Annotated in this window: 45 protein-coding genes, 1 other RNA gene and 1 riboswitch (2 of these 47 cut by a window edge); of the genes, 19 read left to right on the top strand and 27 right to left on the bottom strand. The window is 55.0% G+C overall.

Going from position 1 to position 57671, the window contains the following annotated elements; translation table 11 throughout:
* Positions 1 to 206: the 5' end (the start) of a glutamine-hydrolyzing GMP synthase gene (guaA, locus tag IEW06_RS09835; protein ID WP_187732389.1), read on the bottom strand. The gene continues 1327 nt to the left of window position 1, outside the view; 206 of the gene's 1533 nt are visible here — the first part of the coding sequence; the start codon lies at positions 204 to 206; its stop codon lies off the left edge, out of view.
* A 216-nt stretch (positions 207 to 422) separates the two neighbouring features.
* Here guaA and ffs point away from each other — a divergent pair.
* The 5 genes from ffs (at position 423) to IEW06_RS09810 (ending at position 3342) form a co-directional block, all read left to right on the top strand.
* Positions 423 to 519, top strand: an RNA gene (gene ffs, locus IEW06_RS09830) — signal recognition particle sRNA small type.
* Between the two features lie 83 nt (positions 520 to 602).
* Entirely contained in the window at positions 603 to 1259 is a 657-nt protein-coding gene (gene fsa / locus IEW06_RS09825; RefSeq protein WP_187311237.1) for a fructose-6-phosphate aldolase, read from the top strand.
* Positions 1260 to 1366: 107 nt separating this feature from the next.
* Positions 1367 to 1570 carry a fructose-6-phosphate aldolase gene (locus tag IEW06_RS09820; protein ID WP_133273275.1) on the top strand — a complete coding sequence of 68 codons (204 nt, stop codon included), beginning with the start codon at positions 1367 to 1369 and terminating at the stop codon, positions 1568 to 1570.
* A 91-nt stretch (positions 1571 to 1661) separates the two neighbouring features.
* Positions 1662 to 2366, top strand: coding sequence for a cell division ATP-binding protein FtsE (locus tag IEW06_RS09815; RefSeq protein WP_084447824.1), 705 nt, complete (start codon positions 1662 to 1664; stop codon positions 2364 to 2366).
* Between the two features lie 79 nt (positions 2367 to 2445).
* Positions 2446 to 3342: a glycosyltransferase family 2 protein gene (locus IEW06_RS09810; RefSeq protein WP_187732388.1), complete on the top strand. Its 897-nt coding sequence runs from the start codon at positions 2446 to 2448 to the stop codon at positions 3340 to 3342.
* Positions 3343 to 3421: 79 nt separating this feature from the next.
* Here the strand turns inward: IEW06_RS09810 and IEW06_RS09805 are convergent, their stop codons facing one another.
* The gene (locus IEW06_RS09805) at positions 3422 to 4351 is read right to left on the bottom strand and encodes a DUF6565 domain-containing protein (RefSeq protein WP_187732387.1); all 930 of its coding nucleotides are present in this window, start codon (positions 4349 to 4351) and stop codon (positions 3422 to 3424) included.
* Between the two features lie 164 nt (positions 4352 to 4515).
* On the opposite strand from IEW06_RS09805, the gene IEW06_RS09800 reads away from it, so the two are divergent.
* From IEW06_RS09800 to IEW06_RS09780, 5 genes are all read left to right on the top strand, one after another.
* The gene (locus IEW06_RS09800; protein ID WP_229743090.1) at positions 4516 to 5685 is read left to right on the top strand and encodes a DegT/DnrJ/EryC1/StrS family aminotransferase; all 1170 of its coding nucleotides are present in this window, start codon (positions 4516 to 4518) and stop codon (positions 5683 to 5685) included.
* A complete protein-coding gene (locus IEW06_RS09795; RefSeq protein WP_187732386.1) occupies positions 5682 to 6737 on the top strand; it encodes a Gfo/Idh/MocA family protein in 1056 nt (351 codons plus the stop codon). Before IEW06_RS09800 ends, IEW06_RS09795 begins: the two co-directional genes overlap by 4 nt.
* A gap of 61 nt (positions 6738 to 6798) precedes the next feature.
* Positions 6799 to 7551, top strand: a complete 753-nt coding sequence (locus IEW06_RS09790) for an EcsC family protein (RefSeq protein WP_188548190.1) — start codon at positions 6799 to 6801, stop codon at positions 7549 to 7551.
* A 93-nt stretch (positions 7552 to 7644) separates the two neighbouring features.
* Positions 7645 to 7755: riboswitch (SAM riboswitch) on the top strand.
* Between the two features lie 348 nt (positions 7756 to 8103).
* On the top strand, positions 8104 to 9564 hold the full coding sequence (locus tag IEW06_RS09785) for an amino acid permease (RefSeq protein WP_187732384.1): 1461 nt from the start codon (positions 8104 to 8106) through the stop codon (positions 9562 to 9564).
* Between the two features lie 174 nt (positions 9565 to 9738).
* Positions 9739 to 10596: a CPBP family intramembrane glutamic endopeptidase gene (locus IEW06_RS09780; RefSeq protein WP_187732383.1), complete on the top strand. Its 858-nt coding sequence runs from the start codon at positions 9739 to 9741 to the stop codon at positions 10594 to 10596.
* Between the two features lie 2 nt (positions 10597 to 10598).
* Here IEW06_RS09780 and IEW06_RS09775 read toward each other — a convergent pair whose 3' ends face one another.
* The 9 genes from IEW06_RS09775 to pseB form a co-directional block, all read right to left on the bottom strand.
* Positions 10599 to 12077, bottom strand: coding sequence for a lipopolysaccharide biosynthesis protein (locus IEW06_RS09775; protein WP_187732382.1), 1479 nt, complete (start codon positions 12075 to 12077; stop codon positions 10599 to 10601).
* A gap of 31 nt (positions 12078 to 12108) precedes the next feature.
* Complete coding sequence (locus IEW06_RS09770; RefSeq protein ID WP_188548189.1) at positions 12109 to 13515, bottom strand: DUF7033 domain-containing protein; 1407 nt, start codon at positions 13513 to 13515, stop codon at positions 12109 to 12111.
* 49 nt (positions 13516 to 13564) lie between these two features.
* On the bottom strand, positions 13565 to 15529 hold the full coding sequence (locus tag IEW06_RS09765) for a LamG-like jellyroll fold domain-containing protein (RefSeq protein ID WP_187732380.1): 1965 nt from the start codon (positions 15527 to 15529) through the stop codon (positions 13565 to 13567).
* Positions 15530 to 15639: 110 nt separating this feature from the next.
* Entirely contained in the window at positions 15640 to 16923 is a 1284-nt protein-coding gene (locus IEW06_RS09760; RefSeq protein WP_229743089.1) for a hypothetical protein, read from the bottom strand.
* A 7-nt stretch (positions 16924 to 16930) separates the two neighbouring features.
* Positions 16931 to 17965 (bottom strand): pseudaminic acid synthase, encoded by a 1035-nt coding sequence (gene pseI / locus IEW06_RS09755; protein WP_187732379.1) that lies wholly within the window; start codon positions 17963 to 17965, stop codon positions 16931 to 16933.
* Between the two features lie 108 nt (positions 17966 to 18073).
* Complete coding sequence (gene pseG / locus IEW06_RS09750) at positions 18074 to 19567, bottom strand: UDP-2,4-diacetamido-2,4,6-trideoxy-beta-L-altropyranose hydrolase (protein ID WP_188548188.1); 1494 nt, start codon at positions 19565 to 19567, stop codon at positions 18074 to 18076.
* A 3-nt stretch (positions 19568 to 19570) separates the two neighbouring features.
* Positions 19571 to 20308: a cytidylyltransferase domain-containing protein gene (locus IEW06_RS09745; protein ID WP_187732375.1), complete on the bottom strand. Its 738-nt coding sequence runs from the start codon at positions 20306 to 20308 to the stop codon at positions 19571 to 19573.
* 61 nt (positions 20309 to 20369) lie between these two features.
* Positions 20370 to 21551, bottom strand: a complete 1182-nt coding sequence (pseC, locus tag IEW06_RS09740; RefSeq protein WP_187732374.1) for a UDP-4-amino-4,6-dideoxy-N-acetyl-beta-L-altrosamine transaminase — start codon at positions 21549 to 21551, stop codon at positions 20370 to 20372.
* A gap of 146 nt (positions 21552 to 21697) precedes the next feature.
* Positions 21698 to 22717: a UDP-N-acetylglucosamine 4,6-dehydratase (inverting) gene (pseB, locus tag IEW06_RS09735; protein WP_187732373.1), complete on the bottom strand. Its 1020-nt coding sequence runs from the start codon at positions 22715 to 22717 to the stop codon at positions 21698 to 21700.
* Positions 22718 to 22925: 208 nt separating this feature from the next.
* On the opposite strand from pseB, the gene IEW06_RS09730 reads away from it, so the two are divergent.
* A complete protein-coding gene (locus tag IEW06_RS09730) occupies positions 22926 to 24776 on the top strand; it encodes a hypothetical protein (protein WP_229743088.1) in 1851 nt (616 codons plus the stop codon).
* A gap of 5 nt (positions 24777 to 24781) precedes the next feature.
* Here the strand turns inward: IEW06_RS09730 and IEW06_RS09725 are convergent, their stop codons facing one another.
* On the bottom strand, positions 24782 to 26089 hold the full coding sequence (locus tag IEW06_RS09725) for a glycosyltransferase family 4 protein (RefSeq protein ID WP_229743087.1): 1308 nt from the start codon (positions 26087 to 26089) through the stop codon (positions 24782 to 24784).
* A gap of 165 nt (positions 26090 to 26254) precedes the next feature.
* On the opposite strand from IEW06_RS09725, the gene ffh reads away from it, so the two are divergent.
* Positions 26255 to 27604: a signal recognition particle protein gene (ffh, locus tag IEW06_RS09720; protein WP_187732370.1), complete on the top strand. Its 1350-nt coding sequence runs from the start codon at positions 26255 to 26257 to the stop codon at positions 27602 to 27604.
* A 58-nt stretch (positions 27605 to 27662) separates the two neighbouring features.
* Here the strand turns inward: ffh and IEW06_RS09715 are convergent, their stop codons facing one another.
* The 3 genes from IEW06_RS09715 to IEW06_RS09705 all read right to left on the bottom strand — a co-directional run bounded on the left by IEW06_RS09715 (position 27663) and on the right by IEW06_RS09705 (position 33352).
* Entirely contained in the window at positions 27663 to 28139 is a 477-nt protein-coding gene (locus IEW06_RS09715) for a nucleoside deaminase (RefSeq protein WP_188548186.1), read from the bottom strand.
* A 226-nt stretch (positions 28140 to 28365) separates the two neighbouring features.
* Complete coding sequence (locus tag IEW06_RS09710; protein ID WP_187732368.1) at positions 28366 to 32514, bottom strand: T9SS type A sorting domain-containing protein; 4149 nt, start codon at positions 32512 to 32514, stop codon at positions 28366 to 28368.
* Positions 32515 to 32965: 451 nt separating this feature from the next.
* On the bottom strand, positions 32966 to 33352 hold the full coding sequence (locus IEW06_RS09705) for a hypothetical protein (protein ID WP_188548185.1): 387 nt from the start codon (positions 33350 to 33352) through the stop codon (positions 32966 to 32968).
* Between the two features lie 330 nt (positions 33353 to 33682).
* On the opposite strand from IEW06_RS09705, the gene IEW06_RS09700 reads away from it, so the two are divergent.
* The gene (locus tag IEW06_RS09700) at positions 33683 to 33919 is read left to right on the top strand and encodes a hypothetical protein (RefSeq protein WP_187732365.1); all 237 of its coding nucleotides are present in this window, start codon (positions 33683 to 33685) and stop codon (positions 33917 to 33919) included.
* Positions 33920 to 34246: 327 nt separating this feature from the next.
* Positions 34247 to 34999 carry a class I SAM-dependent methyltransferase gene (locus tag IEW06_RS09695; RefSeq protein WP_187732364.1) on the top strand — a complete coding sequence of 251 codons (753 nt, stop codon included), beginning with the start codon at positions 34247 to 34249 and terminating at the stop codon, positions 34997 to 34999.
* Positions 35000 to 35015: 16 nt separating this feature from the next.
* Here the strand turns inward: IEW06_RS09695 and IEW06_RS09690 are convergent, their stop codons facing one another.
* Positions 35016 to 36221: an anhydro-N-acetylmuramic acid kinase gene (locus tag IEW06_RS09690; RefSeq protein ID WP_188548184.1), complete on the bottom strand. Its 1206-nt coding sequence runs from the start codon at positions 36219 to 36221 to the stop codon at positions 35016 to 35018.
* Positions 36222 to 36413: 192 nt separating this feature from the next.
* Here IEW06_RS09690 and IEW06_RS09685 point away from each other — a divergent pair, with 192 nt between their 5' ends.
* From IEW06_RS09685 to IEW06_RS09675, 3 genes are all read left to right on the top strand, one after another.
* A complete protein-coding gene (locus IEW06_RS09685) occupies positions 36414 to 39476 on the top strand; it encodes a SusC/RagA family TonB-linked outer membrane protein (protein WP_188548183.1) in 3063 nt (1020 codons plus the stop codon).
* Positions 39477 to 39517: 41 nt separating this feature from the next.
* Positions 39518 to 40861 (top strand): RagB/SusD family nutrient uptake outer membrane protein, encoded by a 1344-nt coding sequence (locus tag IEW06_RS09680; protein ID WP_188548182.1) that lies wholly within the window; start codon positions 39518 to 39520, stop codon positions 40859 to 40861.
* A 185-nt stretch (positions 40862 to 41046) separates the two neighbouring features.
* Positions 41047 to 41499 carry an acyl-CoA thioesterase gene (locus tag IEW06_RS09675; protein ID WP_187732360.1) on the top strand — a complete coding sequence of 151 codons (453 nt, stop codon included), beginning with the start codon at positions 41047 to 41049 and terminating at the stop codon, positions 41497 to 41499.
* 9 nt (positions 41500 to 41508) lie between these two features.
* On the opposite strand, the gene IEW06_RS09670 is transcribed toward IEW06_RS09675, so the two are convergent.
* Positions 41509 to 42093 carry a DinB family protein gene (locus tag IEW06_RS09670; protein ID WP_188548181.1) on the bottom strand — a complete coding sequence of 195 codons (585 nt, stop codon included), beginning with the start codon at positions 42091 to 42093 and terminating at the stop codon, positions 41509 to 41511.
* Positions 42094 to 42246: 153 nt separating this feature from the next.
* Between IEW06_RS09670 and IEW06_RS09665 the strand changes: the two genes are divergently transcribed.
* On the top strand, positions 42247 to 43641 hold the full coding sequence (locus IEW06_RS09665) for a hypothetical protein (protein ID WP_188548180.1): 1395 nt from the start codon (positions 42247 to 42249) through the stop codon (positions 43639 to 43641).
* A 78-nt stretch (positions 43642 to 43719) separates the two neighbouring features.
* Here IEW06_RS09665 and IEW06_RS09660 read toward each other — a convergent pair whose 3' ends face one another.
* Both IEW06_RS09660 and IEW06_RS09655 read right to left on the bottom strand, forming a co-directional pair.
* Complete coding sequence (locus tag IEW06_RS09660; protein ID WP_187732355.1) at positions 43720 to 44703, bottom strand: pyruvate dehydrogenase complex E1 component subunit beta; 984 nt, start codon at positions 44701 to 44703, stop codon at positions 43720 to 43722.
* Positions 44704 to 44862: 159 nt separating this feature from the next.
* Positions 44863 to 46590, bottom strand: a complete 1728-nt coding sequence (locus IEW06_RS09655; RefSeq protein ID WP_187732354.1) for a tetratricopeptide repeat protein — start codon at positions 46588 to 46590, stop codon at positions 44863 to 44865.
* A 251-nt stretch (positions 46591 to 46841) separates the two neighbouring features.
* On the opposite strand from IEW06_RS09655, the gene IEW06_RS21000 reads away from it, so the two are divergent.
* Positions 46842 to 47060, top strand: a complete 219-nt coding sequence (locus tag IEW06_RS21000; protein WP_133273243.1) for a PspC domain-containing protein — start codon at positions 46842 to 46844, stop codon at positions 47058 to 47060.
* On the opposite strand, the gene IEW06_RS09645 is transcribed toward IEW06_RS21000, so the two are convergent.
* The 8 genes from IEW06_RS09645 to IEW06_RS09610 all read right to left on the bottom strand — a co-directional run.
* Positions 46983 to 48101, bottom strand: a complete 1119-nt coding sequence (locus IEW06_RS09645; RefSeq protein ID WP_187732353.1) for a glycosyltransferase family 2 protein — start codon at positions 48099 to 48101, stop codon at positions 46983 to 46985. The genes IEW06_RS21000 and IEW06_RS09645 overlap by 78 nt on opposite strands.
* Positions 48091 to 48426, bottom strand: a complete 336-nt coding sequence (locus tag IEW06_RS09640) for a YbaB/EbfC family nucleoid-associated protein (RefSeq protein ID WP_133273242.1) — start codon at positions 48424 to 48426, stop codon at positions 48091 to 48093. Before IEW06_RS09640 ends, IEW06_RS09645 begins: the two co-directional genes overlap by 11 nt.
* Positions 48427 to 48666: 240 nt before the next feature.
* Positions 48667 to 50670: a T9SS type B sorting domain-containing protein gene (locus IEW06_RS09635; protein ID WP_187732352.1), complete on the bottom strand. Its 2004-nt coding sequence runs from the start codon at positions 50668 to 50670 to the stop codon at positions 48667 to 48669.
* A gap of 205 nt (positions 50671 to 50875) precedes the next feature.
* A complete protein-coding gene (hutH, locus tag IEW06_RS09630) occupies positions 50876 to 52363 on the bottom strand; it encodes a histidine ammonia-lyase (RefSeq protein ID WP_188548179.1) in 1488 nt (495 codons plus the stop codon).
* Positions 52364 to 52446: 83 nt separating this feature from the next.
* Positions 52447 to 53850 (bottom strand): histidine--tRNA ligase, encoded by a 1404-nt coding sequence (gene hisS / locus IEW06_RS09625; protein ID WP_187732351.1) that lies wholly within the window; start codon positions 53848 to 53850, stop codon positions 52447 to 52449.
* A 180-nt stretch (positions 53851 to 54030) separates the two neighbouring features.
* Positions 54031 to 54372: an STAS domain-containing protein gene (locus tag IEW06_RS09620; RefSeq protein ID WP_187732350.1), complete on the bottom strand. Its 342-nt coding sequence runs from the start codon at positions 54370 to 54372 to the stop codon at positions 54031 to 54033.
* Positions 54373 to 54680: 308 nt separating this feature from the next.
* Entirely contained in the window at positions 54681 to 57188 is a 2508-nt protein-coding gene (locus IEW06_RS09615) for a TonB-dependent receptor (RefSeq protein ID WP_187732349.1), read from the bottom strand.
* Positions 57189 to 57328: 140 nt separating this feature from the next.
* Positions 57329 to 57671: the 3' portion of a DUF2459 domain-containing protein gene (locus IEW06_RS09610; protein WP_187732348.1), read on the bottom strand. 332 nt of this gene lie beyond the right edge of the window; 343 of the gene's 675 nt are visible here — the last part of the coding sequence; the start codon falls outside the window, past its right edge; it ends in the stop codon at positions 57329 to 57331.

The following is a 57671-nucleotide window of genomic DNA, read 5'->3' as shown; positions in this document are numbered from 1 at the left end:
TATTGGCTCAAATCGGGGTTGGGAGAGTCAGGGTCGCGCACGGAGCAGGGCGAGCCCGAAAGCACCACGCCCCGGATATCCTCAGTGAGGGCCGGGGCGTGCGTGTAGGGATGAATCTCGCAGTAGACGTTCAGCTCGCGAATGCGTCGGGCAATGAGCTGCGTGTACTGGGAGCCGAAATCAAGAATCAGAATCTGTTGGGGCATGGGCAAAGGTAAGGAGGCCAACGCGAGCCTGCAAAATCAGTAGGGGGGCTATTATGCAGGCTGAAGTAGAACTGTTTTGTGCATCCGCCCGATTTATGGCTGTTAAATGCCTGTTATCCCCAATCTGAAGTGGTTGATACTCTGTGGTTAGCTGCTTCAGCGTAAAATAATCAGGACAATTGGCTTCATCTGCCGAATCTGTAGTCTATCTTTGCAACGGCGAGTCAGAACGACCAGCTCCTGCTGAACTCCCCCAGGACCGGAAGGTAGCAAGGGTAGGCGGTTGAGCGGTGCGATTTTGGCTCGCTTTTTTTTGCCCATGCCCCAACGAAACCCAGTGCCGCGTTTGCCGGCAATTGGGTAGCTTTGGGGCATTCTCTTGTAATAACCTACCGCATGAAATTCTTTATTGATACCGCTAACCTGCGCGAAATTCAGGAAGCCGTAGAGCTTGGTGTACTGGACGGCGTGACTACCAACCCATCATTGATGGCCAAAGAGGGCATCAAAGGTATGGACAACATTATGGCCCACTACCGGCAGATCTGCGAGATGGTAGATGGCGACGTGTCGGCCGAAGTTATCGGTATCACCTTCGAGGATATGGTGCGCGAGGGCGAGATGTTTGCCGAACTGCACCCTAACATCGTGGTGAAAGTGCCCATGACCCGCGACGGGGTGAAAGCCATCAAGCACTTCTCGGAAAAAGGCATCAAAACCAATTGCACCCTGATTTTCTCGGCCGGGCAAGCGCTGCTCGCCGCTAAAGCCGGGGCTACCTACGTATCGCCCTTCGTGGGCCGCTTAGACGATATCGGGCACGATGGACTGGTGCTGGTGCAGCAGATAGTGGATATTTTCAGCAACTACGGCTACCCAACGCAGGTGCTGGCCGCGTCGGTGCGCCACGTGCCGCACCTGATTCAGTGCGCCGAAATCGGGGCTGACGTGGTGACTTGTCCGCTCAACGTTATTACCGGCTTGCTTAATCATCCGCTGACCGACAAAGGACTGGCCCAGTTTCTGGCCGATCATAAGAAGGTGAACGGATGATTTTTGAGGAATTAGAAGTCAGGAGCCAGCAGACAGGAGTAGTTCATATCTCCTTTTTTAGCTCCTGACTTCCAACTCCTGAATCCTAGCTTCTAGCTCCTCTCCATATGTACATCATCAAAGTAAAAGGCAAGGCCAAAATTCCGGACTACATTCAGCTCCGCGACGAGGAATTTGTGCTGATTGCGTACTTCCGCGCCGACCGCCCTTTGAAGGATTTGCACCGCTACGGGCTGGAAGGCAAGGAAACAGCCCTGGCCGGGGTGATTGCGGGTTTGGAATTTGGAAAGCTGCAAAAGCTGGAAGTCTGAGCTTTAGGCTTAAAAAAGCCCCCCAGCCTTCGTATTCACTGAGTGGCCCGCCGTGGCAGCTCACTCAGATTCATTTCGCGTTATAGTTACTATGTCAGATTCCGCCGTACCCGTTGTTGAGCTCCACGACGCCTACATTATGCAGGACGTGAATACGGTACTGCAAAAAATTACCTTCACCCTCGAAAAAGGCGAGTTTGCTTATCTGGTCGGTCGGACAGGCTCGGGCAAAAGCTCGTTGCTTAAAACGCTGTACGCCGATCTGCCGCTGGGTGGGGGCGTGGGTACCGTGGCCGGTTTTCCATTGCAAAAGCTGAGCTCCGGCAAGGTGCCGTATCTGCGGCGCAAGCTGGGCATTATTTTCCAGGATTTTCAGCTGCTTTTCGACCGCACCGTAGCCGAAAACCTGATTTTTGTGCTAAAGGCAACGGGCTGGAGCGGGAAGGCCCGCATTCAGAATCGCTTGTCGGAAGTGCTGATGCGCGTGGGCCTGGCCAACTCGGCCAGCAAAATGCCCCACCAGCTTTCGGGTGGCGAGCAGCAGCGGGTAGTTATTGCCCGCGCTTTGCTCAACGAACCATTGCTGCTGCTGGCCGACGAACCTACCGGCAACCTCGACCCGGAAGTAGCGGCCGACATCATGCGCTTGTTCGTGGAAATCAACAATGCGGGCACGGCCGTGCTGATGGCTACGCACAACTACCAGATCATCCGGCAGTACCCGAAGCGGGTGCTGAAGTGCGAGAACGGGCAATTGATCGATTCAACTCAGGTTTCTTTCAAGCTGACCGAATAACGCCTTCTACAATTGCCATGTAGCAATGAGCAAGCGCACAATACCTGGTCATTGTTGATTGCTAAATGTTGATGGTCACATGCCCGGTCTGTCCATTCTGATTCCTGTTCATAACCGCGACGTTACCAGGCTAGTACAGTCGTTGGCCGGGCAGGCAATGGATTGGAAGGGGCCCGTAGAGATTATCTGTCTGGACGATGGCTCGCAGGAGCCTTGCCGCCTGCTCAACAGGGCGCTGATTGACTGGCCTTTGGTAACATATCGGGAATTGCCCCACAACATCGGGCGCTCCGCCGTGCGCAACCGCTTGGCTGCCAGTGCCAAGCAGCCTTGGCTTTTGTTGCTTGATAACAACGTACATCTGCCTGATTCTCGCTTTTTGGCTCGTTACGCCGCCGCCATTGTTCAGACGAAGGCCCCCGTGCTGGTGGGCGGCACCACGTATGAACCCACGTCGCCTACCGATACTGCCGCTTACCTGCGATGGCACTACGGGCGCTGTCGGGAGGCTTTTTCGGCGGCGGTGCGCCAGCAGACTGCGCATTCCCAGTTCAAGCTCAAGAATGTATTGATGCGGGCGGATGTGTTTGATCAGGTAAAACTGGACGAAACGCTCACGCGCTACGGGCATGAGGATACCAAGTTCGGCTGGCGCCTGCGGGCCGCCGGAATTGCCGTGCAGCATCTGGACAATCCGGTGTTGCACGATGGGCTGGAGGCTGGCGAGACATTCCTGCTCAACTCGCGCCAGGCCGTGCAGAACCTGGTGTATATGTACCGCAGGGAAGCGCTGGGCGCTGATACCAAGTTGCTGCGTGTAGCCTTACAGCTGCAACGCCTGGGCTTAGGAACGGCTACGCGTATCGCGTTAGCGCCAGTTGAGCCCCTGCTGAAGCGTCAGTTGCTGGGAAGTTCTCCCCAACTGCGCAACCTAGATATTCTGAAGCTGCTCTGGGCGCTGCGGGCATTGAAGTAATAAATACCCGCTAGTCCATAAAAAAGCCCCCCAGAGAAACTCTGGGGGGCTTTTTTTATTGAAAACATGGAAAGGATACTTAGTCGTTGTCGGTGTTTTTGACTTCCGACTTCACTTCTTTGTAGGCACCTTTCACGGCGGTGCCTACTTTCTTGCCGACTTTGGCCGCACCTTTACCAACATCTTTGCCGGTTTCCTTTACATCGGAGGCGGTGTTGCTGACGGCCTGGCCTACTTTGCTGCGCTCATCGGCCGTCTCGTCTTTCACTTCCTTGGCCTCGTCGCTCACGGCGTTGGCTCCCTGCGCGGCGCGGGCTTGGGTTTTATCCACCGACTTAAAGGCGGCGTACTTCAGCTTTTCCTTTTGAATAGCAGCCAGGTCATTGGCGCTGATGTCACCTTTTACAGCATCATACGCCTCATCCAGGGCCCGCCACTCGGCGTTGATGTTGCGCCAATCGTCGATGTCGTAGCGGTCCTCGTTCTGCTTGATCATCTGCGTGAAGTTCTCATACGTCTGACGCGCGTTGGCGGCAGTTAGCTGAGCAGCAGGGCTGGTAGGCTTGTAATATTTGCCCACCTTCATGGTGCCTGCCCCACTGGCTACACCCGTGGTAGCATCGGTGCCGCTGGCAGTATTGGTTTTATTGCGCCATGCCTGGTCGCGCTGGTCGTAGGCGGTGGTGTAGCGGGTCCGAAGCTGCTCGATTTCCTGACGGCGGGCCTCATCGTACTGATCGGCATACTGGTCTACGGCCGCCACTTTGGCATCGTAATCGGCCTTCATCTGCGTGGTTTCACGCTCATAATCGGCTTCGGCCTGATTGCTGGCCGCCTGTGCTTTAGCTTCCGATTCGGTGACGAAATTCTTGAAGTCGTTGTATGCCTGGTCGCTTCCCTGCGAAACTTCCGCGCGGTCTTGGCGCGAACAGCTGGCTTGCGAGAAAGTGATACCGCCAGCCATCAGCAAGAGGGCCAGGGTATGCATGGTTATTCGTTTCTTAAACATGGCAGTAGGGGGTTAGTTCTGAGGTGGAATGATCAGTGTGGAAGTCTGATCTTTGTTTGGCTAAACGCAAGCGCGCGGGTAGGGGTTGCATGCCCTAGGGGCTGCTAGTTTGGGGGTTGCAGCTATATTTGGTGCTTAGCGCCCACTCTTCATTCCCCTGCCCATTGCCCACCAATCTTGTGCCGCCCGCACCCATTCGCATGCTGGATCTGGCAGCTCAGCACGCCGCCCTTCAGCCTGCCCTCGGCGAGGCTATAAGCGTAGTGCTGCGGGAAGCAGAGTTTATCAATGGCCCGGCCGTAGCAGCCTTTGCCCAGGAGCTGAGCGCCGCCCTCGGTGGCCCGCACGTAATTCCCTGCGCCAACGGCACCGACGCGCTCCAGCTGGCGCTGATGAGCTTGAATTTGCCCCCCAACGCCGAAATTATTCTGCCCGCTTTTACTTATGTCGCCACCGCCGAAGCCGCCGCCGTGCTGGGCCTGCGGCCGATGTTCGTTGATGTACTGCCTACCACTTTCTGCCTCGATCCGGTGGCGGTGGAAGCTGCCATTACGCCGCGTACGGGAGCAGTACTAGCAGTGCATTTATTCGGGCAATGTGCTGATATGGAGGCGTTAATGCAGCTTTCAACGCGCCGCGGCATTCCGCTAATCGAAGACAACGCCCAGGCCATTGGCGCCATGTATCGATTTACCGATGGCGCCCAAGCCGCAGCCGGCACCATAGGAGAAGTAGGCACCACGTCGTTTTTTCCGGCCAAAAACCTTGGAGCCTTCGGCGACGGCGGCGCTGTTTTTACAAATGATGCTGCCCGCGCCGCCTTCCTGCGCCAGCTCGCCAACCACGGCCAAACCCGCAAGTACCACCACCAGCACATCGGCCTCAACTCCCGCCTCGATACGCTGCAAGCGGCCTTGCTCCGCGTAAAGTTGCCCCATCTGCCCGCCTGGACTGCCGCCCGCCAGCGCATCGCCGACCACTACGATGCGGCGCTGGGGGGCATTTCCGGCCTCCGCATTCCATACCGCGACCCGCAGAGCAGCCACGTGTTTCACCAATACACCCTAACCCTGGAAAATGCCCCCCAGCGCGATGAGCTGCAAGAATATCTGCGCGAGCGGGGCGTGCCGAGCATGGTGTATTATCCGGTGCCGGTGCACTTGCAGCCCGCCTATGCCTACCTTGGCTCACGGGCCGGGCAGTTTCCGGTGTCTGAGAACTTGTGCCGCACCGTGCTGTCATTGCCCATCCACCCGATGCTGAGCGCGGCCCAACTAAGCTATATCGTTACGGCTATCCGCGCCTTTTTTGGTTTAACCCGCCCCTTTGCATGAGTATACCGTTACCCGTTGGGGTCGAGCAGCCTGAAGTGCGCTTTGTGATTTGTGGGGTGGGCCACATCGGCCGCCGCCACGCGGCGTTGGTGCAGCGTCAGCCCGGTGCCAAACTGGCCGCTCTCATCGATATTCGGGCCGAGCAAAAGCCGGAGCTAGCTGCCGAGTTTGTTGGGGTGCCTTTTTTCGCTTCTCTCGAAGAATACCTCGCCCACGGCCCGTCTGCCGACGTGCTCACCGTGGCTACGCCCAACTACCTGCACGCGCCGCAGGCCATTGCCGGGCTGCGCCACGGACTGCATGTGCTAGTGGAGAAGCCGCTGGCCCTGCGCACCGCCGATGCCGAGCAGATTCTGACTACCGCCGCCCAGGCTCGCCGACTCGTGTTTGGCGTAATGCAGAACCGCTACTCCCCGCCGGCCGTCTGGCTGAAGCAGGTGATAGAGGAGAACCGTCTGGGGGGCATTTTTATGGTTCAGATCAACTGCTTTTGGAATCGTGATGCCCGCTACTACCGCCCCGGCAGCTGGCATGGCACCCGCGCCCAAGACGGCGGTACGCTCTTCACCCAGTTCAGCCACTTCATTGATTTGCTCTACTGGGTTTTTGGCGATGTAACCAACCTGCAAGCCCGCTTCCACAACTTCAATCATCAGCACCTCACCGAGTTCGAGGACAGCGGCCTCGTTACCTTCGACTTAGTGCGCGGCGGCACCGGCACCCTGCACTACAGCACCGCCATCTGGGACCGCAACCTGGAAAGCAGCCTCACCGTCATCGGTGAGCACGGCAGCCTGCGCATTGGCGGGCAGTACATGGACAAAGTGGAGCACTGCCACATCCGCGACTATGAGTGTCCGCCGCTGCTGCCCACCAATCCCGCCAATCACTACGGCTTCTATCAAGGCAGTGCCGCCAATCATGTGCAGGTGATCGAAGAAGTGGTGGAGGCGGTTAGAAACGGCAGCTCAGCTGAAACGAATGCGCAGGAAGGAGTGAAGGTGGTGGAGATTATCGAGCAAATTTATAAGTTGAAAAAGGCAGCGGGATAAATAAGGCTCGTATACCATATTCCTAGCTAAGAGGTGTTTACGTCTTGATAGTAAGTAGCCAATGACTTCTTCCCCCGACCAACAAGCCCTCACCGAACTCCGCGCCTGGCAACAGCGGATGCAGCAGCGCCCCACCCTGCTGAACCGCTTCACGCGGCGGGTGCAGATTCGGCTGAATGCGCTGCTGCCTGAGCGCGTGCATGAGGCCATTACCACGGCCATTCGGCAGATGGTGCGCGGGGTGTTGTTTGGGTCTATGCACACTACGCGCCAGCCGCTGCTGGAAGCGCCGTGGGTGGCGCGCGAAACGACGGTCCGCACCCGCATCCGCTACTACCGCAACACGGCTTCGGCCGAAGGTGCCGTGACGGGGGCGGGGGGCTTTTTGCTGGGGTTGGCCGACTTTCCGCTGCTGCTGAGCCTCAAGCTCAAGCTGCTCTTCGACGTAGCCGCCCTCTACGGCCACGACGTGCGCGACTACACCGAGCGGCTTTATCTGCTGCACATTTTCCAGCTGGCCTTTTCCAGTCAGCACACCCGCAATGAGGTGTACCGCCGCATGGCCGATTGGGACACCTACCGCCACACCCTACCCACCGACGTGAACGAGTTTGACTGGCGCACCTTTCAGCAGGAGTACCGTGACTACATCGATTTGGCGAAGCTGGCCCAGCTAGTGCCGGTGATTGGGGCGGCAGTAGGGGCGGTGGCCAACTACCGACTTATCGAGCAGCTCGGCGAAACGGCCATGAACTGCTACCGAATGCGCCAGCTGGCAGCGGCGGGCACTATTTTGCCCCCCAGCGCTGGCTAAGTTGCGTTGCAGGAGAGAAAGAGTAGGTGCATTTGCAAGTACGCCCGGCCGGAGCCTACCTTTGCAGTCCAATTCTTTCTGATCAAAGGATTGTTTTTATACCGAGGCGTGGAGAGAAAGGCTCGACGAAACGCCGGCAACCCCCAACACAATTGGAACGGTGCCAACCGAGGTCAGCGCAAGTATCGACTGACTATATAAAAACAGCTTGCCGTGAACATTCACTTCCAATCCGCTCCCGTTTACTTCGCCACCACGCCGCCCCAACCGCTAAGTTGGGCTGCCTGTTCGAATATGGGTTGTTGCTGTTGTTGAGCGTTCGTCAATTTCCTCTTTTTCTTGGCTTTGCCTACCCGCGGCGGCAAGTAGTAGCTGCTGGGGGCATTTCTGCTCTGATTTCAGCCACCGCTTTGACTGAAGATCAGCTGGTAGTTTGATTGCTGAATCGGTGAAAACCGCTTTTGCTTTCGGTCTGACTGCTACGGCCGAGCTTATTTTCTCTTACCTCCTTTCTTTTTATTTACCACGAGGCGCGGCTTCGGGCTACCTTTTATGCTCAAAAAATCACTGGAATTGCTGCGGCAAGAGGCGGCCGAAACCGGCACACACACCCTTAAGCGCAGTCTGAGTGCCTTCAACCTGGTCGCCATCGGGGTAGGGGTTATAATAGGGGCGGGGCTCTTCTCCCTTACTGGCATTGCGGCTGCCAATCATACTGGGCCAGCTGTTACGCTCTCGTTTTTGGTGGCCGCTGTTGGCTGCGCTTTCTCGGCCTTGTGTTATGCGGAGTTCGCGTCCATGGTGCCCGTGGCTGGCTCGGCTTATACCTATTCCTACGCGACGCTGGGCGAGCTGTTTGCCTGGATTATCGGTTGGGATTTAGTGCTTGAATACTCAGTAGGTGCCGCTGCTGTGGCCATTAGCTGGTCGCAGTACCTGACGCGGTTTTTGGCCAAATACGACCTGCATATTCCCGCTCAGCTCGTTATGTCGCCCTTCGAGACCTCTACTTTGGCCGATGGCTCGGTGGTGCACGGGTTTGTCAATCTGCCCGCCATTCTGATCGTGCTGGCCATCACAGCCATCGTGATTCGGGGTACGCAGGGGTCGGCTTGGGTCAACGCGACCATTGTGGCCCTGAAGGTATCGGTGGTGCTAGTGTTCATTGCCCTGGGCTGGCAGTATATCGATCCGGCTAACTATCAGCCTTATATTCCGGCCAATACGGGCACCTTTGGCGAGTTCGGGTTGAGCGGAATTCTGCGCGGAGCCGGCGTGATATTCTTCGTCTTTATCGGCTTTGATATTGTGGCGACGATGGCGCAGGAAGCAAAAAAGCCCCAGCGTGATATGCCCATTGGTATCATTGGCTCCCTGCTGGTGTGTACTGTATTATTTGTGCTCTTCGGACACGTTATGACGGGTTTGGCCAACTATACGGAGTTTAAAAACAGCGCCGCGCCGGTAGCTATTGCCATCGAGAAAACGCCGTATGCTTGGCTGAGTCAAGCCATTATCGTCGCTATTCTGATTGGCTACACCTCCGTAATTCTGGTAGATTTGCTGGGCCAGTCGCGGGTGTTTTTCTCTATGTCGCGCGATGGGTTATTGCCCAAAATCTTCTCCGAGATTCACCCTCGCTTCCAAACGCCTTACAAATCAAATGTCCTGCTGGCGGCCTTGATTAGCGCTTTTGCGGGCCTGGTGCCCATTCAGGTAGTAGGCGAAATGACCAGTATTGGTACGCTGCTGGCTTTCGTGATGGTGTGTCTGGGTGTGCTTATCATGCGCAAGCAGCAGCCCGACGCGCCCCGCGCTTTCCGCACGCCGTGGGTGCCGCTGGTGCCCATCATGGGCATTCTGACTTGCCTGCTGATGATGTTTTCGCTGCCCTGGGATACGTGGCTGCGCCTCTTCGTATGGTTGGCCGCCGGACTGGTGATTTACTATCTGTATGGCAAGAAGCACAGCAAGCTACGGCTGGCGCAGGAGCAAGCCAAGGTGAAAGCGTAGCAAATAAAATCCTCGAAAAAGCCCCCCAGAAGATATCCGGGGGGCTTTTTTGTGCATGAATAACCGGCTTGTTCTGACAGCAATACCGATTTTCTGTCATCATTCAGACAAGAGAAGCATAGCCATGCAGTTGTTTTAGGTAGCTTGAGCCATCTATCCTTTTATGGCTATCCGATGATTGAATCATTACCTGAATCAGAAATCCAAACTGCTGCTAACCAACCTCCTGCTTACCCAACCATCAGTGAAAGCTGGGGCGCGCTCGGCTGGTTTATGCTGCTGGCGCTGGTTTTGGGCGTCTTGTCTATTCCCTTTTTTCGCTTTACAACCCACGCCCAATCCATTATTGTGACCGTGGTGGCCAGTGATTTGGCCAAGGCACTTATTGTCGTCTTGCTGATCTGGAAAATTCCGGCGGTCCGTCGCCTTCCGTTGCGGCTGCTGGCGGCCCGGGAAATACCGATAGTATATCTGCTGCTGCCGCTACTGGTGCTCGCTCAGATGGCATTGCGCATGTTGGTTGCGTTTCTGCATCTGCCCAACTGGATGAGCGATTCGATGCGGAAGCTAAGCGAGTTTCCAGGCCTCTCTTTTTTTGTTATCTGCGTTTCGGCGCCCATTCTGGAAGAGTTGCTTTTTCGGGGCTTGCTGCTGCCAGGGCTGCTGAAAAACTACAGTCCCCGCAAAGCCATAATACAGTCTGGTTTATTATTCGGGATTATTCACCTGAATCCGGCCCAAGCTGTGTCCGCATTCTTGCTAGGGCTCTTTTTGGGCTGGCTATACTACCGCACGCAGTCGTTGGCGGCGTGCATTGTGGTGCATTGCCTGAACAATGCAGTAGCATGGGTAGCGACGCAAAATCCGAAGTGGCAACATGTAGATGATCCTATCGCCCTGTTGCCTGATGGGCCGGCATTACTTCTGATGACGGTCATCGCCGCCATTATTTTCGCTGCTGGAACCTGGCTTATCTGGCGCGCTACTCACATGAGCGCCGCTACTGAGTCAGAGCCATTAGTCAACGCCTAGCCTTAAATAGGTAGCCGTCGGCGCACTTGTTGCCACAACTTGCTGACCTCCGGTACGGCCCGAGTCAGCAATAAAAGCCCCCCATACACGCCCGTAAGCACCGCGGAGCGAAGCAGCATGGTGACGAACACCGAGTGAACGGGCGGCATCAGCCACGCCGCCACACCAGCCGCCGCCGCAATGCCTAATATCAGCGGAATCCGGAAATCGAAGGGCTGCAAACCATAGGCGTGCCATACAAACCAGGTACGCGCCACGTTAATGCTGGTCATGGCCAGCAGGGTGGCAAGAGCCGCGCCGGTGAGGCCGTACAGCGGAATAAGAAGCAGATTGAGCAGCACCGTGGCCACGGCCAGCGACACGTTGAACACCAGATCGAAGCGGTAGCGGGGCGAGGTGACGAGAATCAGGCCGTTTACGCCCGTTATGCTATCGAAAAGCCGACCCGCCAGCAGCAGCAAAACGGAGGTGGTGCCGGCTGCGAATTCAGGCCGCATCAGCGAGTAAATAAAGTCCAGATTCAAGCCAATTCCCAGCGCCAGCCAACACCCAACCACTGTGTTGAGGCGCGTGGTGCGGCGGTAAAAATCGGCCATGCGCAGCATATCCTGCGCTTTCCAGTACTCTGCTAGCAGCGGAAAAGCAATCTTGTTGAGCGAACGAGCCGGAATAGTAAGCGCTGTACTGATAAAAAAAGCGGTGGTGTACACGCCCGTGGCAGCCAGACTGATACTGGAGCCTACCATAAGCGAATCGATGGAGCCGATAATAGTGCCCGACAAACTGGACAGAATAACGAACCCGCTGAAGCTGAGCACTTCCTTCACCGGCACTACGCCCAGCGCCGCACGCGACGGGCGCAAGTGCCACTCGCCCAAATACATTACATACAGCGCCAACAGCAGCGTAGCAAAGCCATAGCTACCAATAAACGCCAGCACAAATTGATGGAAAGTCAGATACCCTAGCGAGAACAAAAGGGCCGCTACCACCGTGAGCACGCGCAGCAGGATATCCTGTACAAAGGATGAAAAAGCCGTTTGATACAGCGCCTTCAGATAAGCATCCTGCAAGGAGTAGAACAGGGTAAACAGCGCCAGAATTGCCCCCCAGAAGTAATACGGATTGAGCAGCGCTGCATCACGCTCGTACTGGGCCAACAGAAACGGCCGACCGAGCACATACACAATAGTCACGACGGCAAACCCTAGGAGAGGAACCCCCAGAAGCATCGGCAGAAACCCTTGATGGCCAGTGGCTTTATCGCGGAAATAAGGGAAAAACCGGATGCCGGTACTGGCAAATCCGAAGGCCGCCAACTGGGCATAAATGGTTGCCACCGACACTAGTACACGCGTCAGGCCAATCTGATCGGCGGCCAGCAGGTTGGGCAGCACCAGCACGGTATTCACGAAGCCGAGGCCTAACCCGATGTAGGCAATAATGGTGTTGCGCAGCCCCTGCCGCTGAACGATGCCCAAGTGTACTAGTTGCTAATTAGTTGATTTGTAATTATTTGCAGCATGCTGCTGGCACTGCAGAAGATGTCAGGTGAGCTAGAATATCCGCGCCGTTGACAAAAGCTGTATTGCGGCTGCGAAGGTACTGCAATAGCTCCCGGAACTGCCGTAGGCCGTTTATTTGGTTCTGGGGGGCAAAATTCTCGTTGTGCCAAAGCACGGTGCACACGCCCCCAAACCGTTCAACTTCCTGAAACATAGGCGTGAGAGCCGGCAGAATTTCGTGCGGAGCAAGTTGCAGATAGTTGGGGTGATGCAAGGTGGCGTCCATCACATGGAGCGGAATCTCCAGAAACTCAAACGCTTTGCCATGCTCAAAATCAAAGGGATAAAATGGCAAACAGTACGAATTGCGAAAGCCAAAATGCTCCGCGAAGCCCAGCGTGGAATCATACGCAAAACCGACTTCATTCACCACCGCTGGCGTTTGGCGCGGCTCCCAGCTCAAGTAGTGAAAACGGTTGCCCATAGCAAGAATCGGCAACTTTAGCTTCTCCTGTTGGAGCTGGGGGGCATTTTGAGCCGTTCCGAGACTACCATGCACAGCTATTTCCGCACCGTTTTGGGCTAAGCATTGAATACGTTTCTGGAAGCGTGGCTTGGCCAGGTCGTAGTCGGCGTTTGGGGTGCCGTTGGCGGCGCGTTCTGGATTACCAAGAAAAAAGAACGTGGATTTTGCCCCCCAGCGCTCCGTTTCGGCCTGCACTTGTTCCAAATTATTCCAGGCGTCGTGGCCTTGCAGCCGGCGCCCCACCAAGCGCCCAAATAAACCCATTTGGCCTTTGCGGAGCGCCGCTTTGCCTTCGCCTTTCCAAGCACTCTGGCAATTGTCGATATCATGAGTAATAAACGTGGCGAATGCTGCCTGATTTGCCCCCCAGCCGCGCGGAAGCAGCTTTTGGCCAGCAATGTGCTCCACCGCCGCCCGCAATACATCGAAGTAGTAGTTCACTACAGGTATCGCCACAAAGCCGTATTGATGCTGTACGCTGGCCGCGTAAGGAAATCGCCCGTGCTGGTCGCGTTCTTCCGAAAAGTACTCCTGCCAGCCACTGAGCAGATAAAAGGCCGCCGAGATTATATCGGCATGAATGATAGCCCGATTGCCGGGCAAAAACTCCAGCAGGTCCCTCTCCGGATTGTTATCAAAAAAGAAAGGAATACGCTCACCCTGCCACTCCCGCCAGTTTGGGGCGGGTGGAAACGGGTGGTGCCGCTGGAAAAAGCCATCCGTGTGGTCGGCAATTACAAGCTGCGGTTGATTCGCATAGCCAATAGTCAGCTCTGGCACCGCCGCATATGCTTGCCTGAAATGACGTAGCACATAGGCCAGGCGTGCTGCTTCCGGCACCGGCTGGCTGACTATGGGGGGCAAAATGGCAGTAGGAGAGGCAGGCATCAGCACGAAAATACGTTGTTCGGGCCCATGCCTGCTAATCGCTGTTTTCCTAGCGAACCACTTCCAGCCAGCCTTTTATAGCACTATTGGTGGTGCCCCGGCGCAGCATGTAGTAATAAACGCCCGGTGCGGCGCTGGCGCCCCAGTCATTAAGGTAGCGCTCCGTTTGATAGACCTCTTTTCCCCAACGGTTGTAAATCGCCAACGACCATTCACCCACGTTGTAAGATGCTACTACAAAAGCGTCGTTGCGACCGTCTTTATTAGGGGTGATGATATTGGGTACACATAGTTGGGCTGTTAGCGTGCGGCTGGCTGTCTGGGTGTTACAGCCGCTCCGCACAGTTACGGTGTAGGTGCCGCCTTGCCGGGCAAGGAGCGAGCTACCCGTCGAGCCATCGGACCATAAGTAGGTATAAGCATTGCCCACTGGGGCCCGCAACAGCAAAGGGGTGCCCTCGCACACGGTAGTATCAGGACCCAAAGCAAATGCGGGCACCGCTTTAGACAGACTAACTACAACTTGGCGGGTACTGGTGCAGCCGTTGCTGAATGTCGTCGTGACAGAGTAAGTACCCGGTTGCGTTACAGAAAGGTCCGAAGTTGTAGCGCCGTTGTTCCAGCGGAATGTAGCCCCCGCCGGTGTGGAAACGGCTCGAAGCGTGCTACTAGCACCTTCACACAAAATTGTTTCACCCGTGATGCGCAAATCTGCCTGTACAACCTGACGACTACGTGTGATTGTGCAGCCTGAAGGGAAAGTGGCCGTCATAGAGTAGATGCCGGGCTGAGTTACCGTAATAGTTTGCGCTACGGCCCCCGTGTTCCACCGAAATGAGTTTGCGCCACCTGATATGCTCGCAGTTAACTGAACACTACCTCCAGCACACAAAATAGTGTCACCTAAAACAGTAACCGGCAGTGCTCTAAGATCAGCCCCCACTTGGGTGTATTCAGCACGGTAGCGCTGTTGGGTTAGAAGCAGGGATGATGAAGTCGAGGTAGCAACCGTATTGGTCCACGCGCCATCGCTAGCCGGCCGTTCATAAAGGCTGGTGCATAGCAGGCCACCTGCGGGGCGAAGCCTAAAATCGTAAGTGCCCGTACTGCCCCGACTAAACACTCCAAAGTATACTGGTGAAGTAGTGCCACTAAAAGGTATTACCATAGATGATGCCTGGTTGACAGCATACAGCTGTACTCCATCCGTTTGAGTGCTGATATTGCGTACTATACCAGAGTCTCCGTTGGCTGCAGCAAGGTTCAGGCGCGTAGCACGAAGGTCGCTACCATAAGCAAAGACACTAACATCACCAATGGCGGCCCCGGATGGTTGCCAAGGGCTGCTAGTGCTGAAATTGCTAAGCGTGCCATTAGTGGGTACACTGCCTTTGTCGATGGCTGTTAATCCAGAAGTCTGATCGAATGAATAGTAGGCCACTAGCTCAGCTGGCACCGGCGAAATCTTACGGCACATGTTAGTCCGTATCTGGTCCTGCGTCAGAGCCGCGCGCCACACCCGGATTTCATCAATGTCACCATCGAAATACCAGTTATTTAATACAAAATAACTGCCCAGCGAAAGCGCGTAGGTGCTTGCCAGGTTGCCGTTGGTATAAGGAAAGGTAGTAGTGCTTTCCAATGTGCCATCCACATAAATTTTCCACACATTATCATCGCATACTCCGGCAATATGATGCCACCGCCCATCGGCGACATACGTCCGCGAAGAGCCCGACCCGTAATACTGACCCTTACCGGCTCGGCCATTAAATATGGCAAACCCGGCGGAGGTTCCTAGCTGAAAACCACGGTCTTCAAAGTTGGAGTTTGAATATTTAGTCGCCGCAAATTGAATGGCTTCCGAGCGGGTTTTTATCCAGGCTTCAACTGTAATCCGGCTTGTAACTCCCCGATTATCTACGCCTGCATTAATGTATGTGGAGCTACCGTTGAAACGGAGTGCATTGCCCGCACCCGGAAGGCTCTGAGCCGCTGCTGAATAGCAACACATAAGAAGAAATAGGAGCAGAGTGAATAATCTAATATTATTTCTAGATTTTAAAAGAAGTAAAAATTTATTCATTCGAAATTGATGTTAGATGTATCAACCACGAAATAACCTTAATTTATCCAAGAAGCCAATTTGTTTAAAACCAGTTTTTTACTCTGTCCTTCTTTGCTTGTTCCTAAAGTTGAATTATAGTAAGCTGCCCGCTGGTATAGGTTAGCAGGTTTGTACTCCTTATAGCCCCGTAGCAACGTAGCCAATTCGGGTAGGGAAGAGGCTCTTTCTACCAAGCCATGAGCCACGTAGCCATAGTAATCATCGGCAATAGTATGAGTACCAAAGCGGTAGTACAGACTCGCCAGATTGAGTAGTATAGCCTCCAGGTGCGTAGAGGTATCGGCGGCTACTAGAGCGTCTTGCTGGTGTAGAAACTCAAATATGTTCTGCTGGCGCGCATTGGAAAACAAGAGTTGGGTATGCTCGCGCAAAAAACCAAAATCGCGGGTATCGCCAGGATGGGCGCGAAAAGTGAAAGTGAGGGTAGGAAACTCCCTGACCAAATACGCTACAGCGGCCCGGATGGCTTCTGTATCGTCTAGCAAATTGACGGCAATACCTACGCGCCGTACGGCCGGCGCGGCATTACGCTGGCTGAGGTAGGCGTCGGCCTTGGGCATCCCCACCAACTCCACGCGGCCCCGGATGGGCCCGCACTGCTGGTATTTATCCAGCGCATCCTGACCCTCCAGCAGGCTCAAGTCGAAGCCCAGGGGCGGGAAGTAAGTGCTTACGCTGGCGTGCTGCACGTAGGCAGTCGGGACTCCGCAGGCGCGGGCGGCGAGCAGGAGGGCGCGAGCGTCGTCATTGTGGTCGTTAGCAAAAATGATGGCTCTGGGCTTGTAATGGCGCAGTGCCCGCCCGTACACTTCGTAGTAGCCAATGGCGTTGAAAATCAGGTCGAAAAAGCGCACTGCCCGGCTTCCTTCGGTACGCCATAGCCCAGCCAGCACCAGCGGAAACTGCCAGTAGTACAGAAGCTTGCGGCGGAGCGAAAGGCGGTTTACGCTCCCGTTGTAACGTCCGATCTGTTTGCTTTGGCCAGCTACAAATACACTGTTGGGGAGCCCAGATCGGATAAAGTCGAGCGCTTCGTAGTTATTCTGGCTTACAACATACAGCCAAATTGCCCCCCGCAGTGGCTCCGGGTTATGGATGGGCCGAAAGCAGTTGCCCACCAGCCGCAGGGCCATGTACCCCAGTACTTTAGCAAGTCGCTTCAGTGGATTGTGCGGCGAAATGCCCCCCAGCATCTGGGGTGGAAGCTGCACAAATAAATCGCTGAAGCGCAGTTGCAGAATGTCGCGGGTGCGGGCAACGAGCTGAGCCAAATAGGGCATGACGAAACTACAGGGCTTCCCAGGTGAGTGGCGTGCCCGCGCGCAAATCCTGACGGGCAGGCTTACCGAGCAAGGGCGCAAAGTAGCGGGGCGGCAGGCCGTCGCCGGGGCGCACTACGCGCAGGTTTTCTTTGGTAAATACATCGCCTGCCCGAATATCCTGGGCAACATATAAGGAGCGTTTGTACAGGCGGCTTTTTTCCTCAGCCCGCTGCACACCGTATTGAATATGCCCCAGTGCCTGCCAGGCCCGTTCTGTTTCGGTGACCAAAGCGGCTACCTCCTCAGGCTCAAGAGAAAAAGCCGAATCGACGCCGCCATCGGAGCGACGAAGGGTTACATGCTTTTCGATGACGCAGGCGCCTAGCGCGACGGCGGCCACGGCCGCGCCCACACCCATGGTATGATCGGAGAGACCCACCGGACAATCAGGAAAAAGCTGGGCCAGATGCGGGATAGTGCGTAGGTTGGTGTTTTGGGGTGTGGCGGGATAAGTGCTAGTGCATTTTAAGAGAATTAGCTGCTGGCAGCCAGCCTCGCGCAGTACTTCCACGGCCTCGGCAACCTCGGCTAGGGTGCTGGCTCCGGTGCTCATAATCACGGGTTTGCCGGTGGCGGCTACCCGCCGCAGCAGGGGCCAGTCGGTGTTTTCGAAGGAGGCAATTTTATAAGCAGGCACATCGAGCGTTTCCAGAAAATCGACCGCCGTTTCATCGAAGGGCGAGCTGAAGGCCAGCATCCCATGCGATTTGGCGCGCTCAAACAATGGCTCATGCCACTCCCAGGGCGTGTAGGCTTCCTGATACAGCTCGTGCAACTCCCGACCGTACCACAACGAGTCAGGATCGTCGATACGGTAAGCGCCGGGGAGCGTCATAGTGTCTGCGGTATAGGTTTGGAGCTTGATGGCGTGAGCGCCTGCGGCCGCTACCGCATCAATAATGGCCAAAGCCCGCTCCAGCGACTGATTATGGTTGCCGCTAAGTTCAGCAATAATGAAAGGCGGTTGGTCGGGGCCGATAGGGCGGGAGCCGATATGCATCTTTAAGGAGTTAGAAGCGAGGAGTCGGTAGCTAAGACAAGCTGTTTTGCAATCAGGCGCGGTGGCACTATAACGAAAAGAGTCGTGGCACCACGCCAGACGATAAAGCTACAGCCACCACGCAAAAGTAACCGAATCGGGCTCGCCTGATAAAGGAACGGGCAGCAAAGCGTAGCCCGCCCGCTCAAACGCTCGTAGTGAAGCCTGATTACGAAGTTGGACATGCCCAACTATCCGGCGCAGATGAGGAAATGTTTGCACCAAATGCGTGGTACCCAAGGCCAATAGCAACGCCGCCCAGCCGCGCCCCCGATACGCTGGGTCAAGCAGGTAGCTCAACGTAGCCTCGTCGTGCGAAATGCTGAAGCGAATGAGCCCAACAGGCGCGCCGGTGGTCTCCTCTTCGGCCAAAAGCATCAAGGCATAAGGGTCAGCAAGACGGGCGTTTAACCACCGCTCATGAAACTCGGCGGGTACGGGCTGAGGATTGAAGGAAGCCTGCCGTACGGTTGGCTCATTCGTCCAGGCCAGGAGCTGAGCAGAATCGGCAGCAGTGACCAATCGCAAGCGGAAAGGTGCATCTGGCAGGCGTAAGACACGGAAAGCCTGCTGTAAACGTGCAGGAGCGTGGCCGTCGAAATAATGGTTCTGAACCGTTCGTAGCTGCTCTGCGATGCGCAGCACCTCCGGCGAAGTCAGCACATTAGCAGCGCTGGGATACAGCAAAGCCATGCCTGCCGCCCGCAAAAATTCGTGCAGATCATGCTGATTTGCAGCAGTAGGCAACAGGAAAAGCAAGCCGCCCCCCGCCGCGCAATACTCGTAGCTGATGGTGCTGGGCGAGCACACCGCCGCCCCACAGCTTTCCATAAGCTCCGCTAAGTGGCTGGGGGGCAAATTTCGATGCAGCGTAACTTTCGCTTCGTGTTCGGCCCATTGGCTCAACGATTCCCACCCGGTATACGCACTGCCTACTACTATCTGCACTTGCTCAACGACGGGCAGCGTGAGCAGGGAGGCAGCCACGCGTTGGGTCTGATGCGTAGGGTCGGCCCCGCCCAGGCAAACCAGTACGGACGAGGGCGAAGCAGCTGTATGGGGAGCGGGAGCAGGGGAGCGGAAAGCGGCCCGCAGCGGCGCGTAGGCCGGGCCGCTCAGCAGCCGGGCACCGGGCTGACGTAAGTCATAATCAGCCTCAGAAATGCCCCCCGCAGGGTTCAGCACCAAGTCGGCGGCGAAGGGAAAGGCGTGCAAATCATCCAGGCAAACCAACTTGGCTACATGAGCGCGCACGGCTTGCTGATAACTGAACTCAAAGCCGTAGCCATCAAGCACCAGAATGTCACTAGGGCGCAACACGTGCTGGGCCAACCAGGCTGGCTCACCACCCGCAGGCTGGGGGGGCATTTCTACAACCTCCAAACACGATTTCTGGAGCTGAATAAGAAGCACAGCATCAGGCTCCTGAATAACGAATACGCACCCAAACTCATCGCGCAGGATATCAGCCAAAGCCAATAGACGCATCACATGGCCCAGCCCAATGCGCGGATTTCCATCGGCGCGGAGCACGAGGCGGGGCAGGCTGGGGTCGGTGGTCATGGGTTAAGCTGTCTTTTGTTCAATATGAGCGTTCAGCGCCACTAACTCCGGGTGCTGATCCAGCAGAGCAATAATTTCATCGGAAGTCAACGCAGCAGCATTGTGATTCTCAATGAGGAGTTTTAAAAGCCTGAAGTCGTCGGCAGTATCAACAGTCAGACGGTACTGGCTACGGTTGGGGGAGCGAGTAACATGCTGAAAATGAACGTTGCCCAAGCGGTTCTGGTGGATAGAAGGCGTCACATGCTCCCGGTCGCTGGGTAATACCGCCTGATGGTAGGCCTCGCTTAATAGCTCGCGGGAAAAAATCTCAAAATCGAATCCTCGTGGAAAGGTGCGCTCCAATACATTGGAAAGGTAAAGACGCGAGTCTTGGTGACGCAGATATTCCTGTACGCCTTGTGCTATGAGTTGCCCATCCAGTAGGGGGCAATCAGAGGTAACGCGCACGATAATGTCCAGTTGATTTTCCTCTGCACATTGGTAATAACGTCCCAACACATCCTGCTCATCGCCGCGGGTACAAGGCAACTGGGCATGCACAGCAAATTCAGCCAGCGCATCGTCGGTAGAGTTATTGGTGATTGCCAGGTAGATCGGCAGCCCACTCTCACGTAATCGTGCTACATGATAATGCAACAGCGGCTGGCCAGCAACTGGCAATAGCACCTTACCCGGCAGGCGCGTACTCGTCATACGAGCCTGAGATATAATGCCGATTTTAGGAGAGTCCGAAAGCATTAATTATCAGCTTACTACGAATTGTCAGGCACTCAAATGCCCGGCTTTGCTATTGCTTTTGTTACTTAACAATAAACTCCCGCACACAGTCAATTACATACTGCTGCTCCTCATCTGTCAGATCCGGGAACATTGGCAAACTCAGACAGTGGGCGTAGTACGCCTCAGCATGTGGGAAATCCCCGTTTTTCCAACCCAACTGCTGATAATAAGGCATCGTGTGGACCGGAATGTAGTGTACCTGCGCAAAAATCTGCCGCTCGCGCAGGAAGTCATACAAGCCTTTACGATCCTCAATCTGAATTACGTAGAGATGATAAGCATGACCCGATTCCGTGGCCAATGAGCGTATAGGAGGCATTCCGGCAAAGGCGGCATCGTAGCGGGCGGCTAGTGCGCGACGACGAGCAATACCTGCATCAGCTCGTTGGAGCTGGCTGATTCCCAGCGCCGTGAGCATGTCCGGCATCCGGTAATTATAGCCCAGGGTTTGCATCTCGTAATACCAGCCGCCGGGGTTTTGCTGAAGCTGCGCCGGATTTTTGGTGATGCCGTGGGTCCGCAGCATGAGCAGCTTCTCGTAAAGATCCGGGCGGTTAGTCGTAATCATGCCGCCCTCGCCAGTGGCAATGTGCTTGACGGGATGAAAGCTGAAAATGGCTAAATCGGCAAAGTTCCCGTTGCCGCAGCGCTGCTCGTTGCCTGCCGAATCCAGAAAAAAGCCCCCCGGCGCGTGGCAGGCGTCCTCAATCAGCCACAGCCCAAACTCATCAGCCAACGCTCGCGCTGCCTCCATATTCACGGGCAGGCCCGCAAAATCGACGGGAATAAGGCCGTGAAAATGCCCCCTAGGGTGACTTTCCAGCAACCGCCGCACTTGCTGTAAGTCGATGAGCGCGGTGGCGGGGTCGATATCGGCAAAGTGAACCTCGCCGCCGCCATAAAGCACGCAGTTGGCGGAGGCGGCAAACGTGATAGGCGTGGTAATGACGCGCTGACCGGGCTGCACGCCCAAAGCCAGCGTACACAGGTGCAAAGCCGCCGTGCCATTGCTTACCGCCACCGCATATTTGGCCCCGATATAGGCCGCAAATTTCTCTTCAAACTCTGCCACCTTCGGTCCCTGTGTCAGAAAATCGGACCGAAGCGTATCGGTTACGGCTTGTATATCGTCTTCCGTAATATGCTGGCGGCCATAGGGAATAGCACGTGAGGGCTGAAAGGTAACGGAGGCGTTAGTCATAGTCTGGTAAATATACACAGCCCCGGCGCTTGATGTGGCACCCGGATCTGTGCAGGTTGTGTGGTTGGCAAAGCTGGTAGCCTGAAACAAAAAATGCCGCTCTTAATTGCAGAGCGACATTTTTATATAACAAATGGTTGAGCTGGCTATGCCTTAAATGTTGGATCTACGTGCAGGCGAATTTCCTCCCGAATCTGCTCCGCGTTCAGCCAATGGTCATTATTAGCCGAATCATAATAGAAGCCGTCGGGCACGCGGCTACCTTTGAAATGACGAATAAATTCTTCCACATCCCACTGCGGCGTATAAGGCAGAATGACGTAGTACCGATCTAGCTCAACTGTGCTCAGCGCGTCGGTTTCGGTTATCATCGCTTCGTGCAGCTTCTCGCCAGGGCGGATGCCGACTACCTCGTGCTTGCAATTGGGGCCGATGGCTTCGGCAACCTCCGTGATTTTGTAGCTGGGAATTTTGGGGACAAAAATTTCGCCACCCCAGGCGTGTTCCAGCGCATACAGCACCAGATCGACGCCTTCTTCCAGCGAAATGTTGAAGCGCGTCATGTCGGGGTGCGTGATGGGCAGCACACCGGTCTCGCGTTGTTGCAGGAAAAACGGCACTACCGAGCCCCTGGAGCCGATTACGTTGCCGTAGCGCACAACGGAAAAGCGCAAATCGCGCGCGCCTTTCATGTTGTTGGCGGCCACAAACAGCTTATCAGAGCAGAGCTTGGTGGCGCCGTAAAGGTTAATGGGCGCGGCGGCTTTATCGGTGCTGAGGGCCACCACTTCCTTTACGCCGCAGTCGAGAGCGGCATTAATGACGTTTTCGGCCCCGAAGATGTTGGTTTTGATACACTCCATCGGGTTGTACTCGGCAGCCGGCACTTGCTTGAGGGCGGCGGCATGCACCAGCATATCAATACCCTCGCAGGCCCGCTTAAGGCGCTCTGCATCACGTACATCGCCAATAAAATAGCGAATAGCCGGGTACTTGGCGTGCGGAAATATCTGCGACATTTCGTACTGCTTCAGCTCGTCGCGCGAGTAGATCACCAGGCGTTTCACCTGCGGAAATTTTTCAAACACCGTGCGCACGAACTGCTTGCCGAAAGAGCCCGTACCACCGGTAACCAGGATAGATTTGTTGTTTAAATCGAGTGCCATAGAAAGACAAAGAGAGGCCAGCCATCCGGAAAAAGACGCTGGGGGGCAAAAGTAGGCAATCCGCGCCGGGGTTGCGTACTTTTGCTGTAGCGCGACCCAAAGGACGGCCCGAGCCGACTTTCAGCTCGGGTATCATTGCTGACTGACGCGCTACTACAAGGATGATTGTTCAACGATACGCGGATTGAAAGTTCGCGCTACTCCTGCTATGCCAGCCCACCTCCCCGAACCTATCAAGCTCATTATCTGGGATCTGGATGATACTTTCTGGCGCGGTACGCTCTCGGAAGGAGCCGTGGAGGCTATTGCCGACCACCTGGAATTGGTGCGCGCTACGGCACTCCGCGGCATTGTGCATACCATCGTTTCCAAAAACGATTTTGCCGCCGCCGAAGCCAAGCTGGTAGAGCTGGGCATTCGTGACTTGTTTGTTTTTCCGCGAATAAGCTGGCAGCCCAAAGGTCCGATTATCAAGGATTTGCTGGCTCAAATGCAGCTGCGGGCACCTAACGCTCTGTTTCTGGACGATAATCCGATCAATCGGGCCGAAGCACAGTTTTATAACCCCGAATTGCAGGTAGCCGACCCCACCGATCTGCCCCAAATTGCTCCCCAGCTGCTGCTCAGCGGCAAACCCGACCCCGGCCTGACGCGCCTGGAGCAATACAAGCTGCTCGAACGCCAGCAGCAGGCCCGGTCTGCTTACCAGGACAACCTGGCGTTTCTGCGCGATTCGCAGGTGCGTATTGAGTTTCGGGAAGGAGCGGCCGTGCAAGCTGATCTGGGCCGTATCGAGGAGTTGATTAATCGCTCCAACCAGCTCAATTTCACCAAGAAACGCGTGGCGAAAGAGGCGTTGGAGGCCAGCTTCACGGATGCAGCGTTGCGCTGGGGCACTGTGCGGGTGCGCGACCGGTTTGGCGACTATGGTTTGGTAGGCGTGTACTGCCTGAACAAGCCGGAAAACAGGCTAGAGCAGCTCGTATTTTCCTGCCGCATCCTGCATCTGGGAGTTGAGCAGTTCACGTATGCCTGGCTGGGCTTCCCGGCTTTGGAGGTGCAAGGCGAAGTAGCTACCGAGTTGAACGCTCGTGAGAAGCCCGAATGGATAACCATTGATTCTGAAGCGGCGACGCCCCAGCTCGCGAAAAATAGTGGGGGGCAAACTCAGGATAAAAATGCCCCCCAGCTGCGCGTATTGCTGAAAGGTGGCTGCGATTTGGGCCAATTGACTCCCTTCTTGCAGGCCTTCGCTATCGAAGTAAACGAGGAGTTTAACTACGTAAACGAGCACCAGATTCCGGTGCACGTGGAGCACACGGCGTTGCTACGCTTGGGCCGCGAATTGCCCCCCGGCGAGCAGCAGCGGCTAGCGCGCGCGCTGCCATTCCTGGGCGAAGAAGCCTTTGCCACCAGCCTGTGGTCGGCGGAGTTTCATGCCCTGGTTTACAGCCCGCTCATGGACTACACCCAGGAGTTGTATCGCGAGAAAACCACGGGCATCGCTATCCCCTTTGGGGGCTACCACAATATTATAGCCGCAGATCCTGCGGTGCAGGCTGGCAAGTACGCCCAGCGCCGTTTCCGCGGAATGGACGAAGCGTTTCTGCGTCGATTCGGGGCGGAGTTTGCGTTTGGGGGGCAAATTTCGTCCGCAGATTTCCAGGAAAACCTGCGTTGGCTGCGGAGTCAACTGCCGGCCACAATTCCCATTTTCTTCCTCAATGGCGCCGAAATAGAAGTGCCCGGCAGCGCCGAAACCGGCGCCGCCCAGCGCCACGCCCAAATGAATCAGGCCCTGGCGGAGTTTGTCGCTACTGCCGATAACTGCTTCCTTATTGATGTGCGCGACTTTGTGCGTACGCCCGCCGACGTTACCAATAATCTGCGCCACTACCAGCGCGCTCATTATCGCACGCTTGCCCAGCGCCTGGCCGAAGCGCTTGGCGCTTGGCAGGGTCGCCAGCTGCCCCGCTCTGCCTGGACTGATTTGCGGGCGCAAGTAGCTAGCCGACTGCCAAGTAAGCTGCGCAATGCCTGGGAAAAGATCCAGAAGTAGAAAGCCTATTTTATCAGCTTAGCCAACTTCTGCGTCAGGGCCCGCCGGGAGTATTGTGCATGATTGATGGCCGGCAGATCGAGGTTGGAATTGATGCGCCAGGCGGCAAACAAGCTGTCCAGATGGTCGAGCATGCCGCTGTAGGTATCGTAGGGGAGGGCGCGGCCGGCCCCGCACTCTTCCAGCAGATTATCAGCATCGGAACCGACGGGGCCAATGCAGATGATAGGCTTGTTAGAGGCCAGATACTCAAATACTTTGCCTGGCAGAATGCCGAAGTTGTGCGCTACGTCCGGGATGGCCATGAGCAGCGCTGTAGACCGCAGCAAGTAGCCCACCGACTCATCGTGGGGCACAAAAGGCACAAACTCGGTGTGCTTGCCTAATCCAACTTCCCGAATCTGCTCCTGCACGCCAGCCGACACGGTGCCCACGAAGCGCAGCTTGAGTGGCACATCCGGGTGGCGCGTGGTGCAGGTGGCGCAAGCCGCCAGAAACAGCTCGATATGATACGTCTCGGAGATGGTGCCGGTGTGGGTAATCAGCAGACAATCAGTGGGGGGGGCGCTGGGCTCCCGGAAGTCACTTTCATCGTAGCCGTTGGGCAGCACGTGAAATTTGCTGGCCGCCAGGCGCGGCGACTTACCCAAAAACAGACGCTTGGTGTCGGGGCTGGTTACCAGCACCTCGTCGGCTTGCTCCAGCACCTGGCGCTCGTACCAGGCGTCGAGCCAGCGGGCGGGCGGGGTGTGGTTTAGCTCTTTGTAGTAATAAATGTCCGTCCAGGGGTCGCGCATGTCGGCTATCCAGCGCAGACCGTAGCGTTTTTTCAGCTCCAAGCCAATGAGCTGGGTGGAATGGGGCGGGCTGCTGGTCAGCACGGCATCGAAAGTGTGGCCTTGGGCCAGTAGCTCGGCGCACTGCTGCAATACGTGTTTGTTCCAGCCCCGCCGCGGATCAGGAATGAACAGGTTGCCGCGCAAAAACTTGAAAACCTGCTGCTGGAAGCTGCTTTTGCTTTCGTTGGCGAAGCCGCCGTGCGGAATCTGTTTGCGGCCGGTGAGCTTTTTATAGGAATCGAACGGCTCGCTGGTATTCGTACGAAACACGCGCACACTGGCCGGCACTTCCGCCGCCAACGACTCATCAATTACCGGGTAAGCTCCCTGCGACGCATCGACGGTAATAACCGTGGGTTCCACACAAAAGCTTGGCAGGTGCTTCACAAATTTCAAGCTGCGCTGCACGCCCGCCCCGCCGGATGGGGGCCAGTAATAGGTAATAACCAGCAGACGCAGGGGCTTGAGGGGCATTTTAAAGCAGGTTTGAGAACGCGAAGGTACGTAGCCGTGGGCTTTCAGGGTTTTTTGGGTTAATTTTGGGGAAGCGAACTTGCCGCTGCCTGCCACTGAGCTGCCTGACGTTTCTTTGTCAGCAAGTTCGCTACACTAGCACCATCCTACTCACTACATCACAAGATGTTCGATAATCTCTCTACCAAGCTCGATCGGGCCTTCAAAACCCTGAAAGGTCAGGGTAGCATCACCGAAATCAACGTCGCCGCGACCATCAAGGAAATTCGCCGGGCACTGGTTGATGCCGACGTGAACTACAAGGTGGCCAAGGAAGTCACCGACAAAATAAAGGACGAGGCCATGGGCCGCGACGTGCTGACGTCGGTTTCGCCGGGCCAACTCATGACCAAAATCGTCTACGATGAGCTAACGCTGCTCATGGGCGGCGAAAAAGAAGATGTGGTGCTCAAGGGCGACCCGGCCGTGATCTTGCTGTCGGGCTTGCAGGGTTCGGGCAAAACCACCTTCGCCGGCAAGCTGGCCACGTTCATAAAAAAGCAAAACCGCACCGTCCTGCTCGTAGCCTGCGACGTGTACCGCCCAGCGGCTATCGACCAGCTGAAAGTGCTGGGCGAGCAAGTGGGCGTGGAAGTGTACTCGGAGCCGGAGAACAAGAATCCAGTTGAGATTTCACTGAACGGCATTGCTTACGCTAAGAAAAACAACAAGAAGGTAGTCATCATCGACACCGCCGGCCGCCTGGCCGTGGACGAGCAGATGATGCGCGAAATTGAGCAAGTTAAGAAGGCCATCAACCCGTCCGAAACGCTGTTCGTGGTCGACTCCATGACGGGTCAGGACGCGGTGAACACAGCCAAAACCTTCAACGACCGCCTCAACTTCGATGGCGTGGTGCTTACCAAGCTCGACGGCGACTCGCGCGGTGGCGCCGCACTTTCCATTCGGGCCGTGGTGGAGAAGCCCATCAAATTCATCTCGACAGGGGAGAAGATGGAGGCGCTCGACATGTTTTATCCCGACCGCATGGCCCAGCGCATCCTGGGTATGGGCGACGTAATTTCGCTGGTAGAGCGCGCCCAGCAGCAGTTCGATGAGGACGAAGCCAAGCGCATCAACCAGAAAATCCGCAAGAATCAGTTCAACTTCGACGACTTCCTCTCCCAGCTGGAGCAGATCAAGAAGATGGGCAACCTGAAGGACTTGGTGGGGATGATTCCGGGCATGAGCAAGGCTATCAAAGACGTTGATATTGACGATGATGCTTTTAAGCCTATTGAGTCCATTATCAAAAGCATGACTCCTAAAGAGCGCGCCCAACCCGAGCTATTGAACGGCTCGCGTCGCCGTCGCTTGGCCAAAGGCAGTGGCACTGATATTCAGCAGGTTAATAACCTGATGAAGCAATTCGAGGACATGCGCAAAGTCATGCGCACAATGAACAAGATGAGTAGCACGAAAGGTGGTATGCAGCAAATGGCCAAAATGATGGGCATGCGCGGCGGCATGAAATAAGCTGCCTGAACTTCACAAAAAAGCCCCCCAGAAACTTTCTGGGGGGCTTTTTCATGCTTTAGTATTCCGTTCGTGCTTCGTGCTCTTTCCAAGCTGTAAAGCCTTCTTTGGCTTCAGCCCCCAGGAATGCTTGCATCGGGATTTGTCGCTCATTCAGCGGCTTCTCTATCTCGTCGTAAATAAACTGGTCGTCGAAGCCAATAGCGGCGGCATCCTGCTTGGTGTTGCCATAGAATACGCGGCGCGGGCGGGCCCAATAAATGGCTCCCAGGCACATGGGGCAGGGCTCGCAGCTCGTGTACAGGTCACAATCCTGAAGCTGGAAGCTGCCCAGAGCTATACAAGCCTTGCGAATGGCGTCCACCTCGGCGTGGCAGGTGGGGTCGTTGGTGCTGGTGACCTGGTTGAAGCCGCGCGCGATAATCTGGCCGTCTTTCACGACTACAGCCCCAAACGGGCCGCCGTAACCAGCCTGCATTTTTTCAACCGATAAGCGAATGGCTTCGCGCATAAATTCTTCGCGGGGAGCTTCCATAGTATAAGAGGGAAAGGAGAAAACTGACTTTGGCGGGGAGAAAAAGCCCCCCAGCAATGAAGTTACAGTGTCTGGGCTTATGGAAGAATAAAGTCAGAATCATCAGTCATTTACTTCCATATAACCTGTTGACTGCTAGTAAAGAAACTATATAAAGTAAAGGCAATAAAAAAGCCCCCTGATTATTCAGGGGGCTTTTTTAGGAAACACGGGCTATAGCCCCGATTTAGTTGCGAACTAAAGGCAGAGCCACATTCACGGCTGCTCCGCGTACTCGCACAATGTAGGAGCCATGAGGCAGCGCCTGCACCTGCAATGGGTGTTCCTGCTGACCAGTCAGCGTCAGGATTTGCAGGCTGCGGCCCGTCAGATCCAGCAGTTGCACCTGGTAGCTGCCAGCCGGTAAGCCAGTTAAGTCAAGCGTGGCATTGCCCTGAGTTGGGTTGGGGTACACCGACACGTCAACTTTCATAGCGCCAACGAACTTCACCGTCCGCACCGGGCTGAACGTTGCTGTGCCATCAAAATCCAGCTGCTTCAGGCGGTAGTAAATCAACGTACCCAAACGAGCCGCTCCAGCATCCGTGAAGCTGTATTTAGACGGCTGTGTGCTGGTTCCTTTGCCGCGAACGGTGCCAATGGCGCTGAACGTCAAACCATCGAGTGAGCGCTCTACTACGAAGCGGTCATTGTTCAGCTCCGTAGCCGTGGCCCAACTCAGTTGAGCATCCTGACGTGCGGCGATAGCCTTGAACTCCTTCAGCTCTACTGGCAACGGACGCACAATCGTCACGTCTTCGGCCGTGCTGGAAGCAGCAGCATAGTTGCTGCCTGGTACTATCCCTCCTCCGGCGAAGGTGGCATTCGGTGACACAGTACTCGTAGCCGTGAGGCGGGTAGGATCGAGGAAGCGAACAGTTGCAGAAGCCTGATAAACAGTGTTATTGACAGCAGTGCTGGCAATAGTAGCCCGGAAGGATATTCTGAGCGTAGCACCAGCCGGGATAGTTATATCACCGAACGTTGGCGTGCTTGTGCTGCTGGCTGGAGCAGTATAGCTAGTATATGGTGAAGGGCTGCCATTAGCAGGCGTCAGTGTCACAGTGGGAGCCACCGTGTTATCATACTTGAAGAGGTCAACTGTTAATGCTGTTTCTACACTTACGCTTGTTGCCGCTCCACCCGTATTTGATATAACAAGTGCATAAGTAGCAGGATTTACTGCGTCGCCACTACGTGTAACGTTGGGAGTAGTAGTAGACAATGCAGCAGTAAGCGTCGGTAAGCAAGAGCCAGCCCCGGCAATGTTGTTAGTAGGAGCGGTAGTAATGATGTCAGCTGTAGAAACGCCTGTGCCAGCAGTTGCACCAAAATTGCCGCCATTGGTAGTGCCAGATGCTCCGGCCGTTCCAGAAAAGCCGCCCGTAGCTAGAGTGCCGTTTGAATAGGCTAAGCCGCCGCCGCCGCCGCCGCCAGGACCGTACTCTGCTCCTCCATTATTGGCATCACCGCCATTACCACCATTTACCTGTACAGTAATTCCGTTCAATCCATTGGCTACCGTAGCAGGAGGTGTTGAGCGGAGAAGTATGGTACCACCAGCGCCGCCACCGCCGCCACCAGAAGTGTTACCATTAGCTGTTGGTGCATTACCACCGTTCGATACCAATGAGCCTGTTCCGCTGATAGAACCAGTTTGCAGCATAATAATACCACCGCCAACACCGCCGCTGCTAGCAGTAGCATTTGCATCATTGGTAGAACCTGCGCCACCACCGCCGCCTAATACAAGGCGAGAAATAGAGGCATCTAACGTGGATGCGCCATTCTCTGCTCTTAACCCCCTGCTACCGTTACTTGATCCAAAACCGTAGCCACCAAGACCACCATTTGCTCCGTTGCCCCCACCAGCGCCACCAGCATTGCCAGAGTTATTAGCATTGACGATATCCTCGCCCTTTTCTTTACCAGTTGTAACACCATAGTCAGTGGCTCCACCACCGGCATTTCCAGGTGCGCCGGCTCCGTTACTGCCACCGAAGTAACCATCAATACCGCTACCATTTATAGTATTGGTAATAACGGTTGTGCCATTGAAGATATTAAGGGGTGACCCGGCAGTGCCTTCCCCTTTTGAGCCGTGCGCCAAAGCAGCAGCAGTCACATAAGCATCTCTATTTGCAGCTTGCCCAGTATAGCTCACGCCACCGCCGCCACGGAATCCTTTGGCTGTCATATTAATAGAGGCATTGGTTGTGAAACGCGTTTGGCCTGCTACGTCCAGCACAAGTACACCGCCAGTTGTACCGTTCCAGGCTGGGCCGCTTAAAGTGCCTGTAATTGTAACAGAAGAATACTGTGGAACGCGGATAACCTGAAAGCGACGCTGTGATGTAGTGCTGGTACCCGTTGCATTGCTCTCATATTGGTTGGCTACTCCTTTCGCCAGAGTCAGAATACCGCCAGTTAGGGGCACATCATTCGTGGCAATGGCATATTCATACTTGCCGGCTGTGTAGGCAGCATCATTGGTAATTGTACCATAAGAAGCCGAGTTATCGGTAGTCATGGTGGCTCCCTGCATCTGCATAATCAGTATTAGGTCACCGCTACGGATAGGAGTTGTTCCTGCTGCTGCACCAAGGGTAATGCTGGCTTGATTAGCCGCAACGATAGTCGGGATAGCTACAGGGAAATAAGTATTAGGTACTGAAATAGCAGTAAGTGCACCAACACCATCCTTACCAGGAGTAGCACAAGCTGTAGCCACATTTGCAATGCCACTAACGGTAGTAGTTATAGTAGCTACGTTGTTGCTTGAGGTAGGGTCAGGTACGCCGGAAGTGAAGCTTGCTGTGCCTGTGAACGAGCCTGCCGTGCCTGGGGTAGTAAAAGTTACGGCATTGATAATAGCTGGATCATTGGCAAGTAAGCTGGCTACAGTAGCAAACGTAATAACCTGCTCGCCACCGACAGTAGCAATAGTAGCACCTGCGGGCAAACTGATATTGTTGACTGTAGTAGGCAGACGCAAGGTTGGCACTACGTTGAGGGCGGTTTCTAAACCTAAATTGCTTGTAGCTACAGTGTAGGTTACCCGCGCGCCTGGATTAGCAGTAGCTGGTCCGCTCACGCTGCTCGCTAAATCGGCTCCGCTTACGTCTACTGTAATAGTAGCTTGGTTAGAAAGCGTATTAAGAATATCGCGGATAGTATAAGGAGTAGTAACGACGCCTGCAAACGTACTGAGGGCGCTAAACGTGACAACTCCTTGTGCATTTACAGTGAAAGTGCCTTTGCCCGGAACAGTCAACGTCTGCTCGATAGCAGCAGTAGAAGGATTTAAATCCACCGTGGCCCGATCCAGGCTGCTGCCAGGAGCCTCATCATTGGCGGTTACGTCAAACGATGCCGCCGTTCCGTAGCGCGTGCCAAACCGATCATTGTTGGCGACTGTTGGGCGCACAATCGCCAGATTACGAATCTCGTGCACGTTGTTTGAGCCACCAGTAGAGCCTGAAAAACCAATACGCAGGGTAGGCGGTGGAGGCGGAAGCTCAATATTGCTTAAAGCTGTGGTTACCGTATTTCCGTTCTGAATGCGAACCGTAATGCGGTAGGCTGTGGAGCCGTTGTTATTAATAAAGGGGATAAAATCGATGAAAGCGCGCCGATAGTCTCCGCTTGTTTCCTGTGCACGTGCTGTTGTTACGTCCAAGTTAAAAGGTAACTGGCCGCTGCTGGCAAGATATGGGTACTCGGTTGCGGCGGTTCCATTACCTCTACCACGGATGGTAATAGCACTTGGAGTAAGACCATTAGTAACTAAGCCACCCGAGCGACCTTCGCTGGCATTAGAAAAGTTGCCATACTCATCAATGCCGATGCCCACGTAGCCATTCGATACGCCGGGGGTTATAATGGTAGGCGTGTTAGCGTCTCTAATACGCTGTGCGTAACCGAGGGAGCCGCCATCAGCACCAATTCGGAAGACGCTAGTGGCACCATCGATCAAGTAAACGCTGAAGCCGTCAGCGCCGCTCGTAGAGGTTTTGCCGTAGGAAAAGAACTCAAAAGAAATGCTGAATCCTTGGGGAGCTGGAAATGCGCTTTGGTCAATAGCTGTTCCAGCTTGATTATTGATTGCATCGGTAAGCCGTAGATAACCAGTGCCGGTGGTGCCAGTACCTGTAAGCCGAGCGGTTCCAAACAGGTCGAAACCAGCGGCGGTACCATTCTTAAATGACTCGACTCGCGGGAACTGTGCCTGCGCTCGCTCTCCAAATGCTAATAAGAATAACGATGCACCTGCTATTCGCAAGAGCTTTCTAACAGTATCCGACCGTCTGGAGAAGGGGGTAAGAATTGTTTTCATGAAAAATAAATAATAGTGGAATTGATTTTAAACCAGAGCAAAGAAAGCTCCGGAAAGTGCCCTAAAATTGCACTTTGTTAGAAAAATGATGGATATTTGTTCATATAACTAGCTATGTAGCAGGTCAGTATAAAATATTCTAAATAAATACACATTGATAATATTCGTCCTGTATTCTATAAACATTTTAATAATTCAATAAAAACTTTAGTACATGATATTCTAATATCGATTATCATAATAAATGAAAAATACTTTATTTCTGGCCCGATGCTTGCTCATTAGTTCTTCGAAAGAATAGTTTTTTTAGGTGTTTTGGTTGTGGAAAGGGACCTCGCTCAGCGGGGTCTTTTTTTTGTGCTTTAGTTTCAGCCTTTATTGCGTATTTGACATAGAAAAAGCCCCCTAGGTATGTCTGGGGGGCTTTTTCTGTGTCAAACGAGATAATGAACTAGTGAATTACCCGAAGCTGATACTTAGGTTCGGTGCCGGTAGCGGTAGGTATTGTGAAAGCACCCACGCGGCTGGGGCCATATCCCAGGTTGACTTTTACAAACTCGTCGCGCACGGGCAGTAGCTCAATAATCTCGCGACGAAGCAGATCTAAGTCAGTAATCATGTTATTGAGGCGCTGCTGTAGCTCATCAGCGTGCTGATCGAAACTACCTGTAGGGGGGCGTTGCTCAAAGCCGTCGGCGGTGGGGGGTAAATCTGACGTTGACAGCGAGCGGGCTTCTATTTGTGCCTTTTCCAATTCTTCCTCAGCTTCTAGATAGGCTTTGACTTTTTCTTCGAGTGGAATAAGGGCCGGATTCAGGTAGTCAAGGTTGCTGGCCATAATGGGATAAAATGAAAGTGGTGTTGTCTTTACAACGCAAATTGCAAAGGCAAGGATGCAATCTTGAAACAATAATACCCGGATACTAAAGAATAGGAGAGACTAAAAAACGACTTATGCCTTCCTAAGAATGAATAATTATTTTCAGTATTAAGCGTGTTGTGTAACTAAATAGTGCGATGATATCTTAAACGCTTAAGAATAATGTATCCTTTATCAATTGCTGCTCGTAGGAAAACACCGACATGAATTTTATTTTTTGTTGGTGTCATAATTAATGTTTTCTTTTGCCAAAGAAATTAAATTATTCCCCTTTCAAATCCCTCCAAAATGGCCGCAGCAGATTTAAACAAACTACAGCAACTTCTTCAGAATGCGGAAGATAATGAGATGGTACTAGCCCAGGTTCGTAAGAACATGGAAAAGCTGACCAGCCTCATCAGCGAAACCAACGCGTTGCTGGATCCATCTTTTACCCCCGAGCGCAAAGAGCGCAAGCCCCGCGCCGCTGGCACGGGAACCGGCGGTCGTCGTGGTCGCCCCAGAAAAGAGGCTGCGGCTGAGTAATTAAGCCCCCTGTTGTATAAATTAAGAAGCCCCGGTCTTTACGTTAGACTGGGGCTTCTTTCATAAATTCCCATTATTGTATGAAGATGTTTTTTAGGATATAATGATATGAGAAGGCCTACTGACAAGAAATTTGGCTGATGCTTAGGATCTAATACTGACCGAATTCCTGAAATATCATATCTGACGAATTAGCTTTCTGACTTGTATAAATTAAAAGCCAATGCAGGGAGCTGTTGATATGATTGTATTTTTTGTCTGCTGCCTTGCGTTCCTGTTTTAAAATAATTTATATCCCCTTGAAGCAACTGCGCGTATCTTCAACTTATGACTTCTTCTGTTACTAACTCCGATCCGCTGGGTCACGCATTAACTGCTTATTTGCGTGGTGATAAATCCGCTACGCTTACGGTGCACACCAACGTCAGTGAAGATGAGCCATTGCCCGCGAGTTATTTTTTTCGGTCGCTGTGGGAAATGCCTGAATTAGAGCGTCGCGCCCTGGAAGAATGTCAAGGCAGAATACTGGATTTGGGAGCCGGCGCGGGCGCACATGCACTAGAATTACAAAACCGTGGGTTTTCGGTGCGCGCCCTCGACGTATCGGCCGGCGCGGTGCAGGTGATGGAGGAGAGAGGCGTGCGCGAAGTAGCCCATCACAACCTTTTTGATATTCCTGCCAGCGGCGAACAGTTTGACACCATTCTGATGCTGATGAATGGCTTGGGCCTCGTTGGCACCCTTGATGGACTGGCGCGTTTTCTGAAGCATGCGCGCAGCTTTCTTGCGCCTGGGGGGCAAATTTTAGCCACTTCATCAGATGTCGCCTACCTCTACGAAGACGAAGAGGGCGCTTTGCTCATTGATTTGAATGGCCCTTACTACGGCGAAATAGAGTACGCCATGACATATGAGGGCGAAACGGGCGCGCCTTTTCAGTGGCTGTTTGTGGAGGCCAGTATTTTGCAGGACTACGCCGAAGAAGCTGGCTACGAGATGGAAATCGTTGCTGAGGACGATCAGCAGCAGTATCTGGCCCGTATGACGCTGAGTGCCGGTGCACATCAGGCAAATCAGTAAGCGAGAAAATCTGCATCTACTGCGCAAACGAGATTTTGCCCATCGATACTGCTGGAATACCTGGCCGGCTGCTGCCGAGCGGCGCGTTGCTTCCTGCCAGAGTTTCATTTGCTAACACTGCGAAAAGAACGGCTTCTTTCGCGTCGGGATTGATGCCCAGGTCGTGGGTGGTAAGAAAGCGGCAGTCAGGTAATTGTAAGTGCAACGTCTTCATCAGCACTGGGTTGTGCATACCGCCGCCGCTGGCATATATGGTCAGCGGGGCATCGGAGGTTGGAAAGCAGCGCCGAATAGACGCCACAATGCCCGCCGCGCTAAATTCGACGAGCGTAGCCAGCAGATCGGCAGGGGAGAGACTAACCGAGTTACTGCGTTGCTGGGCCTGCACTACGTAGTCGCGGCTAAATAGCTCCGGTCCAGTGGTTTTGGGGAAGGCCGCGGCGTAAAACGGATGATCGAGTAATGCACGCAGCAGCGGCTCGTGCACCTGGCCTTGGGCAGCAATGGCGCCCTCGGCATCGTAGCTTTTGTCGGGGAAATAAAGCTGCGTAAACGCATCCAGAAGCGTATTGCCCGGACCAACATCAGTCGAGAACATTGCCCCAGCATCAAGGGAGCCAGGCAGAAACGTGAAGTTGGCAATGCCGCCCATATTGAGGAGAATGCGGTCTTCCCTAGCTTTGGAAAACAGCAGATAATCGCCATACACAGCCAGCGGTGCGCCTTCGCCGCCAGCGGCCACGTGCTTTTGCCGAAAGTCGCTGATCGTGAGAATGCCGGTGCGCACGGCTACATGGTCGCCATCACCGATCTGAAGCGTAGCATTCGGAAAATTGGGTTTGCCGTGCTGGCTTTTGGGAGCGTGAAACACCGTTTGACCATGACTGGCGATGCAATCCACGTCCTGGGGGGCAATTTTCCAGGCGCGCAGGCAGTCCAGAACTATATCCGCGTGCAGCAGCGCTATCCATGGGTTAAGAAGGCACAGATGCTCAAAGTCGATGGTGCTTTTGGCAAAAACCCGCCTGATTTCTGCTTTCACCGCCTCCGGGTAAGGTACGGTGGCAAAGCGCTCGACCTGCACATGGGTGGCCGGTCCGCTGCCTTCAAACCGGCACAGCGCCACATCAAGGCCATCAAGCGAAGTACCCGACATCAGGCCGATGATACGGCGCTGGGGCTTTTGGGCAATAGTGAAGAGGTTGTGCAGGTTGGGATTCATAGGCAGGTAAATGTGGGGCAAACATTCAGGGAGTCCAAATTGAGAGTAGCAGGAGTGAGGCTGAACGGGCTGTATCAACTGGAATAAGCCTAAAATCTTCGGTGTAAAATGCTAAGTGTCGGTAGTAGGCACTATCTTACCAATACCTATTTCCACGCTTTCTTATTCTTTCTTTCTACCAAATCCCGTTTTATGGTACACCTATACTCGCCCGGAGCGAATCGGTTCCGGCAGTTTGGCAGCACAACTGTTGCCTGGCTAGGGTTCTTGCTGCTGATACTTAGTAGCTCGGCAGCCTGGGCCCAGAATGTTGCTTATACGATTCGGGGGCGTGTGACAGATGCCAATGGCGGGGTGGGTGTGCCCGGTGCCACGGTGCGCATTGCCAATACGGTGCTGGCCACAGCCACGGGCGCCGATGGGACTTATGAGCTGCGTGCATCCGTTCGACCCGGCACTTACCAACTGGCTATCAGTTCCGTAGGCTACGCCAACATCACGCAATCGCTAACTCTGGGTACCGAAACACAGATAACTGCCGATGCCACGCTGCGAGAGGATTTGGTAGGCCTTAAGGAAGTAGTAGTGACTGGCAACTCAGTAGCCACCAGCAAGCAACAGCTCGGCAATGCCATCAGTACGGTGAATGCGCGCGAGCTGACTCAGGGTGCCGCCGTCCAGATCGATCAGGCCTTACAGGGCAAAGTAGCTGGCGCTCAGGTGTCGCAGAACTCCGGCAATCCGGCGGGGGGCATTTCGGTGCGGCTGCGCGGCACTAGCACCGTGGTAGGTAGCTCCGATCCGTTGTATATCATTGATGGCGTTATTGTTAATAATGACTCACCAGAGTTGCTCGATTTGGGTGGCTATGCTCAGAACCGCCTCGTCGACCTGAACCCGGCCGACATCGACCGTATCGAGATTATTAAAGGCGCTGCAGCGGCAGCCATTTACGGCTCGCGGGCCTCCAACGGTGTAGTCCAGATTTTTACCAAGCGCGGAAAGGAAGGCAAGCCCTCCGTAACGGTGTCGAGCAATTTTATTGTGTCCAAAATTCGTAAGACGCTGGATGTGAATACGTATCCATTTCGCTTCACTAATACCGTCGCCTCCGATCTGACGCAGGTGCCGGCAGAGCGCTATGACTTCCAGGATCAAATTTTCCGTACCGCCGTTGGCACCGATAACTACGTCTCCGTGTCCGGCGGCAGCCAAGCTACACGCTACTTCTTTTCGGGTTCTTATTTCAAGAACCAGGGCATTGTAGATGCCACCGACTTCGACCGCAAAACGGGGCGTTTGCGCCTCCAGCAAACTCTAACTAACTGGGCCAGCTTGTCGGTGGGGGGCAATTATACCCTTAGTGACAGCCGCGAAATCCCGAATGGCGGCCTCGTAACAGCCTACGGCGCACTCACGGGGTTTATCTTCAGCAATAACTTCGTGAATCCTGCTCCCAATCCCGTTACGGGCGTTTATCCCGGCACCAGCCCCAGCAACCTTACCCGCACCAATCCCCTGGAGGCCATCAACCGCTTCGATTTTCGCCAGCGTACTTCGCGCTTTATCGGTGATGTGCAGCTGAACCTGACTCCCTTCGAAGGCTTCACGGCCGACTATGTTTTTGGAGTCGATTCCTATACCCAGCTTGGTACGGCCTTCATTCCGCCCGGCAACACCACCCCAGACTATGCTACTGGTTTTGCGCGCCGCGCTGACCGCACCGTGTTTCAGTATAATAACGACGTGACTCTGGGCTACCGCCGCAACTTTACGGAGTGGTTAGAGTCGACGACCAGCGTGGGGGCTACTTGGCAATACGATGAAGTGCAGAGCACCAGCCTCACGGCACAGCAACTGGGTATTGGGGGGCAAACTATTAACAATGGGGTTTCTGTGGCATCTGAAGGCCGCACGGAGCGCCGGATAGAGGGCTACTTTGCGCAGCAAACCTTCGGGCTAGGTCAGCGCTTATATCTGACGGGTGCCGTGCGTGTCGATGCGGCATCGCCTTTCTACGATAGGCTCAACAACGACGCCAATTGGCAAACCTATTATAAAGCCAGCGCCTCCTATCTGTTATCGGAAGAAGGATTCTGGAAAAATGGCCCCCTGACTAATTACGTGCCCACGCTCAAGCTGCGCGCTTCGTATGGTCAGTCGGGCAATCTGACCGCCATTGGTGCCTACGATAAGCAAACCAACTATGTGCCCACAAGCGTTGGCGGTTTGTTGGGCGTGTACCGGCCGGCGCAGCTCGGCGACCCACGGTTGGGACCGGAGCGGCAGGAAGAAGTTGAATTGGGCTTCGATGCTGGTTTCTTTGGCGGCCGCATAGGCCTGGAAGCCACGTATTACAACAAGAAGATTAACGACCTGCTGCTCAACCGCACGTTTGAGCCGAGTACCGGCTTTCTTACCGGCCTTCAGAACGTGGGCACCATGACCAACCAAGGTGTGGAAGTGCTGCTGCGGGCGGTGCCATTGCAAAAGGAGAAAGTAGTCTGGAACATAACCGCTACCTATACTCGCAACCGTAACGAGGTAAACGGAATCGAGGGCAACGGTATTTTGCCTTTCGCGGGGGGCTTTGGGCAGGTGGCCGCCGTGAATGGCGCACCCGTGGGCGTGTTTTATAGCACCTACTACGCCCGCAATCCCGATGGTTCTTTGCTGCTGACGCCCGCTGGTTTTCCCCAGCGCGAGTTAGGTGTCAATGGCGTGCCCCAGCGTACGCCCGAAGGCCAGCCCCGCGGCTCCGTGCTGAGCAAGATTATCGGCGACCCCAACCCAGATTATCTCGCTTCGCTTATCAATGAAGTGACCGTGGCCGGCAATCTGAACTTCCGGCTGCAATTCGATGCGGTACAGGGCTTTGACGTGTTCAACTTCACACGGCGCGTAGGTGAGCGTGACCTATACGGCGGCCTCGCGGGCTACGAGCCCGAGTTGCGCGGCGAGGTGCCCAAAGGCACGAGCGCGGTGCTGTTCGGCATTTTTGAAGAATACATTGAGGACGGTTCCTACGTGAAGCTGCGCGAAGCGTCGGTGTCTTACACGCTTACTCCCAAGTTTCTGGGCTTGCAGAATATACGGGCCAGCCTGACGGGCCGCAACCTGCTTGTCTTTACCAACTATAGCGGCTACGACCCTGAGGTAAATGCCGCCGGCCAAAGCACCGTGGTACGCAACTTCGACTTCGTGGAAGTGCCTATTCCGCGCACGCTCACCCTGGGCCTGAGTGCTACTTTTTAACCTGGTCGGAGCGCCTCATTTTTCATCTAGCCTTTACTATCATGAAATCATATAAAAGCCGTTTGGCTACGCTCGCCTTCTGTGGGGGGCTTTTGCTGATTGCTCCCGGTTGCGACCTGAATTTGCCTAACCCAAACAACCCCACCGAAGCCGAGGTACTGACTACCCGCGACGGGCTGCTGGCTTTGAGCGTCGGGATGCGTCAGTTTTACGCCAATAGTGCACTGGAGGCCGTTATTCTGACGCCGGGCGCTACGGCCCGTGAGCTACGCGGCATTTCAACCTTTACCAACGTGCTGGAAGTGGAAGCCGGCGGCGCCGACTTGCCCAACAACAACGCCAACATAACCAACTTATGGTCGCGGCTGCTGCGTGTGGCCGGCATGGCGGAAGATTTGACGACCAGCGCACCCACAGTCCTCAGTGCTGATCCTGCTACCCGCGATGCGGTGCTGGCCCACGCCAATCTGTTTCGGGCAATTGCGCTGGGTACGCTGTCGCAGTGCTTTGAGCAGGCGCCGCTCACTACCAGTAGGCAGGGCGGGCCAGCGGCCACGTTTGTGCCCCGCGAACAACTCTTAAGCGAAGCCATCCGCTTGCTCGACGAGGCCCAGCAGCTTATCACCGCTACGCCACCTTCCGCCGATTTCAACACGAAAGTATTGGGCTCAGCCTTCGATTTGATTAACACCATTAATGCATACCGAGTACGCTATACCTTGCAGGCTGGTAACTACGCTGCCACGCTGGCCGCAGCTAATTCCATCGATCTGACCAAGCGTTCGGTTTTTCAGTACAACAACCAGAATCCTAACCCAATCTATCAGTCGGCGGTAGTGGCGCGCAATTTTCGGCCCCGCGAGCTGACGGGCTTTGGGCTGCCGGCAGCGCTGGCTTACCCCAACGATGCGCGGGTGGCTTTTTATATTGGCCAGGAAACTATCAATAACGCCCCCCAACCGGTGGTAACAGGCTTTTTTGCTACCATAAATACCAGCATTCCGGCTTACCTGCCCGATGAGATTCGCCTGAGTCGGGCCGAGGCGCTGGTGCGGAGCGGTGGTAGTCTGGCGGCAGCCGTGCAGGACATCAACGCCGTGCGCACCCAGGCTCCCGGTGCCGACCTGTACGGAGTGGGTGCCAATCTGCCTACCTACAGTGGCCCCGTTACCACGGAGGCGCTGCTATTAGAAATCTATCGTCAGCGCAGTGCGGAGCTGTATCTGACGGGTTTGCGCCTGCCCGACAGCCGTCGTTTTGGCCGTCCGGCGCCGCCTGCTACCGGCACGCCGCCCGCTTCCGCCGAGCGCAACCGTAATTTTTATCCTTATCCGCAGCAGGAGCGTTTGACCAACCCTAACGTGCCCGCCGATCCGGCTATCTAATTTGCCAAAGTCCCTGCTCAAAAAAGCCCCCCAGCTTACTTCTGGGGGGCATTTTTTGTGACTTCTTAAACCTCCTATTACTGCGCAGGTTACCGGCGCATTGATTCAGGAATCACCGCCGTCAACCAGAAAGGGCCTAATTTGCCCCCAAACTCCGTCAAACGAAAACCCGCTTATTTCCCCGAATGTCTGTTTACGAAAAAACCTTCACCGTGCGCTGGGCCGATATGGACCCCAATGTGCACATGCGTCACTCCGCGTACACCGATTATGCTGCCCAGGTTCGCCTCGATTTTCTGGCCGATCAAGGCTTTACCATACGTCGCTTTGCTGAATTGCGCATTGGCCCCATTCTGTTTCGCGAAGACACCCGTTTTTTGAAAGAAATAGGTATCAGCGAAACCATCCGGGTCACGGCCGAATTGGGCGGGCTAAGCGCCGACGGCAGCCGTTGGCGCATTATTCATTCAATATACAAAGGCGATGGGCGCATGGCGGCAACCGTATCGGTAGATGGCGCGTGGCTCGACCTCAGCCTGCGAAAGCTCACGATACCCCCGGCCGAGATGGTGGAGGCATTTCAGCACGTGACGCGCCATGAGACTTACGCCGATATCGTGCGAGAGAAGAAGGAGTAGCGCTCCGGCTTATGTCGGCTGATTCTCTTTATGAGCTACCACTACCGGCGGTGGCATGGCCGCAACTGCTTGCGCAATGCGACTTACCTGCCGCTGATGGTGCAGCACATGGTCAACCATAAAATCCAGGGTTTGGTAAATAGTAAGCATACCAGACCGTGGATGCTTAAAAATGGCGCGGTTCAAAAGCTTGGAAGGGTACTCATTTAAGGTGCGCTCCAGCTTACGGCGCACGCTTTCCCACTCGGCTCGCAGCATAGGCAAGGGTGGGACCTCATCGGGCGTCAGTCCTTTGAGCTTGGAAGGGGCGGCGAAGCGCAGAAAAGGCAGGCGCAGGAGCACTCGCAGCAAGGTGGACCGCAAAAAGCCCCCCACACCTGCTTCCTCCAAATCCTCGGTCTGGGCCAGCTTTTTGTCGATGTATTGATTGATGCCCGTTTCGGAAACCAGCAGGTGGTGCACCACCTGTACCGCCGACCATTGTCCAGGACCGGGCGAGGTGCTGGCTCGTTCGCCCAGCAACTCTACCTGCGCTAGAAGTTGATTAGTAGCTCGTTCAAGCTGCTCAAAACGTAGATTCAGACGATGATTCATGGTTGCAGTGCGCGGGAATGGAAGGTTACGCTCAGCGGCGTAGCTTTGGCAAAAGATACGCAAAATATGCCCCCCAAGTAAGTCCTGCATCGTTCGTCAGGGGCGCGAAGAGAGCTGGAAGGAAGTGCCGCGTGTAAAGCCCGCGATTAAATCATGAGTCGGAATAAAGTACAAGATTTCCTGAGCAGCCCACTGGCAGTTGGGTGGCGAATAGCGTTTGTGTGGCTTGTGTATCTGATCTATCTGCCCTTCAACGACTTTCAGGGCGGTAATCTTCAGCATGACGCCGTACAGTATTGGGTAATGGCGGTAAAGTTTCAGCGGCAGCACCAGTCGTTTTCACTGCTGTATTACGACGACCCGCTTCGGGGGTATGTGGGGCCGCTGATGATGTTTCCGGCCCTGGCGTTTCGCTTTTTTACCGATTGCTCCATGCTCACGGCCGCCAAGATGCTGGGCTCCGTATGGGCCGCCCTGCTGTTCGGGTTCCTGATTCCTGGCTTATGGACGAGCATTACCGGCTGGCGGATTACGGCAGGACGCTGGCTGCTGCTGGTGCTAGCGGGCTTTATTTTTTGGCGCGACTTCTTCAGTTTTACCCTCACCGACATGCCCGCGCTGGGTACGCTGCTGCTGAGTCTGTGGCTGCTGAGCCGGCCGGGGCTGCTGGCCTGGCTGTTGGCCGGTCTGAGCATTGCTGCTACCTTCAATATGCGCCCCGTATACCTGCTCAGTTTGCTGCCGTTTCTGGGGCTGGCCATTTGGTGGAGCCAGCGACATTCTCCTAAGGCCAATAGTCGGCGCTGGGTTGCCCTGATAGTTGGGATGGCGCTCACCTTGGGCCCGCAGTGGGCTATCAACCGCCTTCATTTTCAGGAAAATACGCCCCTGACGCTGGCTCGAATGGCAGGCCAGAAAGAATCATTTTACTTAAACCAGCTGGCCTGGGGAACCCGCGTGCAGCTTTATGACGGCGCTTTAACGTATCCCGGCGCTTTGCCTTATGCCGACGAGTCGGGAGTGAAGCTGTTTGAGCGATTGAAGCAGCGGGAATACACGTCGTATGGGCAATATCTGCAGCTGGTAACTCAGCAGCCCGTCGATTTTTTCCTGCGCTACGGCCGTCATATCTTCAACGGGCTGGATATCCGATATCCGACTCCTTACCGGCTGACGGCAAATAGCCCGGAATCACTGCCTTTGAAGCTGCTGAATTATGTGCTGATAGCGCTGGCCCTCAGTACTATCCGCCCCAAGCAGTTACGCTGGCAACACTACTGGGTATTGCTGGCGCTCCTGTTGCCTTGTGCCGCAGCTATTCCTATTGCTATGGAGAACCGGTTTTTACTGCCGCTCCATCTGCTTTTGCTCAGTGCAGTAGTATTCCTGTTTTCGCCTTCCGAGTGGTGGCTTCGGTTTCGTTCACGTCCGGCAGTGGGTGTGCTAGCTACGCTTGGGCTAATGCTTTGGGTAGCTGGATGTTGGTGGCTATCGGAAGCGGTAGGTCAAACAATCTGCCCTGGCTGCGTCGGAAAGCTACTGTATTAAGAAAAGCACCCAAAAAAATGCCCCCCCAACCGCGACTGGGGGGCTTTTTTGGGTTAACTAAGTTTGGGAAGCCCTGCTTTAGGCTTTCTGATACATCACTTCCTTCACTGCCTTTACCGTGCGCTCTACATTCGGCAACGACGCCTCTATGAGGGTTGGCGCGTAGGGTAGGGGCACATCCATGCAGGTGATGCGAACGACGGGCGCATCGAGGTAGTCGAAGGCACGACGCTGAATGGTATAGGTTAGCTCGGAGCTAATGCTGGCCAGCGGCCAGGCTTCCTCTACGATAACGATGCGATTCGTTTTCTTAACCGAGGCTATCAGCGTGTCGTAATCGATGGGGCGCACAGAGCGCAGGTCGATAACTTCGGCTTCTACGCCTTCTTTGGCCAGCTCATCGGCGGCGGCCAAAGCGATTTTCATCATTTTGCCGAAGCTTACGATGGTTACGCTGGTGCCGGGACGAACGACGTTTGCCTTGCCGATTTCCAGCAGGTATTCTTCTTCGGGCACTTCACCTTTGTCGCCGTACATCTGCTCCGACTCCATAAAAATCACTGGATCCGGGTCGCGGATAGCGCTTTTCAGCAAGCCTTTCGCATCATACGGGTTGCTGGGCACTACTACTTTCAGGCCGGGCGTATTGGCAAACCAGTTCTCGAAATTCTGCGAGTGTTGGCTGGATAGCATACCGGCGCTGCCCGTCGGCCCACGGAACACGATAGGAATAGAATATTGCCCCCCAGACATTGAGTACATCTTGGCCGCCGAGTTGATAACCTGATCAATGGCTACCAGCGAGAAGTTGAAGGTCATGAACTCGATGATGGGCAGCAGGCCATTCATGGCTGCACCTACCCCGATACCAGCAAAGCCTAGCTCAGCAATGGGCGTATCAATCACGCGCTCGGGGCCGAATTCGTCGAGCATACCCTGGCTTACTTTGTAAGCGCCATTATACTCGGCTACTTCTTCACCCATCAGAAATATGCGCGGATCGCGGCGCATTTCTTCAGACATGGCTTCGCGCAGGGCTTCCCGGAATTGGATGGTCCGCATAGTTATTCTGGTTAACGAAATCGAAAGGTCAGAGACAGAAAAGCCGGCGCTACACCGGCGCGTAAAGCTACAACGCACAGGGCGCCGGGGCAAATGAAGGATGGAAGAACATAGCTCCCCTCCTTGGTAAGGAGGGGAACTGCTCGTTCTGACCTTCTTCTAGCGCAGCGCCTCCAAGAATGCCTTCGACCTGGCATAGCTACTAAACTCCAGATCCTCCACGGCGCGCTGGGCATAAGCCCGATCCAAGGCCACGGCCTGCCGCAGCCGTTCTCCGACGAGGCTTTCGTCGCGGGCACGGGCCGCCACCACGGCCAGGCAGTAGTACGCCATGGCATCATTGGGCTTCTGGTCCAGAGCTTCCTGATAAAGCTTGGTAGCGCCTTCATAGTTCTGCTTGATTAGGTAGATCAAGGCCAGATTCATGGTGTTCTGGTAGGATTTGCCGCTGAAGCTGAGACTGCGCAAGGCGTCGTCGAGCTGACCAATTTCAATTTCCAGCGCAGCTTTATCGGCAAAAGCCTTCTCCAACACGGGGCGCGGGCCGCCGAGCTTAATGGCGTAATCGTAGCTTTGGAGGGCCTCAAGCTGGTCGCCGGCGCGATGGTAAGCCGTGGCCACCCGAAAGAACAACTCAGCCGTGGGGTTGCGATGGGCGGCCAACGTGAAATACGTAGCCGCCCGCCGCTGGTAGGCCCGGCGCGATTTGTCGGTTATTTCTTTTTCAGAGCGCTGCAAAAGCACTGCGGCCAAGTTATAATAAGCCTCCCAGCGACCCGTAGTGGCTACGGCCGTTTCGTAAATGCGCTGTTTCTCGGCCAGCAGAGGCGTGAGCGTAGCCGAATAGCGCAGCTCCTCCGGCGTAAGCGCATCCGTTTCGGCCGCTTTCTCAACAATCTTCTTGGAGAGCAGATATACCTCAGAGTCGTAGCGGGTCGGGGCGGTGTATTGCACGGCTACCGTGCCAAAGCGCAGCACCGGGTACACGTAATCTTCGAGGTAGTCATAAAAGGATAAGGTATGAAGCCGCTTTTCCTTCTGCGCAAAAGAGCCCCGCGTATCGTTCACAATCTGCACCACGGTGTCAATCTGCTCGGGCTTGAGGGCTGATTCCTGCACTTTGCTCAGAAATAAATCCCAGCGCTGCCGGTATGCCTGCGTTTCAAATACGATGCTGCGTACCGAATTATGGTATGAAAAACCATCGACGCGCTGCTTGTAGTATTTGGCCAGCGCCTGCACCCGCCGATCGGCCAGGCGCGGGTCGTGGGCATCGAGCGAGTCGGGGGAGTGGCCGGCCACGATCATAACCCGTTCGGTGCGCTGGTTGGAGTCGATAAAGTCTTCCAGCGCGGCCACGTTGGTACCCAGATAATTGCGAATGGCCGACTTGCCGGCATCGAAGAAAAAGGGCAGCACACGAGTACCACTGCGGTCATTGCTGACCGTTTCGGGTAGCACATTCAGGGTTGAATCCTGGCGTACGACGAGGCGGGCGGTAGTCACGATGCCCCGAGCCAGCGGAAGCTCATTGCCTTTCACCATTTTGCCCCCCGGCTTGAGGCGGCGCGCATCAGGCCGCGCTATCAGCGTGCCAGGGCTTTTGCGGGGTGTGTACGGAAAAGAAAACTGCTTGGTAATCACCAGCTTGTTCTTATCCTGCTCGTCGTACACATACTCGCCCGAAACAAAGGTAATGCGACCCAGCGTGTCTTGCTGCAAGCCGTTATCGTAGCGGTAGCTAAGATCGAGATTATAGGCTTTGCCTTTGCGTAAGTGCTTGGCTGGCACGCGGGCCGTTACTTCAAACAGCACATTTTCGCCGTTACTTTCCAGCACCGCCGGCTGTACGCGCACTTCCTGGCCTTCCTGCGCAACCTTTAACATCCGCGGTAGCGTACAACCAGGTAGCGCCACGATCGTTAGGCAAATAAAAGCCGGTAGAAGCGAGCGAAAAGCATCTTTCATAGATCTATTTAAAGGCGGAGAGCTGGGTTATCGAATTGAAGCAACACATGCAAAACTCGGTTTTGCCGGCTAAAATTGCTTGCTAGTTACAGCACGGAGCTTGATATTCGGTGCTTTTATCGTTATTTTGACCAATCATAGCCTGTGTAAGGGCTTCATACTGAGGAGTAATGAGAAAATTAACCGACTTCATCGAAAAGCAGAGCTTCGGAGTCTGCAATGCCTTGGGGAACCGGCTGGGCTTCTCTACGAGCAGCGTGCGGCTATCATTTATCTATGCTTCTTTCTTCACCTTCGGGTCGCCGGTAGTATTATACTTCGCGCTGGCTTTCTGGATGAACGTGCGCCGCGCGTTGCGGCGGCAGCGGAGCACCGTCTGGGATTTGTAGGTCGGTGAACGTCCGCTTTCCCAACCCAAAATACGCCCACACCAAACTTCGAGCGTACACGCCGGGGCGCTCCGCTACCCGCAAGTGAGGTCGGGCCGCTATTCGCTGCTGCCGCCAATAGCGGCGGTTCTTAAAAAAATCACGATGCGCCCGCAGTACGGCGCGGGCATCAGCAAAGGCACCTTGAGCCAGCATACGAAAGGCCGCAATCCAATCCAAACCAATTCGCTGGATAAAAATGCCCCCCAACTCACTCTGGGGGGCATTTTTGTATAAGAGAGCTAAGCCGTTGCGAAAGTTGAGGTAGGTTTTGCGAGGGTTAGACTTGTGCAAGGTGCCGCCGCCCACGTGGTATACCGTGCTGCTGCCCTCATACCAAACTTCATAGCCCGCATTCCAGAAACGCCAGCACAGGTCAATTTCCTCCATGTGCGCAAAAAAAGCTGTTTCCAGTCCACCCAGCTCATGCCAAGCGCTGGCCCGTACTGCCATGCAGGCGCCACTGGCCCAAGCTACGGGGCGAGCGTCGTTATACTGGCCGTGGTCAGTTTCTATGGTTTCAAACAAACGGCCCCGGCAGAAAGGGTAGCCCAGGCGGTCGAGGTAGCCACCCCCGGCACCGGCGTATTCAAACTGCGTGGGCGCGGCGTGAGCCAGCAGCTTGGGCTGACACGCGGCCACTGCCGGCTGCCGATCCAGCAGCGCCACCAAGGGCTGCAGCCAGCCCGGAGTTACGGCTACATCAGAGTTGAGCAGGACGTAATAGGTTGAATCGAGCTGAGTCAGAGCTTGGTTATAGCCAGCGCAAAAACCCAGATTTTCAGCGTGCTGAATAATTTCAACACCCGGAAAAAAGCCCCCCAGTAGCTCCACCGAGTCGTCGGTAGAGGCATTATCGACCACCACCACGCGGGCACCATCGGAGTGGGCCAGCACGGAAGGCAGAAACGTGCGCAGCAGCTCGCGGCCGTTCCAGTTAAGAATAACGACGGCTACGTGCGGGAGCGAAAGGGTAGGTGACGCGAAAGGATCAGAGGCCAAAATTGCCAAGGTCGAGGCCCGGAAGATTGGGCATCAAACCGGCCGTTTTGTTCTTAAGTTCTTCTTTGGCTTTCTCGCTTACTTCATCGAGGGCCTTATTTACTGCCGCCACTACAAGGTCGGCCAGCATCTCGCGGTCTTGGGGAGTGAGCAGCGACTCATCTATTTCCAGCTTCACCACATTGCGCTTGCCATTGGCAGTAGCTTTCACCAAGCCGCCGCCGGACTCGGCCGTAGCGGTCAGGAACTGAACTTCATCCTGGGCCTGCTTCATCTTATCCTGAAGCTCCTTCACTTTGCCCATCATGCCCATCATATCAAACATAAGCCAAAATAGTGCCCTGTGGGCGTTTAAATGAGGTTTATAAAAGCTGACTAGTGCCTGCTTAAGTAGTGCAGGAGGAGCCGCACATGGTTTTCACGGTGTCGGTGCAGAGGCAGCTCCCGAGATTGTTCGTGTACGGCGACTGCTAAACAAAGGTACTTCGTTTGTCAACTTCAGTGCCTGCCAGAGCAATTAATGAACTCCGACCTGCACTGCGGAGCGTAGCATTTGGCGCTTCAGCTAGCGTACGATGGTAATGGCGCCGTGCTGTATGAATGGCTTTCCTTCATCCGTAAGGGCCTCGAAGCGCCACGCGTACGCCCCAGGTACGGGTGCCCGCCCATTGATGCGCCCGTCCCAGGTCTGGGTACGGTTGGTGCCGCGAAACACTTCCTGCCCATTGCGGTCGATGACGACGAAAACAAATGTGCTCAGGAAGCGTCCTTTTACTTCTAATACATCGTTTAGTCCGTCGCCGTTGGGTGAAAAGGCCGTCGGCATTGCCAGGCGGGGCTGACGCGTGACATTGACCAGGTTAGAATAGCTGGCCGCCGCCAAGCCACCGCCTGTGGCCTCAATGCGGTAGCGCACGGTGCTCTGATTGGTAGGAGGCTGAGTATCTGTGTAACTCAGTCCGCTCACTGGGATAATGTCGATAGTAGAGCCATTAAGTGCCAGGCGCACCAACTGGTAGGTTACAGGAATAGAGGCATCAGGGCCTACCAGCGGCGACCAGGTAAAGCGGGCTCCTTCGGGCTGAGGATTAACAGACAGTACAACGGGAGAGGCAGGGTTGCTATCGGCTGATATGCTGCCGCAGGCATCGCGGCGGCGGGCCAGATACACCGGTGGATTGACAACGCTCAGGTTATCGGGTGTGTCGCTGATTGTGGGTGCGTTTACCACGCCCAATTCAACAGGAGTAGGGGAGGTTCGCAGAAAAGTAAGCTCATTGGGCAAGGGTTGCCCCACAGCGTTCGTAGCATAAAGCTCTACCTTATTACTGAGGGTAAAGCTCGCTATCAGTCGCGGTGGTTGTGGTGCGGTGCCGGCAGCTGTTGTCACCGAGGACTTGTTAGACCACGAAGCAGCCCGATCGACTAGAGCGGTTACCTGATACGTGTAGGTAGTACCACAACTCGCGGTGTTGTCGAAGTATTCAAAGGGGGCAGTACCGGGTAATGTGGCTATAATTACCGGATTCACGCCTGGCTCAGTCCGTTCTATCCGAAAAGTATTGATATCGGGAGAAAGAGTTTTCCACTCGAGCTTGTTTATTCCATTCGCTGACGTAGAAACCAGACTGATTGTATTAAACAAATCAACCGTGCAAACCAAGGGAGAACCTCGCAAGCCAGTGGTTAAGCCTGCACCGCAGGCCGAGGAGGGAACGATGCGGTAGCAACCAGGTAATGGGACATTGAGCACGGTATAATCCCGCACGATACCACTGCCGCTAATACGACTGGCAATAGTACGATAACCGCCCGGAGCACTCGCTTCGGCTACCTGAATCTCATACTGAAACCCGGGTTGGATGTTATCGAAATCGAATACGATATTCTTGTCACGAACCTCAAGCTTCGTGAGGACAGGAGGAGACGAAGGAGCCGGTGCGGGCGTAAAGTTTTGGGTGTTGCTGTTGCTGCACTGATTATTGCCGGTGTAGTTACCCGTTACCGTCACAGCCGTGCTGCCTGCGGGAACGGAAAACGTGCGTGGCTGGCTTCTATCCACGTTAGGAAACACGTTGTTCCCAATCTTCACGGTGTAGAGGTTAGCCGTGTACGCTTGGTCAGTAATGGTTACCTGGACAACGTCGGCGGAGCAGGAGGTGAGCGTGAAGGTGGGCGCCGGCGACGCTTTCACCTCCAGACGCTTGGAGAAAATAATACCCGACGCCCCCACTACCTGGGGGGTATTTTGGGTAATAACCACGAAGCCGCGAGTAGCGTCAGCGGCGCTAGGGGTGTATAAAGCATTGGTGGAGAAGTCAGAGCCAGTGCAGGTGACGGCGGCCCCGGTGGCGTAGCGCACAACGCTCGGGTCGAGCTGCCGACCGCTATTATCCACAAGCCTGATTTCTCGGCCCGCGCATAAGGTCGATATTTCTGTACCCGTAGAAGCATCCACGACCTTAAAATCGGCCCCCGAGTTGGGTGTGTTCTCGCAGGTTTGGGCGGGCGCCAACGTAGCCAAAAGCAACGCTGGAAGTAGAATAAAAAGACGATAGAAGTTTTTCACGAAGCTTATAACGTACCCAGGGGGTGTTTGCGTTTTCGGATGACTAAAAGTAGGAAGTTATGCCAGCATGAAAGCCTTTGCAAACTCCATCGCCTATAAGTCAAGTCCCTATATTGTTGAGAATTGAATAGGCTACCCTTAAGTAAAGAATATTTTTGCCAATGTAGGCTTTGGGAAGCCATTTAGGCGAAAAGGAGTGGCTTGATTACGGCCACTCATAAGTGCGAACGAAGGCGGCAGCGGCCTGCAAATCGGGGTACAGCACCCGATCCCGACTCACGAAAGCTACTTTTTGCCGGAAGTCCTCGACTATCTGTTCCAGTGCGGCTGAGGTTCGAGCCGGCCGCCGAAAGGCGAGTGCCTGCGCGGCGGTAAGAAGCTCAATGCCAATTAATTGCTCCACATTCTCGACTACACGGCGGGCTTTGGTAGCCGCGTTGGCTCCCATACTTACGTGGTCTTCCTGCCCATTGCTGCTCACAATGCTATCGACCGATGCGGGCGTACAGAGCTGCTTATTCTGACTCACGATGCCAGCCGCCGTGTACTGCGGAATCATGAGGCCCGAGTTGAGGCCGGGCTCTGCCACCAGGAAAGGCGGCAAACCCCGCTGCCCACTGAGCAGCTGGTACGTACGGCGCTCCGAAATGCCCCCCAGCTCGGCTACGGCTATAGCCAGAAAATCGAGGGCCAGGGCCAGGGGCTGACCATGAAAATTGCCCCCCGAAAGGATAGCATCGTCAGCGGGAAATACATTGGGGTTGTCAGTCACGGCGTTGCATTCCGTTTCCAGCACCTGCGCCACGTAAGCAAAGGCGTCGCGGGAGGCGCCGTGCACCTGCGGCTGACAGCGGAAGGAGTAAGGATCCTGAACGGCGGCTTTGGGCTGGTCCTGAAGCTCGCTGTTGGAAAGGAAGCTGCGTATGCGCTCGGCCGCGGTTACTTGCCCGGCATGCGGCCGCAATTGGTGCAAGCGAGCGTCAAAGGGCTGGTTTTGCCCCCCAAAGGCTTCCAGCGACAACGCGCCAATGGCATCAGCAGCGTTGGCCAGGCGCTGAGCGCGTAGGGTACAATGCACGCCGTACGCCAGCATGAACTGAGTGCCATTAAGCAGCGCCAGTCCTTCTTTGGCTTCCAACTCAATGGGTGGCCAGCTAAACAAGCTTAAGGCGTCGGCAGAAGCCAGGCGGTAGCCCTGATAATTTACTTCGCCCAAGCCCAGCAACGGCAGACACAGATGCGCCAGCGGCGCCAAATCGCCACTGGCCCCGAGGGAGCCCTGTTGGTACACCACCGGATACATCTCCCGATTATAAAAGTCGAGGAGGCGCTGCACGGTGGCCACCTGCACGCCGCTGTTCCCGTAGCTCAGACTCTGCGCTTTAAGCAAAAGCATCAGCCGGACTACTTCTTCGGGCACTTCGTCGCCGGTGCCACAGGCATGCGACATCAGCAGGTTCAGCTGGAGCTGGCGGCGCTGCTGGGGGGCAATTCCAGTGTTGCAGAGCGCCCCGAAGCCAGTGTTGATGCCATAAATCGGCGCATCCGACTGCTCCAGCCTGTTGCGCAAATACTCGTAGCAAGTGGCCACACGGTGCCGGGCTTGGTCGCTCAGGACCACTTTGGGCCGCTCGCGAAGCAGGTGCTCTAAGGTAGCTAGACTGAGGTGGGTGGCAGGGTCGAGGGAATACATTCGGGGTGGGAGAGTACCGATTGTGGTGTGAGCGTATTGGGACCGTTAATCCGAATTTATGATTTAGTAATCAACAGTTTGTGTTATTGAGTTAGTTTGCTCAATACGTCATCCAGAGCTAGCAACTGCTCATGGCCAGTGCTCATATTCTTGAGCTTGAAAAGGTTTTGCGCGCGCTCCTCGGAGCCTTGCAGCAGCACATAAGGAACACCTTTTTGGTCGGCGTATTTAAACTGCTTCACCAGCTTGTCTGGGGTGTGATACAACTCACTGGGAATGCCCGCCGCCCGCAACTGACGCAAAACAGGCAGCACTGAGCGGCCAGCTTCTTCATCAAAATTTACCACCAGGCAGCGCGTAGTGGTAGCTGCGTTGGGCGGAAACAGGTTCAGCTCTTCCAGGCAATCATAAAGCCTGTCGACGCCGAAGCTGAAGCCCACGCCCGACACGCCGGCCAGCCCAAAAGCGCCCGTAAGGTTGTCGTAGCGCCCGCCACCGGATACGCTGCCGATTTTGACGTTGTTAATCTTGATTTCGAAGATACAGCCGGTATAGTAGGAGAGGCCACGGGCCAACGTCGGGTCAAACTCCAGCTTGTCGAACTGGGTGAAGCCGAAGCTGGTAAGATAATTCTGCACCTCGCGTAAATCGCGTAAGCCCTTATACGCAGAGCCGTCCGAACCTTCAGTTTCGGATGGCAAGTCCGCTTTTTGGAATGCAGCGTCCAGCTTCTCCAGCTTTTCCCCATAGCTGCCGGAAGTAGCCAAAAGCTCAAATAAGTACGCGGAGGCCTGCGTTGAAAAGCCTCGCTCAGCCAGCTCTTTTTCTACGCCTTCGCGGCCTATTTTGTCCAGCTTATCAATGGCGACAAACAAATCCGACTCCTTGCCTTCGCTGCCCAGGGCCTGATAAATATTGCGCAGCACGCCCCGGTGGTTGATTTTAATCGTGAAGTCGGTGAGACCAATACCATTTAGCACCTCGCACATCATAAGCACAATCTCCGCTTCGCAGAGCAGCGAATCGGTGCCTACCACGTCGGCGTCGCACTGATAAAACTCGCGGTAACGGCCGCGCTGGGGCCGGTCGGCGCGCCACACGGGCTGAATCTGGTAGCGCTTGAAGGGGAAGGTGAGCGTGCCGCGGTTCATTACCACGTAGCGGGCAAACGGCACGGTCAGGTCGTAGCGCAGGCCTTTTTCGGCAATCTTGGGCAATACTTTGCGCGTGCCCTCCGCAATATCATCCGGCGCAACATCTTTGAGGAAGTCGCCGGAATTCAGGACTTTAAACAGCAGCTGGTCGCCTTCGTCGCCGTATTTGCCGGTGAGCACGGAGAGGTTTTCGAGCGTGGGCGTTTCGAGCGGGGCGTAGCCAAACAGCTCAAACGTACGGCGGATGACGCCGAAAATGTAGTTGCGGCGCGCCACCACGGCGGGGCCAAAGTCGCGGGTGCCTTTCGGAATGCTGGGTTTTTGGATACTCATCGAATGCAGATCAATAGGGCCGCGAAGGTAACAACGATTGGCCGCACGCCTCATCAACCGTATATCATCAACTGCAAATACAGCTGAGGCAGTAAGCGCAGCGGTGGATGAAACCCCACCGGCTATTCACAGAAAAAGCCCCCCAATGCGTTTGTGGGGGGGCTTTTTGCTGGGTAAGAGCTATTCGCTTACGCCTATGTCAGCATCGAGCAGGGAGGCAACCATGAGGGGCTGGGAAGCGGCATCCAGGTGCAGAAAGTGGTGCTGCACTTCTTCCGGCACATGGCAAAGCACGAGTCGGCGTTCCTGGCAGCGCAGGTGATATGCATAAGCAAGGAGCAGCTCAATAGCCTCCGCTGGCATGTGTTGCAGCAAGCTGCAATCTACCCACACGGCCCGCTTACTGCTTCGGCTGGCCCGAAATAGCGCCCTGCTCAGCTTCTCCTCATCGGGAGTATGCGAATCAGGCGCTAGGATGAGCAGGTAGCTTTCCGGTAATATTTCGCGATGTACATCAAGCATATAAATGTCAGACAGGGCAGCTATCACCGAGAGCCTAGCCAGTAGATATTAAGATTGATTCGGGGGCTGGCAGGTTAAGGCCAGCGTAGTTCCGACTTCGTTAAATAGTAGAGTAATCTGCGGCTAATACGTATAAGTTGTACAAAAGCTGCCTTTTTGTACTTTTTTAATTGAAATAAAATGCCGCCGCTGCTACGTCCGATGAGTTGCGCTATAATGCATTATTTAGCAAGCTGAGAAACAGGATTTTACTGAAACAAAAAAGCCGTGCGGTAATATCCGGCACGGCTTCCTCTCCTACTTTAAACTTAGTCTATACCACCTTCCGAAGGGTCTTCCGGGCCTTGTTGCTGCTGGTCGCCACGGTCGCCACGCCGGCGGCGCTCGGGCTGCTGAGCGCCGCCAAAGCGGTATGTGAAGCCCAAAAAGCCTACCCGGGTTTCGCGCTTGAAGCTGTTTTGCGATTCAAAGCCGGGTCCGAAAGAATCGAAGTTGAAGCGCAGCGTATTGAATATATCCGACACGCGCAACGTAATGCTCCCCTTGTCCTTCAGTACTGTGTATTTACCGGCAAACTCAGTAAAGAAGAACTCGCCCCGTCGGCCCTGGGCCGTAACAGCCGCCGACCGGTAGTTGGCCGATAACTGGACATCGAGCTTCTTGGTGATCGTAAAGTTGTTATTCAAACGACCTGTGTACGTGAAGTTACGGTTGTCGATATCGGTGCCGGGCGCTGTGCCTTCGATGATGTTGCGGAAGCCCGATAGGTTGGCGTTAAGCTTCCAGAAGGAGGCAACGGTAGTTGAGCCAACCAGCTCAAGGCCGTAAGCCGTGCCGCGGGCCAGGTTCAGAATGGTTTGGTTGGTAGTGGGCGCCTGGAGCTGCTCATTGAAGCCCAGCTGGCGAAAGCGCTGCACGGAGTTGTTGGTCTGGCGGTAAAAAGCGGTGGTTGTGAAGGAGTTGGACTGCCCAAAAAACTTCTGGAATCCTAGCTCATAAGAGTTTATGTATTCGGGCAGCAAAGCCGGATTGCCGCTGCGCGTATTCAGCGGCTCGGAGCGGTCGATGAAGGGATTGAGCTGGTTAACACCCGGGCGGTTGAGGCGGCGGGAGTAGCTGAGCTGCAGGCGCTGATCTTTCGTCAGGTCGTAGGCCAGTACGGCGCTTGGAAAGAGGTTTAAGTAACTGCGGGTGAACGTGGTATCCTGTATGGCAGCCGATTGGTTGCCTTCTGTGTTGGTTTGCTCCAGGCGCAGGCCCCCCTGGTAGCTCCATTTGCCGGTAGCGTTGGCATAGGTAGCGTAGCCCGCCTGAATATACTCTTCGTAAAGAAAGCGGTTGGAGAGTAAGTCGTTCTGCACTAAGGCATCGAAGAACTTATAATCGGCATCAAACTTCCGTACTACGCTTTTAAAGCCAGCCTCCAGACGGCCTTTTTCTCCGAACGGATGCACGTAGTCGAGTTGGGCTGAGGCCTGGTCGATGGCGTTGTCGAAGCGCTGGCGCTGCTGCACAAAGGGCGAGTCGTCGTAGGGAATGCGGTTCGTGATAGTTTCGCTTTCACTGCGAATGGGCGTGAATACGGCATTGGCCACCAGTTCGCGGCGGGGCTGGTCCTTCCAGGTGCGGCGGTAGTCGAGGGCGTAGTCGGTTGAGCGGTTGAACTCCCGCTCGGAGTTAGCCAGATTAAAGCTGCTACCGGGGGGCAAAATTCCTCCATTCGGGGCCGACTGCCGGTTGGCCTGACTTTCAAATTCCTGCTGCCGATTGAAGCGTGGCTGCGCGCTCAGGGTAATAGTTTGATACTCTGTCAGGTTATAGTCGAAGCCAAAGCGGCCAGCGTGGGAAGTGCGGTAGTCGAGGCCTTGCTCGTTCTGGTCTAGGATGCGGGTTTGCTCCACCGCATCGGCGTTCAGAAAAGTAGACGTCTGGAAAGAATTACCGGAGCCAACGCGCCGATCACGGCGAAAATCGTAGCTGCCGAATACGTTTAGCTTGCCTTTGCGCGCGTTCAAACTCAGCGAGCTGTTGTATTTGTCTTTGGTCCCGGCCGTCACGGTTGCGATGCCGTTCACGCCGTCTTTGCGCTCTTTCTTCAGGATGATATTAATAACGCCGGCCGTGCCCTCCGCGTCGTAGCGGGAGGAAGGGTTGGTCACGACTTCAATGCTTTGAATACTGCTGGCCGGAATCTGGTCGAGCACCGCCGAGCGGCCCCCGCCAGCGGCGCCCGTAGGTTTGCCATCCACAAAAATGGTCACGTTGCCCGACCCACGTAAGCTCACGGAGCCCGCCTGATCTACCGTTACCGACGGCACATTTTGGAGCACATCTACCGCCGAGCCGCCAGTAGTCGTGAGGTCTTTCGAGACGTCAATTACTTTTTTGTCGAGGTTATCAGTCAGAATGGCGCGCTCCCCCTGCACTACCACTTCCTTGAGGCGGGTGGTGGTAGATGCCAACCGAACGGGACCCAGCGCCACCGTCGGGCTGCCCGCACCCAGCGAAATGGGCCGCCGTACGGGGCGGTAGCCCAGAATAGTGGCCCGCAAGGTGTAGGTGCCAAACGCTACATTCTCAATAGCAAAAGTGCCGGTTTCGGTGGTCTGGGCACCCGAGATAAAGGTGGAATCCTGGGCCCGCAGCAGTACCACGTTGGCAAAGGGAATAGGCTGTCCATTGCTTTGCTCCACCAGCGAGCCGGTCACGGTGCCCGTTTGGGCTTGCGCCTGCCAGGCTGTTGCCAGAATAAGAAATAAGGCGAAAAAAGAACGTAGTTGAGCGTGAGCGCCCCTTTTTAGTAAAATTAAATACATGAGAATCAATAACAACCAAACAAAATCAATCAGCCAGAAGCCTACAGCTACCTAACGTAAAACCCGCTGCTTCAGCCGAACCGGAGCAGCGGGAATCGAGCAAAGAACCGCTTTAGCTCTAATAGGTTGCAGCCCGACAGTTAATCTGTTGGAAGTTGTCTGGGGGGCTTTTTGGATGCCTGCCGAGCTTGATAAAGTACGGAGGCAGCAAAAGGTGCCTTCAGAGCGGCCCGCAGGCCGCTGGTGCGCAAGCCCCGGTTTGTCCAGTCGTTGCAGGTGCGCAGGAGGTGATACTTGTCTTTGGCCCTGACAAAAAAATCGTCGGGAGTATAGCCAGCTGCGTTCATCAGCAACGGCCGGCCTGCCGAATCGGTTTGCCATGACTGCACCACGAAGGCGGTAAGCTGGCGGTACTGCGCTTCGGAAATAAGCAGTGGCACCACTCGCTCGCTAGGCTGGGGGGCATTTTTATAAAAATCGACG

Origin of the sequence: Hymenobacter qilianensis, from assembly GCF_014638675.1 — a bacterium.
Lineage (GTDB): Bacteria > Bacteroidota > Bacteroidia > Cytophagales > Hymenobacteraceae > Hymenobacter > Hymenobacter qilianensis.
The sequence above is the reverse complement of the archived record's forward strand: the minus strand, read 5'-3'. Positions and strand labels throughout refer to the sequence as shown.

What these genes read in the sequence shown, in the direction of transcription:
- fsa (WP_187311237.1), top strand. Translation starts at nt 603, where the DNA reads ATGAAATTCTTTATTGATACCGCTAACCTGCGCGAAATTCAGGAAGCC.
- IEW06_RS09820 (WP_133273275.1), top strand. Translation starts at nt 1,367, where the DNA reads ATGTACATCATCAAAGTAAAAGGCAAGGCCAAAATTCCGGACTACATT.
- IEW06_RS09815 (WP_084447824.1), top strand. Translation starts at nt 1,662, where the DNA reads ATGTCAGATTCCGCCGTACCCGTTGTTGAGCTCCACGACGCCTACATT.
- IEW06_RS09810 (WP_187732388.1), top strand. Translation starts at nt 2,446, where the DNA reads ATGCCCGGTCTGTCCATTCTGATTCCTGTTCATAACCGCGACGTTACC.
- IEW06_RS09805 (WP_187732387.1), bottom strand. Translation starts at nt 4,351, where the DNA reads ATGTTTAAGAAACGAATAACCATGCATACCCTGGCCCTCTTGCTGATG.
- IEW06_RS09795 (WP_187732386.1), top strand. Translation starts at nt 5,682, where the DNA reads ATGAGTATACCGTTACCCGTTGGGGTCGAGCAGCCTGAAGTGCGCTTT.
- IEW06_RS09790 (WP_188548190.1), top strand. Translation starts at nt 6,799, where the DNA reads ATGACTTCTTCCCCCGACCAACAAGCCCTCACCGAACTCCGCGCCTGG.
- IEW06_RS09785 (WP_187732384.1), top strand. Translation starts at nt 8,104, where the DNA reads ATGCTCAAAAAATCACTGGAATTGCTGCGGCAAGAGGCGGCCGAAACC.
- IEW06_RS09780 (WP_187732383.1), top strand. Translation starts at nt 9,739, where the DNA reads ATGATTGAATCATTACCTGAATCAGAAATCCAAACTGCTGCTAACCAA.
- IEW06_RS09770 (WP_188548189.1), bottom strand. Translation starts at nt 13,515, where the DNA reads ATGCCTGCCTCTCCTACTGCCATTTTGCCCCCCATAGTCAGCCAGCCG.
- IEW06_RS09765 (WP_187732380.1), bottom strand. Translation starts at nt 15,529, where the DNA reads ATGTGTTGCTATTCAGCAGCGGCTCAGAGCCTTCCGGGTGCGGGCAAT.
- IEW06_RS09760 (WP_229743089.1), bottom strand. Translation starts at nt 16,923, where the DNA reads ATGCCCTATTTGGCTCAGCTCGTTGCCCGCACCCGCGACATTCTGCAA.
- pseI (WP_187732379.1), bottom strand. Translation starts at nt 17,965, where the DNA reads ATGCATATCGGCTCCCGCCCTATCGGCCCCGACCAACCGCCTTTCATT.
- pseG (WP_188548188.1), bottom strand. Translation starts at nt 19,567, where the DNA reads ATGACCACCGACCCCAGCCTGCCCCGCCTCGTGCTCCGCGCCGATGGA.
- IEW06_RS09745 (WP_187732375.1), bottom strand. Translation starts at nt 20,308, where the DNA reads ATGCTTTCGGACTCTCCTAAAATCGGCATTATATCTCAGGCTCGTATG.
- pseC (WP_187732374.1), bottom strand. Translation starts at nt 21,551, where the DNA reads ATGACTAACGCCTCCGTTACCTTTCAGCCCTCACGTGCTATTCCCTAT.
- pseB (WP_187732373.1), bottom strand. Translation starts at nt 22,717, where the DNA reads ATGGCACTCGATTTAAACAACAAATCTATCCTGGTTACCGGTGGTACG.
- IEW06_RS09730 (WP_229743088.1), top strand. Translation starts at nt 22,926, where the DNA reads ATGCCAGCCCACCTCCCCGAACCTATCAAGCTCATTATCTGGGATCTG.
- IEW06_RS09725 (WP_229743087.1), bottom strand. Translation starts at nt 26,089, where the DNA reads ATGCCCCTCAAGCCCCTGCGTCTGCTGGTTATTACCTATTACTGGCCC.
- ffh (WP_187732370.1), top strand. Translation starts at nt 26,255, where the DNA reads ATGTTCGATAATCTCTCTACCAAGCTCGATCGGGCCTTCAAAACCCTG.
- IEW06_RS09715 (WP_188548186.1), bottom strand. Translation starts at nt 28,139, where the DNA reads ATGGAAGCTCCCCGCGAAGAATTTATGCGCGAAGCCATTCGCTTATCG.
- IEW06_RS09710 (WP_187732368.1), bottom strand. Translation starts at nt 32,514, where the DNA reads ATGAAAACAATTCTTACCCCCTTCTCCAGACGGTCGGATACTGTTAGA.
- IEW06_RS09705 (WP_188548185.1), bottom strand. Translation starts at nt 33,352, where the DNA reads ATGGCCAGCAACCTTGACTACCTGAATCCGGCCCTTATTCCACTCGAA.
- IEW06_RS09700 (WP_187732365.1), top strand. Translation starts at nt 33,683, where the DNA reads ATGGCCGCAGCAGATTTAAACAAACTACAGCAACTTCTTCAGAATGCG.
- IEW06_RS09695 (WP_187732364.1), top strand. Translation starts at nt 34,247, where the DNA reads ATGACTTCTTCTGTTACTAACTCCGATCCGCTGGGTCACGCATTAACT.
- IEW06_RS09690 (WP_188548184.1), bottom strand. Translation starts at nt 36,221, where the DNA reads ATGAATCCCAACCTGCACAACCTCTTCACTATTGCCCAAAAGCCCCAG.
- IEW06_RS09685 (WP_188548183.1), top strand. Translation starts at nt 36,414, where the DNA reads ATGGTACACCTATACTCGCCCGGAGCGAATCGGTTCCGGCAGTTTGGC.
- IEW06_RS09680 (WP_188548182.1), top strand. Translation starts at nt 39,518, where the DNA reads ATGAAATCATATAAAAGCCGTTTGGCTACGCTCGCCTTCTGTGGGGGG.
- IEW06_RS09675 (WP_187732360.1), top strand. Translation starts at nt 41,047, where the DNA reads ATGTCTGTTTACGAAAAAACCTTCACCGTGCGCTGGGCCGATATGGAC.
- IEW06_RS09670 (WP_188548181.1), bottom strand. Translation starts at nt 42,093, where the DNA reads ATGAATCATCGTCTGAATCTACGTTTTGAGCAGCTTGAACGAGCTACT.
- IEW06_RS09665 (WP_188548180.1), top strand. Translation starts at nt 42,247, where the DNA reads ATGAGTCGGAATAAAGTACAAGATTTCCTGAGCAGCCCACTGGCAGTT.
- IEW06_RS09660 (WP_187732355.1), bottom strand. Translation starts at nt 44,703, where the DNA reads ATGCGGACCATCCAATTCCGGGAAGCCCTGCGCGAAGCCATGTCTGAA.
- IEW06_RS09655 (WP_187732354.1), bottom strand. Translation starts at nt 46,590, where the DNA reads ATGTTAAAGGTTGCGCAGGAAGGCCAGGAAGTGCGCGTACAGCCGGCG.
- IEW06_RS21000 (WP_133273243.1), top strand. Translation starts at nt 46,842, where the DNA reads ATGAGAAAATTAACCGACTTCATCGAAAAGCAGAGCTTCGGAGTCTGC.
- IEW06_RS09640 (WP_133273242.1), bottom strand. Translation starts at nt 48,426, where the DNA reads ATGTTTGATATGATGGGCATGATGGGCAAAGTGAAGGAGCTTCAGGAT.
- hutH (WP_188548179.1), bottom strand. Translation starts at nt 52,363, where the DNA reads ATGTATTCCCTCGACCCTGCCACCCACCTCAGTCTAGCTACCTTAGAG.
- hisS (WP_187732351.1), bottom strand. Translation starts at nt 53,850, where the DNA reads ATGAGTATCCAAAAACCCAGCATTCCGAAAGGCACCCGCGACTTTGGC.
- IEW06_RS09620 (WP_187732350.1), bottom strand. Translation starts at nt 54,372, where the DNA reads ATGCTTGATGTACATCGCGAAATATTACCGGAAAGCTACCTGCTCATC.
- IEW06_RS09615 (WP_187732349.1), bottom strand. Translation starts at nt 57,188, where the DNA reads ATGTATTTAATTTTACTAAAAAGGGGCGCTCACGCTCAACTACGTTCT.